The sequence below is a fragment of the Methylobacterium sp. Leaf123 genome (genome assembly GCF_001423405.1).
In the GTDB taxonomy this organism is placed as follows: domain Bacteria; phylum Pseudomonadota; class Alphaproteobacteria; order Rhizobiales; family Beijerinckiaceae; genus Methylobacterium.
Map to the genome: position 1 here is coordinate 1 of NZ_LMNS01000008.1, position 55,549 is coordinate 55,549.

Sequence of the window (55,549 nt, forward strand, 5' to 3'; positions counted from 1 at the left end):
CCCGGAGGCGACCCTCGCCTCGGCCCAGGCCTTCCTCTACGCCGCCGCCGTCATGATCCTCGTCCGAAGGCTCGGGCGAGCATCATGACTTATCGGACGGACTCTGAGCGGATCAATGCCCTAGGATCGCGATCGCTCCGGCCTGCCGCAAGACCAAACTATCGCCCGGCTTCGGCTCGGGGAGCGATGAGCCCGTCATGGCAACAAACCCGAATGGGTGTGAGATTCAATCCTTGCCCAGCATCGTCCGTCCGATCGCGAACACGCGTCCGTCGCCGAGCAAATAGGCCGTGAACCCCTTCGGGAAGAGCGGCTCGAAGGCAGCGTCGCGCACGTTGAGGCCGCCGGTATAGGCGCCGAAGGCCGGCATCACGAGGCGGTGGCCGTCGCCGACGAAGCAGCGGCGACGCACGGAGCGGCCGCGCATGGTGACCTTGCCGCAGGGGTGGAGATGGCCGGCGATCTCGCCCGCCTCGGCCCCCGCCAGCGGCTCGTGACGGAGCGTCAGGCCGCCGAGGGAGACCGTCTCGCAGTAGCGCCCGCCGACGCCCTCGCTCACCGCCGCGTCGTGGTTGCCGGCGATCCAGACCCAGTCGCGGCCCTCTTGCAGCGCGGCGATCATCGCCCGGTCGCCGGGCTCCATCCGCTCGGGGCCGCGGGCATCGTGGAAGGAATCGCCGAGCGCGACCACGCAGGCCGGATCGAGCCGCTGGATCACCTCGTGCAGGCAGGCCAGGGTCTCGCGGGTGTCGTAGGGCGGCAGGAACTGGCCGGAGCGGGCGGCGAACGACGAGCCCTTCTCCAGATGGAGGTCCGACACCACCAGGGTGCGGTGTTCGGGCAGCCACAGGGCGCCGGTGCGGTCGAGGCTCAAGGCCTCGCCGGCGAGCGCAAGGTCGGTGCCCTTCACGGTCTTCTCGAGTCTCTGGCCGAGTGCCAACGTCTTTGTCCCAAGCTTCGCGGAGGAGGCGGCACGCCGCGTCAGCCGAGCGCCTCTTGCAGAAGCTCGGCTTCGGCCTCGGCCAGGATCTCGTCGGCCCCCTCCCCGTAGACCCGCTCGCGCCCGATTTCGAGCATGACGGACACGGAGAGCGGCGAGACCCGGTCGAGCGCCTTGTGGGTGATTCGCCCCCGGATACGCCTCAGCATCATGCCGAGGCGGGTCACGTCGAGGAGTCCGGTTGCCGCATCCTGTCGCGCGGCGCGCAGGAGCAAGTGGTCGGGCTGGTGGCGGCGCAGCACGTCGTAGATCAGATCGGTCGAGATCGTGACCTGCCGGCCGGTCTTCTTCTGGCCGGGAAAGCGCCGCTCGATCAGCCCGGCGATGACCGCGCATTGGCGGAAGGTGCGCTTCATCATCGCCGATTCATCGAGCCACGCTTCGAGATCGTCGCCGAGCATGTCCTCGTCGAACAGGGCCTCCATGAAGCCGGGCGAGAGCGCGGCGCGCTCGCTCAGATCCTTCGTGCACCAGATGGCGATGCCGTAATCGTTGGCGGCAAACCCGAGCGGGCGCAGCCGGGCGCGTTCCAGGCGCCGGGTCAGCAGCATGCCGAGCGTCTGGTGGGCGAGCCGCCCCTCGAACGGGAAGGCGTTGAGGTAGTGGCGCCCGGCCCGCGCAAAGGTCTCGACCAGCAGGTCGCGCTCGCCCGGCAGCACGGAGTGGCGACGCTGCTGCGCGAGGTAATCCGCGAGCTGGCGCGGCAGGCGGTCCCATTCGAACGGGTCGGCGATGATCGCCCGCACACGGGCGGCGAGGAAGGTCGAGAGCGGGAATTTCGAGCCGGCATAGGAGGGGATCGCCGGATCGGTGCCGGGCCCGGCCCGCGTGACGAGGCATTCATCCTCGGCCAGCCCCTCGAAACGCAGCACCTCGCCCGCGAACAGGAAGGTGTCGCCGACGGTGAGCGTCTCCGCGAAATCCTCCTCGATCTCGCCGAGTGTCCGCCCGCCCTTCGGCAGCACGGTGCCGGGCTTGGAGCGCAGGCTGCGCGCCATCCGCACCTTGATATGCGTCGATTCGACGATGGTGCCGATATTCATCCGATATTGCTGCGCCACCCGCGCATCGCGCACCCGCCACTTGCCGTCCGGCCCGCGCAGGATCTTGGCGAAGCGCTCGTAGGCGCGCAGCGCGTAGCCGCCGGTGGCGACGTAATCGACCACCGCCTCGAAATCCTCCCAGCTCAGGGTGGCGTAGGGCGCGGCCGAGACCACCTCGTCGTAGAGTTCGAGCGGATCGAAGGCGTCGGCGCAGGCCATGCCCAGCACGTGCTGGGCGAGCACGTCGGGAGCGCCGAGGCGGGCGTCGGGTGTGTCCTGCGCGGCCTCCTCCACCGCGTCGAGGGCGGCGCGGCATTCCAGCATCTCGAAGCGGTTGCCGGGGACGAGATAGGCCTTCGAGGGTTCGTCCATCCGGTGGTTGGCCCGGCCGATCCGCTGCATGATCCGGCTCGCGCCCTTCGGCGCGCCGAGATTGACCACGAGATCGACGTCGCCCCAATCGATGCCGAGATCGAGCGTCGCGGTGCAGACGATGGCACGCAACTGCCCCGCCGCCATCGCCGCCTCGACCCGGCGGCGCTGCGTGGCGTCGAGCGAGCCGTGATGCAGGGCGATCGGCAGGGTGTCTTCGTTGAGCCGCCACAGCTCCTGGAAGGTGTACTCGGCCTGGAGCCGGGTGTTGACGAAAACGAGCACCATGCGGTGCGCCCGGATCAGGTCGTAGATCGCCGGCATCGAGTGCCAGGCGGTGTGGCCGGCGAGCGGCAGCGTCCGGTTCACCTCCAGCATGTGCAGGTCGGGCTTGGCACCGCCCTTCACCACGACGAGCTCGGCCATCGGTGCGACGGGAATCCCTCTCCCCTCTGCGGGAGAGGGTGCCTGCGGAGCAGGCGGGTAAGGGGCTGGCTCCGCATTGTCCGGAAGCGGCGCTCCCCTCTCCCGACCCTCGCTGAAGCGAGGGCCACCCTCCCCCGCAGAGGGGGGAGGGTTTTGCGACACGAGGTACTTCCGCAGTTCGTCGGGCTCGCGGACCGTGGCCGAGAGGCCGATGGCGCGGGCCTCCGGCGCCAGCCGCCGCACGCGGGCGAGTGCGAGGGAGAGGAGATCGCCGCGCTTCGAGGTGACGAGGGCGTGCAACTCGTCGAGCACGATCGTCTTCAGCCCGGCGAAGAAGGCTTCCGCCTCGCGATGGGCGAGCAGCAGCGAGAGCTGTTCGGGCGTCGTGAGCAGGATGTCGGGCGGGCGCTGGATCTGGCGGGCGCGCTTGTGCGCTGGGGTGTCGCCGGTGCGGGTCTCGACCGTGACCGGCAGCTGCATGCCCTCGATCGGTGCATCGAGGTTGCGGGCGATATCGACCGCGAGCGCCTTGAGTGGCGAGACGTAGAGGGTGTGCAGACCCTTCGCCTTGCCGCCCTTACTGCCGTCCTTGCTGCCTTGCCGCTCGCTCAGCTCGACCAGGCTCGGCAGGAAGCCGGCCAGCGTCTTGCCCGCTCCCGTGGGGGCGACGAGCAGCGCCGAGCGTCCGCCCCGGACGGTGGCGAGCAGTTCGAGCTGATGCGGGCGGGGCGACCAGCCGCGGGTGGCGAACCACGCGGAGAAGCGCGGCGGGAGGTCTGGGGGCGCTGGCACCCGGCTCAGGTAGGACTTGAGTGGCGCAGCGTCACCGCGTCACGCCAGCGCCATCAGGAAGCGGTCGATCAGCTCCAGCGCCCGCTCGGTCAGCGCGCCGGGGTAGCGCACGAAGACGTGGCAACCGCCGGCATAGACCGCGGTGTGGCCGCCATTGTTGGCCGCCGCCCAGCGGGCCGACATGTAGAGCGTGTCGTCGAGCAGCGGATCGGCGGTGCCGACCGTGAACAGGGCCGGCGGCAGGCCCTTCAGGTCGGCGTAGAGCGGCGAGACGTCGGGCCGGCGCCGGTCGATGCCCTCGCGCACGTAGCCGTCGGCGAAGCACTTGAGGTCGGTGGTGTTGATGACGAGGCGTTCCTCGCCCCAGAGCCGTACGCTCGGGGTCAGGCCGAGATCGTAGAAGCCGGCATTGAGGTTGGCGCCGCGGAAGGCGCGGGGCAGGTTGTGCCGGTCGCGCAGGCGCAGCAGCGTCATCACCGCGAGATGCGCGCCGACGGATTCGCCGCCGATGGTCAGCGCATGAATGCCGAGTTCCGCCTTGCCGGGGCCGGCGAGCCAGAGGGCGGCGGCCTCGCAATCCTCGAGGGCGGCGGGATAGGGATGCTCCGGCGCCAGCCGGTACTCGACCGAGAGGCAGACGAAGCTGCAGGTATCGGCGATGCGCTCGAGCCAGGGATCCTGCTCGTCGGCCGCGCCCCAGACCCAGCCGCCGCGGTGGATGTGTAGGTAGGCGCCCCGCGCCTTCCCCTGCGGGCGGATCACCCGCAGCGCCAGCGGGCCGGCGGGCCCCTCGATGGTCAGGGTCTCGGCGCGCGGGCTGCGCGGCATGGCGGGAGAGGCCTGCGTGCCCGCCCGGCGGCGCGCCCGCACCTCCTCGATCGGCAGCGACCAGGGGTCGGCTTGCGCGGCGTGCGCAGCCACGATCTCGGCATTGAGCGCCTTCGTCTCGGCATCAATGGTCGCCGGGTCGAACAGAGCGTGGTCGATCATGGCCTTAATCAAGTCGCGCTGTGTGGGGTCATCGGGAGTCGGCAGGGCCGGATGCAGCCTGCCATCTTGAGCGGAACGTTCGAGGATGCCATCTGGCTGCTACCTCGAATGCGTCGAATGATGCTGCGGCGTCCCGGTTTCGCAGAAGTGTGGCGAAGCAGCAACGCCGTTGCGAGGGTGCCACGGCCCATCAAGGATATCGGCAGAATGACCGGCGATCACGACACGCGGCGCCGCGCCCCGCTCGACTCCGGCGCCTACCCGGCCGATCCGCGCATCGATCCACGCTATGGCGCGCCCCGCCGCCGCTCCGGCCTCGACCGCTTCCTCGGCGGCTCGCCCGCGGCGGTGTTCGTGAAGCTGCTGTTCCTGTCCGTGCTCGTCGGCGCGGTGATGGCGATGTTCGGCCTGACGCCGGGCCTGCTGTTCTGGCAGCTCTACGACTTCACCCGGTCGCTGATCGATCTCGGGCTCGACACGTTCCACGATTTCGGCCGCTGGATCCTCGCGGGCGCGGTGGTGGTGGTGCCGATCTGGTTGATCGCCCGCCTGCTCACCGTCTCGCGGGACCGGTGATGCCAACTCGCAGCGTCGATCCCTCCGAATCGACGCATCGGCCATCATCGTGAGGGCGTGCGACACAGCAACAGCTTAGAACTGTTCCGATTGCCTCGCCCGCGCGAACGGTTCTAAGACTCGCAGGAGAAGTAAGAAACCGCATCGAGGCGTGTCGTGCAGACCAATTTCGCCCCCGAGCAGCTCGCCGACCCCGCCATGGCGGCCTCGGAGAAGATCCTGCGCACCTGTGTGCATTGCGGATTCTGCACCGCGACCTGCCCGACCTATCTCCTGCTCGGTGACGAACTCGATTCACCGCGCGGACGCATCTACCTCATCAAGGACATGCTGGAGGGCGGCAAGCCGGCGAGCCGCGAAGTGGTCAAGCATGTCGACCGCTGCCTCTCCTGCCTGTCCTGCATGACGACCTGCCCGTCGGGGGTGCATTACATGCACCTCGTCGATCACGCCCGCACCCATATCGAGAAGACCTACGCGCGCCCGCTCTCCGACCGGCTCCTGCGCGCGGTGCTGGCCCTGGTCCTGCCCTATCCGAACCGGTTCCGGATGGCGCTGCTCGCGGCCAAGATGGGGGCGCCGTTCCGGCCGCTGGTCGCCCGTTTGCCGCGGGTCGGCAACCGGCTCGCGGCGATGCTCGACCTCGCCCCCGCGCAACTGCCGAACCGCAACCGCACCGACCGCCCCGGCACCTTCCCCGCCGATCCCTCGGCGCAGGAGATCAGCGACCTTTTCCAGACCGGTGAGGACAAGGCGCCGGCCCAGCGCCGCGGCCGGGTCGCGCTGCTGCGCGGCTGCGCCCAGAGCGTGCTGCGGCCGGATTTCAACGAGGCGGCGATCCGTCTGCTCAACCGCCACGGGGTCGAGGTGGTCCTGCCCAAGGGCGAGGGCTGCTGCGGCGCACTGACCCATCACATGGGCAAGGAGGCGAACGCCCACGGCCATGCCAAGCGCACGATCGACGCCTGGATCGCCGAGATGGACGGGCCCGGCCTCGACGCCATCGTCGTCACCGCCTCGGGCTGCGGCACGACGATCAAGGATTACGGTTTCATGTTCCGCGACGACCCGGCCTATGCCGAGAAGGCCGCGCGGGTCTCGGGCATCGCGCGGGACGTGACGGAGTACATGGCCGAGATCGGCCTGCTGCCGCCGGTGGAGGACACCGACCTCGTGGTCGCCTACCACTCCGCCTGCTCGATGCAGCACGGGCAGGCCATTCGCACCGAGCCGAAAAACCTCCTGAAGAAGGCCGGCTTCACGGTGAAGGATGTGCCCGAAGGTCACATCTGCTGCGGCTCGGCCGGCACCTACAACATTCTCCAGCCGGAGATCGCCGCCCGCCTGCGGGATCGCAAGGTCGCCAATATCGAGCGCGTCCGGCCCGACATCATCGCCACCGGCAATATCGGCTGCGCCACCCAGATCGGGAAAGGCACCGATGTTCCGATCCTGCACACGGTCGAGCTGCTCGACTGGGCGACCGGCGGACCGCGGCCGGAGGCGCTGGCGCATCTAACGGTTCGGCCGGCGCCCGTCCCGGCGCATGCCTAAGGCCAAGCTTCACTGACGCGGCCGCTATCGGTCTTCAATATGCGCGGCGGATACGCGCCACTTGAGATCAGAGGGAGACCAGAGCGACCGCTTGAAGCAGTCACTTTGGGTGCAATCGGCGTCGAGTTGGGATCAGCGCGGCTTTGTATATGGCCAAGATTGATCGTCCCGCTCTGCACAATTACGAGTCGTTCCTTCCTTGACCTCGCTGCAGGTGCGAATTAGGCCCGCAACCAGTGTCGGCCCGAGATCGTTTGCAGGCTTATGACAGAGAACCCCACAGAGTCGCCCGTCGTCCTCCTCGTCGAAGATGACGGTCTGCTGCTGATGGAAGCGTCCGATACGCTGGCGGAGGCCGGGTTCGACGTGCTCGAAGCGCACCATGCCGACAAGGCGCTCGACCTGTTGGAAGGCCGGCCCGATGTCGGGATCGTGATGACCGATGTCGACATGCCGATGGGCTCGATGGACGGCTTCGCCCTGGCCCGCCTCGTCGCCCACCGCTGGCCGGAAATCCCGGTGCTGATCGTTTCCGGCATGGGCACGCCCGGCCCCGGCGACATGCCGGACGGTGCCCGCTTCATCCCCAAGCCCTACGCGCCGACCATGCTGGTGCGCACGCTCAAGGCCTGCCTCGGGCGCGCCGCCTGAGCGCCGCCCGCAGACGTTGCGCGCATGGCCGATGCGCGCGGGAGCCAATCGCGGGTTTCGCCGCGCATCGTTTCGCGTCAGAAGGCACATGAGAGTGGCGCGCCGCCCCGCGCGCCGACAGACCGATCAGTTCAGGTCCCCGCCATGACCGCCGAGCCAAAAACCCTCCGCTTCGCCACCCAGGCGGTCCATGCGGGCGCCGCGCCCGATCCCGCCACCGGTGCGCGGGTGCAGCCGATCTATTTCACCAACGGCTTCGTCTTCGACTCTACGGAGCAGGCCGCCGACATCTTCGCGATGCGCAAGACCGGCTTCTCCTACTCGCGCGGCTCGAACCCGACGGTCGCCGCGCTGGAGCGCCGGGTCGCCGCGCTGGAGGGCGCCAAGGCGGCGGTCGCGGTCTCGTCCGGGCAATCGGCGGTGCTGCTGGTGATGATGACGCTGATGCAGACGGGCGATGCCTACGTCGCCTCGCCGCGCCTGTTCGGCGGCTCGCTCGGCCTGATGCGCCGCCTCGAAGGCCGCTACGACCTGACCCCGCACTTCGCCGCGGACCTGACGCCGGAGGCGTTCGAGGCCGCGATCACGCCGCAGACCAAGGCGATCATCTGCGAGTCGATCGTCAACCCTTGCGCCACCGTCATGGACATCGAGGGCATCGCGGCAGTCGCCAAGCGCCACGGCCTGCCGCTCGTCATCGACAACACCCTCGCCTCCCCCGCCCTGATCCGCCCGATCGAGTACGGCGCCGACATCGTCGTCCACTCGACCTCGAAGTTCCTCGGCGGTTCGGGCCAGGTGATCGGCGGCATGATCTGCGACGCCGGCACCTTCGACTGGAAGGCGCAGGGCTCGCGCTACAACCTCATCAACGATCCCTGGCCGGACTATGACGGCCTGATCGTCAGCGATCGCTTCCCCGAGATCAGCTTCGCCGTGGCTTGCCGCCTGTTCGGCCTGCGCGATCTCGGCCCCGGCCTCTCGCCGATGAACGCCTTCCTGACGCTCACCGGCATCGAGACGCTGCCGCTGCGGATGGCGCGCCACTGCTCGAACGCCAAGACGATCGCGGCCTACCTCAAGGACCATCCGGCCGTGGAGTGGGTGAGCTATCCCGCGCTCCCCGGCCAGAAGGGCGAGGCGTTGGCCAACCGCTACGTGTTGCAGGGGCCGGGCTCGATCTTCACCTTCGCCCTGAAGGGCGGCGAGCCGGCGGCCCTGCAGTTCATTGCGAACCTGGAACTGGTCTCGCACCTCGTGAATATCGGCGAGATCAAGTCGCTGGTGATCCACCCGGCCACCACGACCCATCGCCAGCTCCGCCCCGAGGAGCGCGCGGCGGCCTGCGTCGGCCCCGAGACCGTGCGTCTCTCGATCGGCCTGGAGGATCCCGAAGATCTCATCGCCGATATCGAGCAAGCGCTGGCCAAGGTCGGCGCACAGATCGGCTGAGGCCGCGATGGGACGGCGCGGGCGCATCGCTGCGGTGATCGGCGGTCTCGCCGTCCTCGGCTGCGGTGCCGTCCTCCTCGCTGATGTCTCGCAGGTCGGCCGCACCGAGCCCCCGCTGGTGGCCGAGGCCGAGCGCGCCGACCGCGTCCTCGTGGAGAAGGCGGCGCGCCGCCTGACCCTGCTGCGCGAGGGCCGTGTGCTCGCGACCTACCCCATCTCCCTCGGCTTCGCGCCGGAAGGGCACAAGGCCCGCGAAGGCGACGGACGCACGCCTGAGGGCGTCTACGCGATCGCGTTCCGCAACCCGCGCAGCGTCGCCCATCTCTCGCTCAAGGTGTCCTACCCCTCCCCGGCCGACGCGGCGGCGGCGCAGGCCGGTGGCTATTCGCCCGGTGGCGACATCATGATCCACGGACTGATGAACGGCTTCTCCTGGCTCGGCCGCCTGCACCGGCTGAAGGATTGGACCCAGGGCTGCGTCGGCGTCACCAATGCCGAGATGCGCGCGATCTACGCCCGCGTCGATGTGGGCACGCCCATCGAAATCAGGCCCTGAACGTCGTCGCTTACGCGGCCGCCACGACGGATCGACAAAAAGGATGGACACTCGGCTCAGGGGATCGGCTGTTGAGCGAGCCCATTCGGACCGATCTCGGCGCTCGAGAATTCTCGTGTTGAAACTATTCGGCGCGCATATGCTGTCTCGATAAGCATTGTAAGGTCGTTTGAATTCGGAACAACCGCCATGTCCCTTGTTTTCGGGTCAAATGAACAGAGATAATGGGCTGGTCCGACGCGGCGAGAAAATCAACACATCAATCATGTTACTCAGAAGATCACGAGAGGTCGATTTCAAAGCTGGATGATACTGATTGCAACCTCCGGCTGAACAAGTTTTGGCGAGTGGCCGTTCCGATCGGCTGAAAGCAGCTTACGCCAAATCGCGGGGCGAATCTCTTAATCCTCTCGTTAAGACATTTCATTTATCAATTTTTTGTCAGCAGACCTGAGTGATCCGTGCGCGGCGGACACTTCAGCATTTTACGCGCCCTACCCGTCCGATGCGCTTCTCTCTCAAAGCTGCTCTCATCGCCCTGTTCGGTGGGCTCACGCTCATTACGATCGGCCAGGGGCTGGTCTCCCTGATGGAGCTGTCGTCGATCCGCCGAGGTGTCGATGCGGTTGCCACCAACTGGCTTCCGTCCGTCCTCGCAGTCAACGAGATGGGGACGGCTGCAAGCCAGATGCGCCTGCGGCAGTATCGGACCGTCACGACCTCCACCGATCCCGAGACGTTGGCGACGAACCGGAGCAACTACGAGCGGGCGGTGGCCGACATGGCAGCGGCGCGCAAGCGCTACGAGCCCCTGATCTCGTCCCCGGAAGAACGTGCGCTCTACACGCAGTTTTCGGAGCTGTGGTCCCGTTACGATGAGGCGAGCCGCTGTATCATCGCGATGATGGAGCGGGGCGAGCAGCGGGAAGCCATGGCGGAACTGGTCGGGCCCGGCCTACTCTCCTTGTACAGCCAATCGAGCGACCTGATCGCCCGCGCGATCACCCTCAATCGCGACGGCTCCACACGGGACGCGTCGACCGCGGTCGGCAATGTCGAGACCGCATCGATCGTTGCGAGTGTCACGATGGCGGTCGCCGTGCTCGTCGCCCTGTTTGCGATGGCGTTCGGCTTCGTGCGGATCTCTCGGCCGATCACCGGCATCACCGGCATGATGGGCGCGCTCGCCGCCGGCGACGTCGAGACGCCGGTGCCGTACCGTCAGCGCCGGGACGAAATCGGTGCGATGGCTGCCGCCGTCCAGGTGTTCAAGGACAACCTGATCCGCACCCGCGCCCTGGAAGCCGAGACGGCGCTTGCCCGCGCTTCGGCCGAAGAGCAGCGGAAGGCCGCGATGCGGTCGATGGCCGACAGTTTCGAGGCCGCGGTCGGCGGGATCATCGGCAGCGTAACCTCGGCGGCGACCGAGTTGCAGGCGACGGCCCAGACCATGTCGGGAACCGCCGACGAGACGGCCTCGCAATCCGTCACCGTGGCCTCCGCGGCCGAGGAGGCGGCGACCAATGTGGGCACCGTCGCGGCCGCAGCGGAGGAACTCGGCGCCTCCGTCCTCGAGATCGGCCGGCAGGTGGCTAACTCGTCCGATCTCGCCCAGACCGCGGTCGGCGAGGCCGATCAGACCGCCGGGCTGGTCCAGAACCTGTCGAGCGCGGCGGCCAAGATCGGCGACGTGGTGTCGATGATCTCGACGATCGCCGGACAGACCAACCTTCTGGCGCTGAACGCCACCATCGAGGCGGCGCGTGCCGGCGAGGCCGGGCGCGGCTTCGCGGTGGTCGCGGCGGAGGTCAAGGAACTCGCCAACCAGACCGCGCGGGCGACCAGCGAGATCGCTCAGCAGATCGGCACGATCCAGAGCGCGACCGATCAGGCAGTCTCGGCCATCGGCGGCATTTCCGGCCGCATCCGCGAGATCAACAGCGTCGCGGCCGGCATCGCGGCGGCGGTCGAGGAGCAGGGCGCGGCGACGCAGGAGATCGTGCGCAACGTCGCCCAGGCCTCGACCGGGACGGCCGAGGTAACGAGTAACATTGCCGGTGTCGCCCGCGCCTCCGAGGAGACGGGCGCGGCGGCGAGCCAAGTGCTCGGCGCGGCGTCCGACTTGTCGCGCCAGTCCGAGCAGCTCTCGGCGGAGGTGAGCCGGTTCCTCGCAACCGTGCGGGCGGCCTAGAGCCGTAAGCGACCTGATTGCATCAGGCCGGCGTCTCTAAGGTTTCTGATTGATCGCGCATTCTTCCGACGAACCAGCCACCACTTCGTCGGAATGCGCTCGAGCCAGACCTGCGCCATCGGCCGGATTGGCGAATCCTGCGGAAAGAGGTCGCCTTCGGGCGGCCTCTTCCCATATGCGCCTGCCATGAGCGCCTGCGTCGAACCGAGACGCGATGAACCCTACGGGAGACCGCCATGCGCGCCTACGAGATGTCCGCCGCCGCCGGCCTCGACAGTTGGAAGAGCGCCGAGCGCCCGACCCCCGAACCGGGCCGCGGGCAGGTTCTGGTGCGGATGCGCGCCGCCTCCCTCAACTACCGCGACCTCCTGATCTGCGAGGGCCATTACCCGTTCGCGGTCAATCTCAACCGGCTGATCCCCCTCTCGGACGGGGCGGGTGAGATCGTGGCGCTCGGTGAAGGCGTGCGCCGCTTCAGCGGCGGCGAGCGGGTCGCCGGGATCTTCTCGCAGAGCTGGCTCGGCGGGGCTCAGGTGGCCGACATGTGGCAGACCGCGCTCGGCGGCGCCATTGACGGGGTGTTGACCGAGTATCAGGTGTTCGACGAGGACGGGTTGGTCACGCTGCCCGACCATCTCAGCTTCGAGGAAGGGGCGACGTTGCCCTGCGCGGCCGTGACCGCCTGGAACGCGCTCTACGGGCTCAAGCCCCTGCGGGCCGGCGAGACGGTGCTCACGCTCGGCACCGGCGGCGTTTCGATCTTCGCGATCCAGCTCGCCCACGCGGCCGGCGCGCGGGTCATCGCCACCTCATCGAGCGACGCCAAGCTGGAGAAGGCACGCGCGCTCGGCGCGCACGATACGATCAACTACCGCGCCCATCCCGATTGGGAGGGCGAGGTGCGTCGGCTGACCGGCGGAACCGGCGTCGATCACGTCGTCGAGGTCGGCGGCACCGGGACGCTCCCGCGCTCCATCGCTTCGACCCGGCCCGGCGGGCATATCGGCCTGATCGGGCTGCTGGCCCAGGGCGAGGCGATCGACCCGCTGGCGATCCTCGGCGCGAGCTGCATCGTGCGCGGCGTCGCCGTCGGCTCGCGGGAAATGTTCGAGGATATGGACCGCGCGATCGCCCTGCAGGGGATCAAGCCGGTGATCGACCGAGTCTACGGTTTGGACGAGGCGCCCGCCGCCCTCAAAGCCTTGGCCGAGGCCGCGCATGTCGGCAAGATCGTGATCCGGATCGATTGATGCTCGGGCGTCGGGGAAAGAGGCGGGTGATGCGCGCAAGGGTCGGATGGGGTCTTCTCGCGGCGCTCGTCTTGCCGGTGGCGGCGAGCGCGGCAGAGGTCACGACGGTGCGGACCCAATCCTTCCCCCGGCCGCCCTATTCCGGGGCGACCTATTACATCTACGAGCGGGCGGGCCAGACGATCTGCACCAAGCTCTCCGTCTGCAACAAGTTCGAGCAGTGCGAGACGAGCTACGTTCCCGGCGCCTTCCGGGCGGCCGAGGACACCACCGGGGAGCCCTACGGCGTGACGCCCGCGGTGCCGATCGCGCCCGCATCGCTCGCCAAGCATGTCTGCCTGACGCGGTTCGGGTTGGTGCAGCGCTAGGCCCTACGCCTCATCGGTCTTCGGGGCCTTCCGGTTCAGCGCCCGCAGCGCCCCGCGGAAGGTGCGCACATCCTGCTCGGTCATCGCCATGCGGTGGAGCATGTCGCGCATGTTGCGGGCGATGATCTCCTGCTTTTCCGGCGGGTAGAAGCCGGCGCCGGCCAGCGTCTCCTCCAGGCTCGCGAACAGCGACAGCATCGCTTCGCGGGTCGCGGGCGGTGAGAGCATCTCGCCGGAAAAGCGCAGGGTGGCGAGGCCGGCGGCGCGGCGCCACTCGTAGCCCATCAGCAGCACGGCCTGGGCGAGGTTGAGCGAGGGGAACTCGTCCGTCACCGGGAAGGTGACGATGGCGTCGGCCAGCGAGACTTCGTCGTTGCTCAAGCCCACCCGCTCGCGCCCGAACAAGAGCCCGACCCGCTCGCCGCGGCCGATCCGCTCGGCGGTCGCCGTCATGGCGTCCTCGGGCGCGAAGACCCGCTTCATCTGCCCGCGCTCGCGGGCGGTGGTGGCGAGGAGACAATGCAGGTCGGCGATGGCCTCGGCCAGGGTGGCGTAGACCGTTGCCCGATCGAGCACATGCGTCGCGCCTGAGGCCGCCTCCCGCACGCCCTTCTTCGGCCAGCCGTTCTTGGGCGCCACGAGGCGCAACTCGGACAGGCCGAAATTCGCCATGGCGCGGGCGGTCATGCCGATATTCTCGGCAAGTTGCGGCTCGACCAGGATGACGACGGGGGCGCTCATGGCCGCCCTCTCGCATGCTTCGGTCACCGCCTCAATCTGCTGTTCGCGGACGGAGACGGTGCCCGGTTGGTCCTGCTCCGCCGGCAATGCCGACGGCGCAGTCTTCCAAAGGACTCAGATCTTACCGTCGAGGCCCATCTGGTAGTATTTGTGGATAATCTTGTCCTGGTTCTCGAGGAGCCAGTCGATCGAGGGCTCGTTGGTCATGGCCTTGCGGATCGCCTCGGTCATACCCTTGCGCTGGATCTCGAACAGCGCCTTGTGATCGATGTTCTCGTCCTGGATCACACCGGGGCTGAGCCAGACCGAGCAGATGATGCCGAGGTCGTTGGCCTTCTCCTTGGGGATGTAGCCGGCCCGCACCGCATCAAGCACGCCGTTGGCGATGGCGTATTGCACCGTGCCCATCAGGATCGAGGTGTACTTGTTCTCGGTCACGCTCACCTTGGAGACGCACAGCGTCACCGGGCGGACCATGATGTCTGTGTTCAGGAGCGCGAAGACGCGGCTGTGGCCGACGACCTGATCGCCGGTGAGGGTGGCGAGCGCGGTGCCGACCGGCCCGTCGAGTTCGCCGATGATGACCTCGGGCTCGGACGCCGTGTTGGGCGGGCCACCCGCGACGAGGGCCTCGCCGGCACGCAGGATGATGCGGTCGCTCATGGTGTGTCCTTCCTCGTGATCGGCCGGTCTTCAGTGCCTCTCGCAAAACGCCCGCTGCGCCGCCGTACCCGAAGCGGAGAAGAGCGGTGATCTGGCGTTTTGTGAGGCACCTTCCGTGACGCGTGGGGTCGTCGCAGTGCCGGCCGGGTTTGTCCAGGCCGCTTAGCGCGACCGTGACACGCGCTCTTTCCTAGGACCGACATTCGCTTTGGCGGAGAGGCGCCGAGCCGGGTGGCCGCGGCACGCCGCGTCGTTTATGCCCGCCCCCCATGACGGAGACCGGAAACGACCGCGACGGCCTGCGCACCGTTGTGGCGCTGATCGAGATCCAGGGCGGCCTGGTCGGCCTATGGGCCTTCCTGCACGACCTGATGCAGACCGGCGCCGCGGTGCCGCTGACCTTGCTGCCCGGCGTGCTGTTCATCGGGCTGGTGCTGGCCGCGAGCGTCGTTGCGGGCGTGGCGCTCTGGCAGGATCGGCGCCTCGGCTACACCCTCTCCGTTCCGGTGCAGCTCGCCCAGGTGATCTGGTTCGTGAGCGCCGGCCTCACCGTCCGCATCTCCGCGAGCGGCTGGCTGCTGGCCGACGTGTTTCTCCGCGCGCCGGCGGAGGGCGGGCTCGTGCTGGGCTGGCAGTTCGATGCGGCGCGCAAGGGCGGCTACGCCCTTTCCTTCGCTCCGCGGGAGGATTTCACCCTCGCGCTGAACCTGATCGCCCTGGCCATCCTGATCTGGCTCGGATTTCGCCTGCGCGGCCTGCTGCCGTTTCGCCGGGGCGGGTAACAGTTTCGCGCATCCGAAACAGGCTTCCCGAGCCCGACTTTGTGGCCTTGCTGCGCTGCGTTATAGGGGCGGCGACAGGGTTCCGGAGAGACGTGCGATGGGCAGCCGGCCCGCCGAGCGGCACCGGGCAACTGAGGGACCGACATGGCGAAGATCAAGGTGGCCAATCCGGTCGTCGAGCTCGACGGCGACGAGATGACCCGGATCATCTGGGCGGAGATCAAGAACAAGCTCATCCACCCCTACCTCGATCTCGATCTCGACTATTATGATCTCGGCGTCGAGCACCGCGACGCGACGAACGATCAGGTGACGATCGATGCGGCCGAGGCGATCAAGCGCCACGGCGTCGGCGTGAAATGCGCCACGATCACGCCGGACGAGGCTCGCGTCGAGGAGTTCAAGCTCAAGGAGATGTGGCGTTCGCCCAACGGCACGATCCGCAACATCCTCGGCGGCGTCATCTTCCGCGAGCCGATCATCTGCAAGAACGTGCCGCGCCTCGTGCCGGGCTGGACCCAGCCCTTCGTCATCGGCCGCCACGCCTACGGCGACCAGTACCGCGCCACCGACTTCAAGGTGCCGGGCAAGGGCCGCCTGACGATCAAGTTCGAGGGTGACGACGGCACCGTCATCGAAAAGGAAGTGTTCAAGTTCCCCGACGCCGGCGTCGCGATGTCGATGTACAACCTCGACCAGTCGATCATCGACTTCGCTCGTGCGTCGTTCAACTATGGCCTCGCCCGCAAGTACCCGGTCTACCTTTCGACCAAGAACACCATCCTCAAGGTCTATGACGGCCGCTTCAAGGATCTGTTCCAGAAGGTGTTCGACGAGGAGTTCAAGTCGAAGTTCCAGTCGCTCGGCCTAGTCTACGAGCACCGCCTGATCGACGACATGGTGGCCTCGTGCCTCAAGTGGTCGGGCGGTTATGTCTGGGCCTGCAAGAACTACGACGGCGACGTGCAGTCGGACACGGCTGCCCAGGGCTTCGGCTCGCTCGGCCTGATGACCTCGGTGCTGATGACGCCGGACGGCCAGACCGTGGAGGCCGAGGCCGCCCACGGCACCGTGACGCGCCACTACCGCGAGCACCAGAAGGGCAAGGCGACCTCGACCAACTCGATCGCCTCGATCTTCGCCTGGACCCGCGGCCTGTCGCACCGGGCCAAGCTCGACGACAACGGCGATCTCGCGAAGTTCGCCGCGACCCTGGAGAAGGTCTGCGTCGATACGGTCGAGGCCGGTCACATGACGAAGGATCTCGCCCTCCTCGTCGGCCCGGACCAGAAGTGGCTCACCACCGACGGCTTCCTCGACAAGGTCGATGAGAACCTGAAGACGGCGATGAAGGTGTAATTTCTAGCCCATCAACATAATGTCAATTGACGACCCTGATGCGCTACCTAGAGTGGCTCGTCAGGGTTTTCTTTTGGCGCTACTAAGATGTCAAAACCAGTTTTGAGCAATAATGTAAGCGATTTTGCAGACTCTGCAAAAGGGTTGGCAAGAAATCCTCTGGGCATTATCGCTTTATTTTTAGTGCTAGTTTATGGCATGGCTTCGGTCGTAACAATTGGGAGTGGGCTAAGTGCGGACGAGAAGCGTCCTCTAATATATTTCATGGTATTGTTTCCTGTTTTGGTTCTGGCAATTTTTACTTGGCTCGTCATAAATCACAGTGGAAAACTGTTTGCTCCTGGCGATTTCAAGGATGAGACGAATTATGTTAGAATGCAAATGTCCGCGACAGCTTCACTTGTAGCTGCTACCACGAAAAACCCAATTCCTCCATCTCAAGCTGAAATTGCAGATATTGTAACTAGCGTTGAATTTTCTACTAAACACACATCCGCTAAAATATCTTCTCGAAAGCGCATCCTATGGGTGGACGATAACCCACAAAACAATATCTACGAGAAACAGGCCTTCGAGACAGTGGGTTTGGAGGTGGTTATCGCAAGAAGTACGGATGAGGGTTTGGCGTATGTCAAGCACCAGCTCTTCGACGTCATAATATCTGATATGGGACGTAAAGAGGGCCCGCGGGAAGGGTATGTTTTTCTCGATAAGCTAAGGGGATTTGGCAATAAAACCCCTCTATTTTTTTATGCATCGTCGAGTCTTCCGGCGCATAAAGCGGAAACCGCTGAGCATGGTGGTCAGGGGTGTACCAACAATCCGCAAGAGTTGTTTGAGCTAGTTATGAAGGCCGTCATCGAAGCTTAATTATCTTTCTTGGCTGCATTCCGCTTGCGCGTCTCGGCTGCCTTCTTGGCCGAGGCGGAGCGTTGCTCCTTCGTGCGGGAAGCCGAGGCCGTGTCGCCGGTGCGGCCGCCTTTATGCGCGGCGGGATGGTCCGTTGCCTTGCCGCGGCCCGAGCCGCCCGGCTTCTTGCCGCCGCCATCGTCCTTGTTGACGGTCGCCCAGGCGCGGGATTCCGCTTCCTTCTCCGGCACGCCGCGGGACTCGTAGGATTCGGCGATGTGCTCCGCCTTGCGGACCTGCTTGTCGGTGTATTTCGACTTGTCACCCTGAGCCATGGTGCTCTCCCGATCTGCCTGCGCCGGTCAGCTCCGGCTCGGCGCGTCGATGGCCGCCCGCACCCGCCGGATCAGCTCGGCGCGGCGGTACGGCTTGTTCAGGATATCGAACTCCGGACGTTCGATTCCGGTTCGCTCCAGGCTGGCCTCGGCATAGCCGGTGGTGAGCAGGATCTTCAGGCCGGGATGGCGGCGGCGCGCCTCGCGGGCCAGCGTCAGGCCGTCCATGCCGCCGGGCATGATCAGGTCGGAGAAGAGCAGGTCGATTTCCGGATGGTCGCTTAAGATCTCCAGGGCCTCGCGGCCGTGGCGGGCCATCAGGGTGCCGTAGCCGTAATCGCGCAGGATCGCCCGGGCGAGTTCGCCGACATCGGCGCGGTCGTCCACGATCAGGATCGTTTCCGTGCCCGGTCGCTCCTCGACGACGGCCGCCGGGGCCGCGCGCTCCGGCGCACCGGCCTCGTCGCTTGCGGGGAAGGAAAGGCGCACGGTCGTCCCCTCCCCCATCACCGACTCGATCTGCGCGAAGCCGCCGGATTGCTTGGCGAAGCCATAGACCATCGACAGGCCGAGCCCCGTGCCCTTCCCCTCCTCCTTGGTGGTGAAGAACGGGTCCATCACCCGTGCCAGCATGTCCGAGGGGATGCCGGCGCCGGTATCGGTCACCGCGACGCTCACGAGCCGGCCCGAACCGTCCGGCCGGCCGGATTCGGCGTTGCGGGTCGTGATCGTGACGCGCCCGCCCTCCGGCATCGCGTCGCGGGCGTTGATGAGTACGTTGAGCAGGGCGACCTCGGCCTGCGTCCGGTCGATCCGGCAGGGCCAGAGGTCGGGGGCGAGATCGGTCTCGATCGTCACCGCGTCGCCGAGCGTGCGCCCGGCCAGTTCCTTCATCTCGGCGACGAGGTCGTTGAGGTTGAGGGTGCGGCCGTCGAGGCGCTGCTTGCGGGCAAACGCGAGCAGCTGCTGCGTCAGCGTCGAGGCCCGCTCCGCCGCGTCGCGAATGTTGCCGACGGCGCGGCCCATGCGGCCCCGGTCGGCGTCCGGCCGATCCAGGTTGGTCGCCAGCGAGTCGGCATAGCCCAGGATCACCTGGAGCAGGTTGTTGAAGTCGTGAGCGATGCCGCCGGTGAGCTGGCCGATCGCCTCCATCTTCTGGGCCTGATGCAGCGATTCTTCCGCCAGCCGGCGGCGGGTGATGTCGAGCTGCGAGCCGAAGAAGTACAGGAGATCCCCGGCGGCGTTGTAGACCGGGCTCACGAATAGGGCGTTCCAGAACGAGGTGCCGTCCTTGCGGTAGTTGAGGATCTCCGTGGCGAAGTCGCGCCGCGCCGCGACGGCCTCGCGCACCTGCGCCCGCGTCGCCGGATCGGTCTCGGGGCCCTGAAGGAAGCGGCAGTTGTGGCCGATCACCTCGTCCCGCGCGTAGCCGGTCATTTCCAGGAAGGCTTGGTTCACGAAGACGATCGGGTGGTCTTCGCGGTTCGGATCGACCACCACCATGGGCATGCGCGTCATCGCGACGGCGGCAAAGAAGATGCCGCTGCCGGAATCGAATTCGTGGCCCGCTGCACCCACCTCGACGCTGGGATGGGCGCCGTGGGGTCGTTTCTCGGGGATGTCGTCGATCATGCGAACCCGCGGCGTGACAAGGTGAGAGCCGTATCCGACCGGATTGCACCAGGCCGGCGTCTCTCAGTCTTCGTTTCAACGCGCATTCTGATCGACGAACCGGTCACCCCTTCGTCGGAATGCGCTCTCGTGAGGCTGCCGGCCGTGCCGGCGCGTCCCCAAGGCAATGCGTCGGATACGGTTGCGGGACGAGAATGGGTTCCGGACCCCTCAGGCTCCGGAACCCGTCGAACTTGGCCGGGGCCGCTTGTCGCGCGGCCCCTCGCCCGCCGCGTCAGGCCTCCTCGTCGATGCCGAAGCTCACGCTCTCGACATTCGCCCGCTCGAAGGCCTGCATCACGTACTGGTAGGAGCGCTCCATATCACTGTGCTCCTCGTCCTCGTTCTCGACGGGCTTGAGGACGAACATCAGCATCGAGCGCCCCGTGACCGAGTAGCTCTCGCCGACGGCGAAGCTCTCCACCTCCTGGCTGTCGGGCAGGTTGGTATCGAGCAGCCGCGTCCAGGAGGTGCCGCCCGGCGCCTCGGGGAAGGTGAAGTCCACCACATCGTGATAGGCGTTGTAGAACAGCAGCAGGGTGGCATCGCCGCCGCGCCTGTGGATGCCGCTCGCCTGGGCCCGTCCGTCGAGCAGCACGGCAAGGGTCCGCGCATTGCCGTCGTTCCAGTTCTCCGGGCTCATCTCGGTGCCGGTCGGCATGAGCCAGGTCACGTCCTTGACGCCGAACTCCTCGTCGTAGGCGCCCGTAACGAAGCGTCCGCGCGAGAGCATCGGCAGGGCGTTGCGCAGCAGGATCAGGCGCTGCGTGAACTCGGCCAGATCCCGCTCCTCTTCGCCGATGGCGCCCCAATCGACCCAGCTCACCTCGTTGTCCTGGCAATAGGCGTTGTTGTTGCCCTTCTGCGTGCGGGCGAACTCGTCGCCGGCGAGCAGCATCGGCGTGCCCTTCGACAGGAACAAGGTGGCCAGCATGTTGCGCATCTGGCGCAAACGGACCGAGCGGATCTCGGGATCGTCGGTCGGACCCTCGACGCCGTAATTGTAGGAGAGGTTGTGGCCGTGCCCGTCGCGGTTGCCCTCCTCGTTCGCCTCGTTGTGCTTCTCGTTGTACGAAACCGTATCGTTCAGCGTGAAGCCGTCATGCGCGGTGATGAAGTTCACCGAGGCCCAGGGCCGGCGCCCGCGCTTGTTGAACTTGTCGGCCGAGGCGGTGATGCGCGACGCAAGCCCCGGCAGCAGCCCGGCATCGCCCTTCCAGTAGCCGCGCACGTCGTCACGGAACCGGTCGTTCCACTCGGCCCAGCCCGGCGGGAAGCCGCCGACCTGATAGCCACCGGGGCCGCAATCCCACGGCTCGGCGATGAGCTTCACGTCGTTGAGCACCGGGTCCTGGCGGCAGGTATCGAGGAAGCCGCCGCCCTCGTCGAAGCCGTAGGGCTCGCGGCCGAGGATGGTGGCCAGATCGAAGCGGAAGCCGTCGACCCGCATCTCGGTCGCCCAGTAACGGAGCGAGTCCGTGACGAGCTGCAGCACGCGGGGATGCGAGAGGTTGAAGGTGTTCCCCGTGCCGGTGTCGTTGATGTAGTAGCGCGGCTGGTTCGGCAGCAGCCGGTAGTAGGACGCGTTGTCGACGCCCTTGAACGACAGGGTCGGGCCCTTCTCGTTGCCCTCGGCCGTGTGGTTGTAGACCACGTCGAGGATCACCTCGAGGCCGGCGCCGTGCATGCGCGCGACCATCTCCTTGAACTCGGAGAAGGCGAAATCCGGCACCGCCGCGTAGCGCCGGGCGGGGGTGAAGAACGAGATCGTGTTGTAGCCCCAGTAATTGATGAGGTCCTTCTGCTGCAGGTAGTCGTCCTGCACGAAGGAATGTACCGGCAGCAGCTCCACCGAGGTGACGCCCAGGCTCTTGATGTAGTCGAGCACCGCCGGGTTGCCGAGGCCGGCATAGGTGCCGCGCAGCTTCTCCGGCACGGCCGGGTGCAGCTTGGTGAAGCCCTTGACGTGGGTTTCGTAGATGATCGTGCGCTCCCACGGCACGCGGGGCTTCACGTCCCGGCCCCAGGTGAAGGCCGGATCGATCACGCGCGAGCGGCGGGTATAGGGAGCGGAGTCGCGATCATCGAAGGTGAGGTCGTCGCCCGTCTCCATCTTGTAGCCGAACAGGGCCGGGTTCCATTGGATCGTGCCGACCAGACCCTTGGCGTAGGGGTCGATGAGGAGCTTGTTCGGGTTGAAGCGGTGGCCGGCCTCGGGCTCGTAGGGGCCGTGGACGCGGTAGCCGTAGATCGTGCCGGGGCGCGCATCCGGCAGATAGCCGTGCCAGACCTCGTCGGTGTACTCGGGCAGCTCGATGCGCTCGATCTCGTTCTCGCCGGCATCGTCGAACAGGCACAGCTCGACCTTCGTGGCGTGGGCCGAGAACAGCGCGAAGTTCACGCCGCGGCCATCCCAGGTCGCACCGCGGGGATGCGGCGAGCCTTCGCGGATACGCGTGCGCGATGTGCGCGGCCTCGGCGTCGCAGTCCTGTCGGTATCGGCCATCGATCGTCCCATTCTCACTTATGGCGGTCCCCACGGGTCCAGCCGGACTCTGAACGTGCACGGAACGGCGAAGCTCCGTGTCGTCTGACGCAACGCAGCAAATTTTTCCTGGTCCGCTGCGCGCCGCCGCGGATGTGGTAGGCCTTGGACGAAACTCACGGTGGGGGTTCGCGTTGCAAGCCCCCTCATCGATCGACACGGACAGGTTCGAGGGGGACCATCACCCATGATCGAAGACCCCGAGCATCGGCCCGCCGGGCTTCAGGCCCTGGCCGAGCGGCACGGCGTGAGCCTGGAGGCGGTGCGGCATCTGCTGCGCGCGCTCCAGGCGGGCCAGGGCAACATGGCCCAGTTCGACCACCCCGATCTCGGCGGTTTCGGGCAATGGTCGCGCGGCGGCATGGTGATGGTCGGGCGCATGAACGACCATGCCCTGAAGGCGCAGGTCGATGCCCTGTGCACCGAACTCTCCGCGGCCCTGCCGCTCGCCGGCTTCCGCGAGGAAGCCGCCTCGGGCAATTGGTGGCCGGACGAGCTGGGGCTGCCGTCGAGCGCGGGCGCGCAGAACGCGACGCGCTACGCCTTCTTCCCCGAGCGCCGACGCCTCGCCATCGAGACCGACGGGCGGCTCACCCTCTACGATACCGGGGACCGCATCGTCACCGGCGCGAGCCAGCAGCAGGGCGGCACCACCTCGCTGCGCTTCAGCGGACCGCAGGGGAGCTTCTCGCTGGAGGATCTGACGCCGGTCGAGCGGGATGCGGCGGTGGCTGCGGCGCCGCCGCCTAAACCGACCGAGAACACGAGTGTCGCGGCCTTCGCGTCGTCATCCGTCGCCCCCGCGCCCAGCCCGGTCTTCTCGGAGCCCGCTGCCAGCCGGCCGAGCGCGGCACCCGCCGGTGCACCCTCGGGTGCGGCACCCTCCGGACCACCTTCGGGTGCAGGCCCCACCGACATCCTCTCGATCCTCGAACGGCTGGCCGACCTGCACAAGAAAGGCGTGCTGACCGAGGGGGAGTTCTCGGCCAAGAAGGCGGAGCTGCTGGCGCGGCTCTGATCTCCTCGCCTTCAGGGCGAGGCGAAGCCAAGTAGGGCTCAAACCGATCCGGCGGGCGCGCTGCCGGATCGAGAGAAGCAGCCCTCAGCCCCTGATATGATGGCCTGTCGCCGCAGGCCCCACCGGAAGGCCGTGGTCGCCCTAGATCCAGGCCATGGCCCCGCGCGACCTCATCGACATCGACCGCATCTTCCACGAACCGGCGGTCGCCGATTATCCGCGCGGGCGCGAGATCCTGGCCCGCTACCCGAACGCCGAGCGGATCGAGGTCCCGTCGCACTGGAACATCCCGGAGCTGCACGGCAATGCCGGCTCAGTCGAGGATTGGGTGCGGATCAAGCGATCGACCCTGGTGCTCGGCGTGAAGAAGGGGCTGGCGATGCGGCCCAACGGCCGTTCCGCCCACTTCATCGCGCCCTCGACCTCGAATGGCTGCGCGATGGCCTGCGCCTATTGCTACGTGCCGCGCCGCAAGGGGTTTTCCAATCCGATCTCGCTGTTCGTGAATGTCGATGCGGTCTGCGCGGCGATCACGCGGCATGCGGCCAAGCAGGGCCCGCTGCCGGAGCCCGACCAGATCGACCCGGCGGCTTGGGTCTACGATCTCGGCGAGAACGGCGACCTCTCGGTCGATGCGATGATCTGCGACAATGTCCGCGATCTCGTCACGCAGTTCCGCGACATTCCCAACGCCAAGGGCTCGTTCGCGACGAAGGCCGTGAACCGCGATCTCCTCGCCTACGATCCGCAAGGCCGCACCCGTATCCGCTTCTCGCTGATGCCGGCGCGGATCGCGCGGGTCGTCGATGTGCGCACCACGCCGATCCCCGAGCGGATCGCCGCGATCGACGACTTCCTGCGGGCCGGCTACGAGGTCCACGTCAATTTCTCGCCCGTCATCCTCTACGAGGGCTGGGAGGCGGATTGGGCGGCCCTGTTCGACGAGATCGACGGGACGATCTCGGACGCGGCCAAGGGCCAGCTTGCCTGCGAGATCATCATGCTGACCCACAATGCCGGGCTGCACGCGGTCAATCTCGGCTGGCACCCCAAGGCCGAGGATCTGCTCTGGCGGCCGGACATCCAGGAGACCAAGCGCTCGGAGGGCGGCGGCGAAAACCTGCGCTACCGCACCGGCTGGAAAGGGAAATGGCTCGCCCGGTTCAAGGCGCTGCTCGCCGAGCGGATGCCCTATTGCCGGGTGCGCTACGCGTTCTGAAGGAAGGAAACGAATGCCGGACCACGAGAGCTATCTGCGCGAGGCGACCGAACTCGCGCTCGCCAACGTCGCCGAGGGCGGCCGCCCCTACGGCGCGGTGATCGTGCGGGAGGGCGAGGTCGTGGCACGCGCGGCCAACCGCATCCACTCCACCAACGATCCGACCGCTCATGCCGAGATGGTGGCTCTGCGGGAGGCGAGCCAGCGGCTCGGCCGGCCCAAGCTCGACGATTGCACCGTCTACGCCAGCGGACGGCCCTGCCCGATGTGCCACGCGGCGATGCGGCTGGCCGGGGTCAAGCAGGGCTACTTCGCCTTCACCGCCGAGGAGGCGGAGGCCGAGGGCATGCTCAGTGCCGGGATCTATGCCGAATTGTGCCGGCCGCTCGAAGAGCAACCGATGCAGGTGCGCCACCACCCGCTTGCCGACCAGCCGAGCCCCTACCGCGCCTGGGCGGAGCGGAAGGGCCGCTGAACGCCGGGTTCGGTCGCCTCACGAAACGCCCGCTACTCCCGTTGGGGCGGGCGTTTCGTGAGAGACGCTCAATGCGTCCAGGGCGCCGTGCGGTTGAACTTGAAATTGTCGGAGTAGGACAGGCCCTTGCGCGCGATCGGCGGCGGCGTCTCCTCGACGCGGTAGGCGATGCCCGAAGCCTTGGCGTAGGCCACCGCTTCGTCCGAGGTGTCGAATTCGAGCCGCACTTGCTGCAGCATGTCGGAGGAGCCGGTCCAGCCCATCAACGGGTCGGTCTCGCGCGGCTCGGTCTGGTCGAACTCCAGCACCCATTGCTTGGTGCGGGCGAGCCCGGACTGCGTGGGATCCTTGGCGGGACGGTAGATGCGGGCGCTCGGCATCGGACGGCTGACGTCTCCGGGGAAGGTATGGTCGGGGCGATAGGATTCGAACCTACGACCCTCTGCTCCCAAAGCAGATGCGCTACCAGACTGCGCTACACCCCGACGCTGTGAGGGAGATACCCCCTCGGCCCTCGGCCGGCAAGGCGCTGCTCGTCATACGAGAATGTCGAGGACGCGTTTCTCGGTCTCGATGGAGGATTTCAGCACCGCGGTGTTGATCGAAACACCGAACGAGGCCGAGGCCAGCTCCGTGACGGCCGTGACCGGCTCGCCGGCGGATTGCGGTGAGGCGACGCGCGAGGCCGCCCCGTCGAAGCGCTGCATCGCCGCGCTCAGGCCCGCCGAACTCGTGGAGACTGCCGAGACCATGAACCGCCCTCTCTGCGTGCCGGCAGCTCAACACGGAAAGGTAAAGGACGTCCTCAGCGGATGGGCGCAAGGCGATGCATCGGCCGCGGCTTGATCGGATCGCCCGACATTCCCACCTCGCCGCAGGCCGGAGGCATCGCCCCCGTGGGCGCACAGACAAGGCGTAGCGATGATCGACCTGCATTACTGGCCGACCCCGAACGGTCACAAGGTGACGATGTTTCTGGAGGAGGTTGGCCTTCCCTACACGATCCACCCGGTGGATATCGGCAAGGGCGCGCAGTTCGAGCCGGCCTTCCTGAAGATCGCCCCGAACAACCGGATGCCGGCCATCGTCGATCACGCGCCGGCCGATGGCGGCGCGCCGGTCTCGCTGTTCGAATCCGGCGCGATCCTGCTCTACCTCGCGGAGAAGACCGGGCGCTTCCTGCCCGCCGATCTGCGCGGCCGGGCCGAAACCCTGCAATGGCTGTTCTGGCAGATGGGCGGCCTCGGGCCGATGCTCGGCCAGAACCACCATTTCTCGCAATATGCGCCGGAGAAGATCCCCTACGCCATCGATCGCTACGTCAAGGAGACCAACCGGCTCTACGGCGTGCTCGACCGGCGGCTCGCCGACCGCCCCTTCGTCGCGGGCGCCGACTACACCATCGCCGACATGGCTTGCTATCCCTGGATCGTGCCGTGGGAGAAGCAGGGCCAGCGCCTCGACGACCACCCCAACCTGAAGCGCTGGTTCGAGGCGATCGCCGAACGCCCGGCCACCCGGGCCGCCTATGCGCGGGCGGTGGAAGCCAACCCGAATTACGGCCAGCCGATGAGCGAGGATGCCAAGCGGGTGATGTTCGGCCAGACCGCGACGAACACCAAGCGCTGAGGCTTACCGACCGCTGCGCCGGGCGGCCACCGTGGCGAGCCCGGCAAAATCCTTGTCGCCGTCGCCATGGGCGATGGCGTCGAGGAGGTTGTCGCGCAGCACGCTGGCAAACGGCATCGGCACGTTGACCGCCTCGCTGGCGGCCAGGGCGAGGTGGACATCCTTGAGGCCGAGCCGCATGGTGAAGCCCGGCGGCTCGTAGCGCCCTTCCATGATCATCGCGCCGTAATTCTTGTAGACCGGCGAGGCGAACAGGGTGCTGGTGAGCATCTCCAGCACGTCGGCCCCGGCGATGCCGTGTCCCTCGGCGAAGGCGGCCGCCTCGCCCATCGCCTCGATGGCCGAGACCAGCATGAAGTTGCCCGCGAGCTTGACGGCGTTGGCCTTCTCCGGCTCCGCGCCGAAGCGCCACGTCTTGCTGCCCATGGCGTCGAACAACGGCTGCACCCGCGCGATCGCCGCGTCGTCACCGGCGGCGATGATGTTCAACGCCCCCTTTTCCGCGGCGTCCGGCCGGCCGAAGACCGGGGCGGAGACGTAAGCCACGCCCGCGCGTCCGTGGACCGCCGCCAGTTCCTTGGCGAGCGCCACCGAGATCGTGGACATCCCGACATGGACGCCGGGGCGCTGCCCGGAATCCAGCAGCCCACCCTCGACGGTGACGGCGCGCAGGGCTGCGTCGTCGGCGAGCATGGTGATCGCGGCGTCGCCCGCGAAGGCCTCCGCGGCGCTTCCCACGGGCTCGGCGCCCGCGACCGCCCGTGCCGCTTCCGGCGACCGGTTCCACACCCGCACCCGGTGGCCCGCCGCAACGAGCCGCGCCGCCATGACCCGGCCCATGCGGCCGAGCCCGATGAAACCGACATCCATGTTCGAAACTCCGGATTTGCTGTCTCGCCCCCGTCCGGGGAAACGCCCCGGCGATGCGTCGAACGCGACGGGCGATCAGTGCGTGTTGAGGAATTCCAGCGTCAGCGTGTTGAACATCTCGGTCGCCTCCATGTGGACGAGGTGGCCGACATTGTTGATGACCTCGGCCTTTCCGTTCGGCATCCGGCCGGCGAGCGCGCGGGCATGGCTCGTGTTGTCGCCCATGCCGGAGCGCATCTCCGTCGGCGCGAAGCCCTTGCCGGGGGCGTTGTGGTCGTTGGCGCCCATGATGAAGAGCGTCGGCGCCTTCACGAGCGGGATTTCGTGGACGATCGGCTGGCCCCAGATCATCTGGTAGGAGTTCACGAACGACTTGAGCCAGCGCGGATACTCGCCCGAGCCTTTCACCCGCTCGCGGATCGACACGAACGGCTCGATGGCCGCGGCGGGGATCGACAGCGCGTAGCTCGTCATCAACTGCTTGCGGTACGTCTCCGCCGTCAGGTCCGCCTCGCGGGCGATCAGGGTCTCGTCGGAGACCGGCGGGACGGTGAAGCGGTAATCCTCCAGCCCGATCGGCGCTTCGAGCACGAGGCTGTTGACCCGCTGCGGATAGTTGCGGGCCATCCGCACCGCGAGCATGCCGCCCATGGAATGCGCCACCACGTCGAACCGCTGAATCTTCAGGCTGTCGGCAAGCGCCAGGGTGTCGGCAGCCATCCGGTCGAAGGTGAAGGAGCCGATCGGTTTCGACGACTTGCCGAAGCCGAGCTGATCGGGGACCACGACGCGGTAGCCGGCATTCGACAGGGTCCGGATCACCGGCTCCCAGTAGCTCGATGGGAAGTTGCGCCCGTGCAGCAGCAGCACCGTGCGTCCGTTGGCGTTGTCGGCGGCCGGCACATCCATGTAGGCGAGACGCTGCGCCTCGCCGTCGCGGCTCAGCGGCAGGAAGCGCACCGGATACGGATAGGCGAAGCCTTCGAGGCCGATGCCGAGCGGCGACGATTCCTCGGCATGGGCGGCGGGCGCCAGCACCGGCGCGAGCGCGAGACAAAGCGCAAGGCAGGGCGCGAGGCAAGGCGCCAGGATTAGGTGGGCACGCATGGACACTTCGTCTCCGGCTCGAGCATCGTCCCGAAAGGTGGTGGCCGGCTTTCGAAAACAGACGATGCAGATTCAAAACGCGCGCGCCTCATCCCCGGCGCGGCTTCCAGGGGTGATACGCGAACGGCGCGGGCTCTGCCCCGGCGACACGCCGACAATGCGCGGCGCAGCCTCCGATGAGAGACAGATAGGGCGGATCGCTCGCCTGCAAGCACCGGATGATCGACGGTGACGGCGCAGAAAGCGACAGAGAAGGCCGGAGACAGGAGCGGCGACGGGCTGCCGATGCGGGAGCGGCTCCTGGCGCTCTGCGCCATGGCGCTCGCCATCTCCATGGCGGTGCTCGACGGGGCGATCGTCAACGTCGCCCTGCCGGTGATCGCCCGCGACCTCGACGTGCCGGCCTCCGAGGCGATCTTCGTCGTCAGCGCCTACCAGATCGCGGTCACCGCCGCCCTGCTGCCCCTCGCGACGCTCGGCGAAATTTGGGGCTACCGCCGGGTCTATCTCGGCGGTCTTGCCGTCTTCACCCTTGCCTCGCTGGCCTGCGCGGTCTCGCCGAACCTTGCGAGCCTCACCGCCGCGCGGGTCGCCCAGGGGCTGGGTGCCGCCGGGATCATGAGCGTCAACATCGCCCTGGTGCGTTTCATCTATCCGAGCCGACTGATCGGGCGCGGCGTCAGCAACGTCGCGCTCATCGTGGCGGTGGCGTCGGCCGCCGGTCCGACGGTCGCCGCCGCGATCCTCTCGGTCGCAACCTGGCCCTGGCTGTTCCTCGTCAACCTGCCGGTCGGGCTCGTAGCGCTGGCGGTCGGCGCGCGGACCCTGCCGCGCACGCCCCGCTCCGCCCGGCGCTTCGACCTGCGCAGCGCAAGTCTCAACGCTCTGACCGTCGGCCTGCTGATCGTCGGCCTCGATGCCCTGGCCGATCCGGAGACCCGCGGGCTCGCCGTGGCCGCGATCGCCGCCTCGGTCGTGGTCGGCACCGTGTTCGTGCGCAGCCAGATCCGGCTCACAGCGCCGCTGCTCCCGCTCGACCTCCTGCGGATCCCGGCCTTCGCCCTGTCGATGGTGGCCTCGATCTGCTCCTTCGCGGCGCAGATGATCGCCTACGTCGCCCTGCCCTTCTACTTTCACGACGCGCTCGGTTTCTCGGAGACCCGAACCGGCTTCCTGATGACGCCGTGGCCGCTCTCCATCGCGGCGATGTCGCCCTTTGCCGGCCGGCTCGCCGACCGTTTCCCGCCGGGCCTGCTCGGCAGCCTCGGTCTCGTCCTGCTCGCCCTCGGCATGGCGGCGCTGGCCCTCCTGCCGGAGGCGCCCACCACCTTCGACATCGTCTGGCGACTGACGCTGTCGGGGATCGGGTTCGGGTTGTTCCAGTCACCCAACAACAAGGTCATCATCACCAGCGCGCCGCGGGAGCGCAGCGGCGGCGCCAGCGGGATGCAGGCGAGCGCCCGGCTCGTCGGCCAGTCCCTCGGCGCGGCGTTGGTCGCCGTGCTGTTCGGCCTCGTCCCCGGTGGCCCGGCGGGCGCCTTCGCGGTCACCCTGTGGTGCGCCGTCGCCCTGGCGCTGGCGGGCGCCCTGGCGAGCGGCCTGCGCCGGACGGGGCCCTGACCGCGCATCGGCGCTCAGCACCAAGCTCCGGCTCGCGCGTTATCGCTGGGACCAGGACGGTCGCGGCCAGCGGAGGCGGAGGATGGACATCGACCTGAAGGGGCGCAGCGCCCTCGTCACCGGCTCCACCGGCGGGATCGGCTACGCGGTGGCCCGCGAACTCGCCCGGCTCGGCGCCTACGTCGCCGTCAACGGTCGCACCGGTGAACGGGTGGAGGCGGCCATCGCGCGCCTGCGCGGCGAGGTGCCGGGGGCCGAGTTCATCGCCGGCATCGGTGATGTCGGCACCGAGGAGGGCGCGGGCGAACTCCTCGCCGCCCTGCCGCGGGTCGATATCCTGATCAACAATGCCGGCATCTTCGAGCCGAAGCCGTTCTTCGAGATCGCCGATGCCGAGTGGCGTCGCTTCTTCGAGGTGAACGTGATGAGCGGCATCCGCCTCGCGCGGGCCTACGGGCCCGGCATGGTCGAGCGCGGCTGGGGGCGGATCGTCTTCATCGCCAGCGAGTCTGGCGTCAACATCCCGCCCGAGATGGTCCATTACGGCATGACGAAGACGGCGCAGCTCGCGGTCTCCCGCGGCCTCGCCGAGACGGTGGGCGGCAGCGGCGTCACCGTCAACAGCGTGCTCCCCGGCCCGACCATGACCGAAGGTGTCGCCGATTTTCTCGAATCGATGGGCGGGGGCGAAGGCGATCTGGAGGCCAAGGGCCGCGCCTTCATCGCGGAGAACCGCCCGACCTCACTCCTGAAGCGCCTCGCGCAGCCGGAGGAGGTGGCGAACATGGTCGCCTATCTCTGCACGCCCGCCGCGAGCGCCACCACGGGGGCGGCCCTGCGGGTCGATGGCGGCGTGCTGCGCGGCATCACCTGAGGTTCACCGCTCCCGAGCCCACCGGATGTACGGGCCGGCCTGACCGGCGCCGTACTCCGAGGGACGGCCCGCGAACGGTTCCTTCAAATCAGGACTTCAGATGCGCGGCGAGGTGCTTGTTCATCTCGAACATCGAGCACTTGTCCTTGCCGAAGATCTTCTTGAGCTTGTCGTCGGCGAGAATCTCGCGCTTGTTCTCCGGGTTCTGGAGATTGTGCTTCTTGATGTGCTCCCACACCTTGCTGACGACTTCGCCGCGCGGCAGGGGATTGTCGCCGACGATGGCGGCGAGTTCGGGAGACGGCTTCAGGGGCTGCTGAAGCGCGTTGGGCTTGGTGCCGGAGGCGGCCTTCGTGGCGGTCTCCTTCTTCGGGGCACTCTTGGGCGCAGCCGCCTTCTTCTCCGTCGTCTTGGTAGCCATGGGTTCCCTCCGTCCTGCGGACCGGCGATTCGTGACACGAGGCCGAGCGGCATCGGGGCACTGAGGAGCAACAACTAAGCGGTGCCGCGCCCGTTCCAAGTGGAGAACAGCGACGCCGCCCTGTCCATCCACAGATCTGCGGACCTTTCCGCAGCCCAATCCACTGCCAGAGGGATTTTTTCGCGCCGACCGGGCCGGGCTCCGGCGATCCCGCCACTCGTCCCCGGCCCTAGCGGGAACCGTGCTGGCCGCCTCGCATTCCATCCCAACACCCGGATCACGGGCCTGTCGGAGGCCTGTCAGAAATATACTGGAGACGTGAATGCCGACGGATCTGCCCGAAGAGCGGGCCCTTCGAAAGCCGGGAACGCTGGAACTGGACCCGACATCCGGCGAGGGGGTCGCGACCGACGAGACCCCCCGGCTGATCGCCTCGGACAAGGTCGAGGGCACCCCGGTGTATGACAGCACCGGGCGCCACCTCGGCAGCGTTCACAATTTCATGGTCGACAAGGTGTCGGGGCAGGTCGCCTACGCCGTGCTGTCCTTCGGCGGCTTTCTCGGCTTTGGCGAGAACCACCATCCCCTGCCGTGGAACGCGCTGACCTACTCGGTCGAACTCGGCGGATACGTGATCGATATCGACCCCGCCGATCTCGAAGGCGCGCCGACCCAGGGGCCGGGCGAGAACCCGTTCGACGATCCGGGTTTCGGCGGACGCCTTAACGATCACTGGGGCGGCCGCAAGGCGCCGACCGCCTGAAGCGGCGGCGCTGCTGCGTTGGAATGCGCGTCAAAACGGCGATCGAGGAGCGCCAGCCTGAGGCCATCAGGTCGGAAACGCCCCCAGAAGCGGCTTAGAACTTGCCGCCGAGGCCGACATTGCCGCCCGCCCCCATCTGGGGGGTGAGGCCGCCGGAGCTGGACCGCGACGTCGTCTCGCCGTCGATCTCTTCGCGGCGGATGCGGCGCGGGCCATCATCGGCGGTGCGGCTTTCGCCGCGGATGTTCTTCGGCAGCTCCAGGGCGCGGGTCGGCGCGGCGGCGAGCGGGCGGCCGTCATCGTCGGTCTGGGCGCTGCGCAGGGGGCGGCCGGGCAGCGTGCCGCGGGCGGAGGGCGGCGGGCCGAGATCGGTTTCCGGCATCACGCCACCGCCGCCGCCGAGCGCCTGGCAGCCGCCAAGGCTCGCCGCAAGAAGCGCCGCGGCGCAGAGTCTCGACGGATCGAACATGCAGTCTTGTCCTCGTACCGACCGTTCCCGGCCACGGCTCGGCCGAGGGGACGGCCAAGGGTCGGGAACGTTAAGATTTCCTGCATCCGTCTAAGGCAGGGTTTGGGCGAAAACCAGACGGCCGTCGCCCGTGTCCACCCGGTTGCGGTGGGACCTTCGGAGCGGCCGGGGCGGCGTTTTTGCCCCATCCACAACTTCGCCGTGGTTGCCGGGCATGGACGATGCGTCCGCCCGCCCCATGACATCCGGGGAGCGCCGGCTCGCAGGGGCCAGCACGCGGATCTGTTTCGACTGTCGAGAGGGTGTAGAGGTGCTCAGACTGATCCGGCCGATCGTGACACCGGCGATCGCCCTCCTTGCCACGGCGGCCATGGCCGCGGACGGCTCCTCGGGCGACGCCGCGCCTCCCGCCGTGACCGCTCCGCCTCCGGCCGCAGCGACCGCACCGGCGCCGGCTGCGCCTGCGAATGGCTCCGTGACGCCATCCCAGGGGGGCGGCACCCCGGCCGTTGTGCTCGACACCCAGGATTATGAGAGCCTGCTCGGCAAGAGTGTGCGCGCCATGAACGGCGACGATCTCGGCCGGATCATCGACGTCATCATCGACCGCGACGGACGTCCCCGTGCCGCGATCATCGATTTCGGCGGCTTTCTCGGCGTCGGCTCCCGCAAGATCGCAGTGGATTGGCGCGTCCTGAAGTTCACCACCGAGGGCAAGGTCGGGCGCCTCACGCTCCAGCTCAACCGCAATCAGGTTCGCGTCTCGCCCGAATACAAATCCGGCGACCCGATCGTCGTGCTCGGGGCCGCCAGCCCGGGCGCCCCGAATAGCGGTGCCGCTGCCCCGCCGGAAGGTGACGCCTCAGTTGCGGCCGAGAAGCCTGCCGCCCCGTCCGACAAGGCCCCGGATCGGCCACCGGAGAAGACGCCGGACAAATGACGGCAAGCCCGGTGACGGAACGGCGCGCCTATCCAGCGCGCGAGCGCGACATTCATCGCAGCGACCTGCGCGAGCGCGGCGGCTCCCGTCCGGTCCGGCGCGCGGGCCGTCCGAGCACGCCGGGTCCCGCCGATCCGTCGCGCCGGGCGACCTACGGCCTCGACGCGTTCACCTTCTTCATCGCCAACCTGCAGACCGGGTTCGGGCCCTTCCTTGCCGTCTACTTCACCCAGCAGAAGTGGACGCAGTCGGATATCGGCCTCGCGCTCACTGTGGGCAGCCTCGTCAGCCTGCTCGGGCAGATGCCGGGCGGCGCCTTCGTCGATGCCTCTCGCTCGAAGCGCTTCGCCGCCGGCTTCTCGGCGTTCTGGGTCGGCGCGAGCGCGGTGATGCTGGCCGCGCTCCCCACCTATCTCGTCGTCATGCTCGCCATGGCGATCCACTCGGCGGCGAGCTGCGTTCTGACGCCGGCCATCGCCGCGATCTCCATCGGCCTCGTCGGCCATGCCCAGGCCGGCGAGCGGCTGGGGCGCAATGCGAGCTTCTCGGCGGTCGGCAACGCGCTCGGCGCCGCCGGCATGGGCGCGATCGGCTATTATCTCTCGAACAACGCGGTGTTCTATCTCGCGGGCGTGCTGGTGATCCCCGCCCTAGTGTCCCTCTCGTTCATTCCGTCGGGGCGCAGTGTGGACGCCGGCAGGCCCCGGCCCGCCGCCCAGGAACCGGAACCGCAACCGCGGGAGGCCGGCGGCATCTCGGCGCTCCTGAAGAACCGGGCGCTCCTTTGCTTTGCCGCCTGCATGGTGCTGTTCTTCCTGGCCAACGCCGCGATGCTGCCGCTGGTCGGCAGCGTCATGACCCTGCGCGCCAGCGAGACCGCCACGGCGCTGGTGGCGGCCTGCATCATGGTCCCGCAGGCGGTCCTGGCGCTCACCGCCCCTTTCGTCGGCCGCCTCGCGCAAAGCTGGGGACGCAAGCCGCTTCTCTTGATCGGCTTTGCGGCCCTACCCGTCCGCGGCCTGTTCTTCGCCTTCGTCAGCGATCCCTACTGGATGGTGGCGATCCAGGTCTTCGACGGCATCTCGGCCTCCGTCCTCGGCGTCATGGTCCCGCTGATCGTCTCCGACGTCACGCGGGGCACCGGGCGCTTCAACACCGCGCTCGGAGCGGTCGGGACCGGGATGGGCATCGGCGCCGCCCTCTCTACGGCGCTCGCCGGCTTAATGGCCGATGAGCTCGGCAGCCAGACCGCGTTCCTCGGGCTCGCCATCGTCGGCGCCGCCGGACTCGTCCTCGTCCTCCTGATCATGCCGGAGACGCGGCGCAGGAACGGGGACGAGGCACACGACCCGTCTTGACCTGCGCCGGCCGACGGGGTTGGAATCGTTTTTGCGCCGCACATCCGCTCGAGCGCGGTTCATCTTCGCCGAGCTACCCGGCGGAAAGCCGCGCGCGCTTGAAACATAAGGCGACGCTTCGCGTTGCGGTTAACGGGTGCCCTGTGCGCCCTCCAGCCACAATCGGCGCCCAGCGGGTCTGATCGAATCGGGACTGACGATCGCGATGGAAGATCTCTGCCAATACGCCAACAGACCGGGGGCCTTCGTCGGGCGCTATCTCAGGCGCCGGATCGTCCCGCATCTCGTGATTCTCTTCTCCGTGCTCGGTGCGGTGTCCTTCTCGGTCTCGACCGATTACGCGCTGAAGGGCGTGGTCGATGCCCTCGGCAAGGGGCCGAGCACGGGACAGGTCTGGACCGCTCTGGCGGTGCTGATCGGCTTCATCGCCGCCGACAACCTGCTCTGGCGCGTCGCGGCGCTAGTCGGGGCCTTCACCTTCGTCGGCGTGACCGGCGACATCCGCCGGGACCTCTTCCGACACATGACGGGCCACGCCCCGTCCTTCTTCGCGGACCGCCAACCCGGTACGTTGGCCTCGCGCATCACCGCGACGTCGAACGCGATCTTCACCGTCGAGAACATGTTCACGTTCAACGTGATGCCGCCCTGCGTCGCGGCCGTGCTCTCGATCATCTATATCGGCACCGTGAACCTCACGATGGCGCTCGTGCTCGCCGGCATCTTCGCCGCGGTCGTGCTGCTGATGTTCAAGATGGCGTCGGCCGGCAAGCCGCTGCACCACGACTTCGCCGCCAAGGCCGCGAGCGTCGATGGCGAGATGGTCGATCTCGTCGGCAACATGCCGCTGGTGCGTGCCTTCTCGGCGTTCAACCGCGAATTCGTGCGCTTCGACGGCACGATCGGCTCCGAGATGCGGGCGCGCCGCTCCTCGCTCCTCTACCTCGAGAAGCTGCGCATCACCCACGCCATCCTCACGGTGATCTCGATCCTCGGCCTGCTCTACTGGTCGATCAAGATGTGGGAGGCCGGTCAGGCCACCACCGGTCAGGTCGTCCTCGTCTGCACGCTCGGCATCCGCATCCTGGCCGCCACCCGCGACCTCGCCGTCGCCCTGGTGGACGCGACCCAGCACACCGCCCGCCTTTCGGAGGCGCTGCACACGCTGCTCCAGCCGCATGAGCTGGTCGATCATCCGGAGGCCGAGAAGCTCATCGGCCAGACCGGCGCCGAAATGCATTTCGACCACGTCGCTTTCAGCTATCCCGATGGCCGCACCGTCTTCTCCGATTTCGACCTGCTGATTCCGGCCGGTCAGACGGTGGGGCTGGTCGGCAAGTCGGGCGGCGGCAAGTCGACCCTGTTCTCGCTGATCCAGCGCTTCTACGAGGTGCAGGGCGGGCGCATCCTCATCAACGGACAGGACATCAACCGCGTCACGCAGGACAGCTTGCGCGAGGCGATCACGGTGGTGCCCCAGGACGTGTCGATGTTCCACCGCTCCCTGCGTGAGAACATCCGCTACGGCCGGCCCGATGCGACCGACGAGGAGGTCTGGAAGGCAGCCGAAGCCGCTCACTGCACCGACTTCATCCAGTCCCTGCCCGAAGGCTTCGACACCATCGTCGGCGACCGCGGCGTGAAGCTCTCCGGCGGTCAGCGCCAGCGCATCGCCATCGCCCGCGCCATCCTGAAGGACTCGCCGATCCTTTTGCTCGACGAGGCGACGTCGGCGCTGGACGCCGAGTCCGAGGAGGCGATCCGCGCCGCGCTGGCCAACCTGATGAAGGGCCGCACGGTGATCGCCATCGCGCACCGTCTCTCGACCCTGAAGGACTTCGACCGGATCGTCGTGCTGGAGGGCGGGCGCATCGTTCAGGACGGCTCGCCGGAGAAGCTGACCCATCTCGACGGCTTCTACCGCGAGCTGATGAAGAAGGAATCGATGTCGATGTCGCTCGCCGCGGCCTGACATTCGGACGGCTGCATCGCTGCCCATCGGCCGGGAGGGGTGCAAAAACCGGCCGGTGGATCGACATTGCTGTCATGAGGCCGGGCGGATCCCTCACCGCCCGGCCTTTTTTTTAATGCCGATCGAAGCCGGAGCGCGCCGTGGCCGAGCAGCAATTCGCCAGCGACAATTATGCCGGGATCTGCCCGGAAGCCCTCGCCGCGATGCAGGCAGCCAATGCTGGCCACGCCCCCGCCTATGGCGCCGATTCCTGGACGCAGGCCGCAGCCGACGGCTTCCGGCGGCTGTTCGAGACCGAGTGCGAGGTCTTCTTCGTCTTCAACGGCACCGCGGCCAACTCGCTGGCGCTGGCCTCGCTCTGCCAGTCCTATCACAGCGTGATCTGCGCCGACTCGGCGCATATCGAGACCGACGAATGCGGTGCGCCGGAATTCTTCTCCAACGGCTCGAAGCTGCTCACCGCTGCGACCGAGGACGGGAAGCTGACGCCCGAGATCGTGCGGACGATCTCGGCCAAGCGCACGGACATCCATTTCCCGAAGCCTCGGGCGGTGACGCTGACCCAATCGACCGAGACGGGGCGGGTCTACAGCCTCGACGAGATCGCGGCGATCTCCGCCGTCTGCCGCGCATCGGGCCTGCGCCTGCACATGGACGGCGCGCGCTTTGCCAATGCCTGCGCCTCGCTCGACGCGTCCCCAGCCGAGCTGACCTGGAAGGCCGGCGTCGACGTGCTGTGCTTCGGCGGCACCAAGAACGGAATGGCGGTGGGCGAGGCCGTGATCTTCTTCGACCGGCAACTCGCGGAGGATTTCGACTATCGCTGCAAGCAGGCGGGCCAGCTCGCCTCGAAGATGCGCTACCTCTCGGCGCCCTGGGTCGGCATGCTGGAGAGCGGGGCGTGGCTCGACAATGCCCGCCACGCCAACGACTGCGCCCAACGGCTGGTGCGGGGGATCGCCGATGTGCCGGGCATCTCGCTCGCGGCACCGGTCGAGGCCAACGGCGTGTTCCTGAACCTGCCCGTGCCGGTGCAAGAGGCTTTGCGCGCCCGCGGCTGGCAGTTCTACGGCTTCATCGGCGGGGCGTCCCGCTTCATGTTCGCCTGGGATTCAGAGCCGGCGCGGGTCGATGCCCTGGCGCAGGACATCCGTCTCTGCGCCCTGCCCGCGGCGGCGTGATGATCCGGGATTCAGAGCACTATTGTTGGACGTGATAGAGCGCCGTCCCGAAGGTGATTGCCGGCTCTCTGATAAAGATGATGCAAAACAAACGGGTAAGGCGTCGCTGTGGATCAGGTATCCAGGGTGATACTCTTGCAGGGATGCGGCGCGACCGCTGCCGTGAACCGCAGTTGGCCCCGTTGCGGGCGCTCAGCCGGTTCCCCCGGATCGGGTAAGTGCCGCCTCGCTCGACGGTCGCCCGGAGGCAGGGACACGGCACCTGCCCCAGTCAGGCGGAGTATCTGATGATGTGGAGACTGCGCTTGACCGCCGCGTAGGTTGCTCAAGTCGACCTTGGCCGTGTGATTTTCGAGCAGCTCTTCGACAGGTTGGATGGAGACAGGGCGGAATCACAGCAGGATCCCGAAAGGACAGGTCATGGCCGTCGCAAATGCCGCGCAGCTAGATGGAATCACGTTCCTTACCGGTGTGAATGAAAATGGCGAGATCGTCCCTGATACATATTACACTTATAATTCACTAATCGGCGGGAATAGGGTGTTCCTGAACAAGTGGTACAATGACCAAGATGGTAATCCGCTTGCGCCCACAAGTGTCGCAGGAACTCCTGGTGGTACTGTTATCTATTCTTTTAGTGCCGATCTTGGTCCTCGATCGCGATTAGCATATGCAAATAGCCTAAAACTCTGGTCCGACATCGCTGACATAGAATTCAGAGAGATTTCTGATACGACGCGGTCGAATATTCAATTTTTGACAGAAGAAGTGACGGAAGGTTATACGTTTATCCCAAATAATGGAATTAGGATTGCGGGGACCGGGCAGACGGATATCCCGTCTCAGACCTCTCCAAACGCTCTCGGCGGCCAAGCGCAAATTGCACTCAGGGGGTCGGATGATTCCTTTAGCAGCCTGGACCCGATCTATGCTGGCACATTCTCGAATGTAACGCACGAACAAGGGCACATTCTCGGCCTTGGTCATTCCGGTGCATACAACGGGGCCGACAGCCCGAAGGAATCGCAGAGGAGTCCGTACGATACGCATTTGTATTCGATCATGTCTTACTTCAGTGCTGACGACCCGACGACCAAGTATTATGATCAGTCGCCGAATCCTGGTACGGTATATGGAAAAGAACCGCAGACGCCAATGGTGCTCGACATCAAGGCGATGCAGAGACTTTATGGTGTCTCAAAGAGTAGTACCTTTGCGGGTGGTCAGACTTACGGATTCAATGCCAATATCGTTGGGGCGAGTGGAAGCTTCTATGATTTTGCGGTCAATCAAGACCCTATTGTTACCATTTACAACAATGGTGTAAAAAATACTATTGATTTGTCGGGATATTCGACCAACTCCACTGTCGATCTTAGGCCTGGGACATTCACGAGCGCGAGTGCGAATGGTCTGCTTCGAAACAACATCGCGATTGCCTTGGACACGCGCATCGACAACGCAGTGGGTGGGGCCGGTGATGACACGTTCCGTACCAATGGCAACGGGAACACGATCGATGGTGGTGACGGCAACGACATCGTCATTATCAGTGGGGACCAGACGAATTACGCGATCAATCTCAAAGAGGGTGGTAACATCGAGGTCGTGAACCTTCGCGACGGCGTCACCGACCGGCTCACCAGCATTGAATCGATCCAGTTCGAGGCCCCCGTCTGCTTCACCACCGGCACTCTGATACGGACGATGCACGGTGATGTTCCCATCGAGGAGCTGGCACTGCACGATCGGGTTGTCACGGCCTCTGGTGGGTTGCGGCCAATCGTCTGGATCGGTCAGCGGGAGGTGAAGTGTACCCCCCATACCGCTCCGGTTCGCGTGCTTGCCGGCGCTTTCGGTCCTGACGTGCCTATGCGCGACCTCTATCTTTCGCCTGGTCATCCCGTTCTCATCGGCGCCGACGACGACAACGAGGGGGGTGTGCTCGTGCCGGTCATGTGTCTCATCAACGGCACCTCGATCGTTCGTACGCTCCGGAGCAAGGTCACCTACTGGCACATCGAACTCGATACGCACGACATACTGCTTGCAGAAGGCCTATTGGCCGAGAGCTACATTGATGGGGGCGACCGTGCGTTCTTCGTGGAAGCGTCGGATCATGCCCTACAGAATCCCGACTTCGTACCTCCGGGCTGGCACAACCGGTGTCGCCCTATCATGACCGAGGGGTCGATTGTGGAGGTGGAGCGCGCGCGCATCGGCCAGATGTTCACGAGCTTGCTCGATCGGCATTCGTGCTGGTCCGAAATGCTGCCGGAACTCTATGCGGAACCGTATCAGATGAGATAAGAAATTGTCGCTGCCATAGCACTTGCGCCGAGTGCGATCACGATCGAGCTGACAAGTGCCGAGCTTGTCAGCTTTGGCTCACGCGTAGGTGCCTCAGTATAACCGAAGGCCTGGCCTGCGGCCTGTTCCAGGCGCATGAGGGAGAGGTGACGCGCTTGGGCGGCGGTGGGGGTCATCGGCGTGGCTCCCTTAAGGTCAAGCTGACCGTGGTGAGGTAACGTCCGGAAACCGTCTTCTGTTCCCAACGCCATCCTGGGCTGCGCCCCCTTAACGTTTCGCTGCCTTGTTTCAGCCGCAGGATTGCCGCCCCCCACAGGCTTCGTGAGGCTGTCTTAACCATCCGCCCGCATCACTGTGATGACAACGCGCCGGGCTCGGCAGGACCGTCGGACTTCGAACGCGGCCGGCCGTCGTGGTACTGCGACCGGCAGAAGCAGACAGAAGGCTTTTTGTTTCCTGTTTGTTCCACTACATTGAGGGTATGAAGAGCCATGCAGCCCGTCTCCGACCCGATTCGAGGAGCCGTCGCGTGAGCGATCCGGCACGCGACCTGTTCGGGCCCGGTGCCAAGCCTCCCGCCGCGGAGGCCGAGCGCCGCCGCCGTCTCACTCCCGTGGCCCCGTCGCCGGCGCCCGCGCCGGAAACGGCGGAGGCGGGTTACGACGCCTCAACGATCGAGGTGTTGGAGGGGCTGGAGCCGGTACGGCGCCGGCCGGGCATGTATATCGGCGGCACCGACGAGCGGGCGCTGCACCACCTCTTCGCCGAGGTGATCGACAACTCCATGGACGAAGCGGTCGCGGGCCATGCGAGCTTCATCGAGGTGGAGCTGGAGGAATCGGGCTCGCTCGTCGTCACCGATAACGGCCGCGGCATCCCGGTCGATCCGCACCCGAAATTCCCGGGCAAGTCCGCGCTCGAGGTCATCATGACCACGCTGCACGCGGGTGGGAAGTTCGACTCGAAGGTCTACGAGACTTCCGGCGGCCTGCACGGCGTCGGCATCTCCGTCGTCAACGCGCTCTCGGACGTGCTCGAGGTCGAGGTCGCCCGCAACCAGACCCTCTACCGGCAGTGCTTTTCCCGCGGCCATGCGCAGGGAAGCCTGAAAACGATCGGGCGGGTGCAGAACCGGCGCGGCACGCGGGTGCGCTTCCACCCCGACGCGCAGATCTTCGGCTCGCTGCGGTTCGACCCGCGCCGCCTGTTCAAGATGGCCCGTTCCAAGGCCTACCTGTTCGGCGGCGTCGAGATCCGCTGGCGCTGCGCCCCGGCCCTGCTCGAAGGGCTGGAGGATGTGCCGGCGGAGGCCGTGCACCGCTTCCCCGGCGGGCTCTCGGACTATCTCACCCGCGACATCGAGGGGAAGGAGCTCGTCCTCGACTCGATCTTCTCGGGCAAGATCACCAAGCCCGGCTCGCACGGTTCGCTCGAATGGGCGGTCGCCTGGACGGTGGCCGATGACGGCGTCTCGCATTCCTACTGCAACACGATCCCGACGCCGGAGGGGGGCACCCACGAGGCGGGCCTGCGCGTCGCGTTGCTGCGGGCGCTACGCGAGCATGCCGAGCGCGTGAACCAAGCCAAGCGCATGACGGCGGTGACCACCGACGACGTGATGGCGACCTGCGCCTCGATGCTCTCGGTCTTCATCCGCGAGCCGGAATTCCAGGGTCAGACCAAGGACAAGCTCGCGACGGTGGAGGCCTCCCGCATCGTCGAGACGGCGGTGCGCGATGCCTTCGACCACTGGCTCGCCGCCTCGCCCGCCCAGGCCAACAAGCTGCTCGACTGGGTGATCGACCGGGCGGAGGAGCGCCTGCGCCGCCGCCAGGAGAAGGAGGTCGCTCGCAAGAGCGCCACCCGCAAGCTGCGCCTGCCCGGCAAGCTCGCCGATTGCTCGGCCGCCGGCACGGTGGGCTCGGAGATCTTCATCGTCGAGGGCGACTCGGCCGGCGGTTCCGCCAAGCAGGCCCGCGACCGCGCCACGCAGGCCGTGCTGCCGCTGCGGGGCAAGATCCTGAACGTGGCCTCGGCCAGCCGCGACAAGCTCGGCGCCAACCAGCTCATCTCGGACCTGACGCTGGCCCTCGGCTGCGGCACCGGCGCGAACTTCCGCGAGGCGGACCTTCGCTACGACCGGGTCATCATCATGACCGACGCGGATGTGGACGGCGCCCACATCGCTTCGCTCCTCATCACCTTCTTCTACCGGCAGATGCCCAAGCTCATCGACAAGGGGCATCTCTACCTCGCGATCCCGCCGCTCTACCGGATCAGCCAGGGCGCGAAATCGGCCTATGCCCGCGACGACGCGGACAAGGAGCGGATCATCAAGACCGTGTTCAAGAACGGCAAGGTCGAGATCGGCCGCTTCAAGGGCCTCGGCGAGATGATGCCAGCGCAGTTGAAGGAAACGACGATGGACCCGAAGAAGCGCACATTGCTGCGCGTCGCGATCCTCGACGAGGCGCGGGAATCGACCGGCGACACGGTGGAGCGCCTGATGGGCAACAAGCCCGAGGCGCGCTTCGCCTTCATCACCGAGCGGGCGTCGTTCGCGGACGGGACGGAGTTGGACATCTGATCCGCTCCGGCCTCGCGACGGGCGGAACGGCCTGTCGCGATCGATGCGCGCGAAAGTACCCTCCCCGTCAGCCCGCCCCGTCCGAGCAGGTCAGGAGGGTGAGCGGATAGCGCCGCATGTTACGATCCTCCGACAGGAGCGTCGCGCCTTCCGCCATCGCTTGCGCGATGAGCAGGTGATCGAACGGATCGCGGTGGTCCGACAGGCGCGGCAGGCCAGCCAGCGTCGTGAGATGGGCCGGGTCGATCGGCAGGATCGTGAAACCCTGCTGCCCCATCGCCGTCACGATCGCATCGATCTCGGCGACGAGCTTCCCGATCCGAACCTTGACGACGATCTCCCAGAGCGAGACGGCGCTGACCAGGACGCTGATATGCGGATCAGCGATCAACGCCCGCGCCTGCCGTTCCAGCCGCGGGTCGTCGCTCAATCACCAGAGCAGAGCGTGCGTATCGAGGAGGAGCCTCACTCCGCCTCGCCCTCCATCGCCGCGAGGAGATCGGGCGGGAGAGCGTCGAAGTCGGGTGCCATGCGGATCTTGCCCCGCAGAGCGCCCGGTTGGCGTGCGAGGCGGGGTGGGACTGCGGGCGGCCGCAACTCGGCGAGAACTTCGTCGCGGGACATGATGAGGAACGAGCGTCCCTCCCGGACCTGACGCAGAAAACCGGCCATATTGCCCCGGAACTCGCGCACGCCGACCCGATGCGGTTCCGGTGTGTCGCCCGGCTTCGGTTCGCTCATCGCGGCACCTCAGGATCGTCAGTGTACGCAATCTGTGTACGCAATCTGTGTACGCTGACGATGTGCCGTCATGCCAGATCCCGCTTCGCCGAACTCCGGCATGACGGATGCGGCCGAATCAGGCCGGCTCGGCCATCGCCCGCTCCGTGATCTCCACGATCCGCCCGTCCGCCAAGTGCAGCACCCGGTCGGCGGCGCCGAAGTAGCGGTCGTCGTGGCTGATGACGATGAGGGTTCGTCCGGCGCGGCGCAGGTCCGGCAGAAGCTCCTCGTAGAAGCGGCGGCGGAAGGTCGGATCCTGCTCCGCCGCCCACTCGTCCAGCACGAGGACCGGGCGTCCTTCGAGAGCCGCCTGGACCAGGGCGAGGCGCTTGCGCTGGCCGGTCGAGAGGTCGGTGGTGGAGAAGCGCCCCTCGCTGACATCGACCTTCTCGGCGAGAGCGAGCCGTTCCAGCAGGGGCCGGGCGGCTTCCGGGCCGGTGCCTTCGGCGGGGATCAGTTCGTCGAACAGGTGGTAGTCGAAGAAGATTGCCGAGAAGTGCTGGCGGTAGGCGTCGCGCGTCTGCGCCGTCACCGGCACGCCGTCGAGCAGGATCTCCCCGGCTTGCGGCGGGTAGAGGCCGAGCAGCAGCTTGATCAGCGTCGTCTTGCCCGAGCCGTTCTCGCCGACGATGAACAGGATCTCGCCGGCCCGGATCGTCAGGTCGAGCGGGCCGAGGGCGAAGGGGGCCTTGTCGCCGGCCGCCGGGAAGCCGTGGCTGACGCCGCGCAGGGTGATCGCGCGGATACGGCGGGCCGGCTCCGACGGCATGGCGGTGAGAAGCCCGGCTTCCGCCTCCGCTCCCTCCTCCGCGAACTCGGCGATGCGCCGATAGGCCACGCGGGCCTCCCCGATCACCGGCACGAAGTGGATCAACTGCCCGATCGGCGCCTGGATATAGAGCAGCACGAGCACGAAGCCGGAGAGTTCGGCGCCGCTGATGCCGGCCAGAACCTTGTAAGCGATGAGACCGGCGAACAGCAGGAAGTTGGTCGATTGGCTCAGCATCGACAGCGACTGCTGGATGACGGCGATCCGCGTCATCAGCTGGCGCGACCGCTCGATACAGGCCTTGAGCGCAACGTCGCGGAGATGAAGCCGGCGTCCGCGGCTGATGCGCAGCTCTTTCGCCGCCTCGGTCAGGGTGAGGTAATGCTTCTGGGTCGCCTCGCGGTTTTTGCGGGACTCCTCGAAGTACCGGAGCATGTTCCGGCGCAGGGCGTTCGCGCCGAGGCCCTCGAGGATCAGGACCGTCGCCGTCACCGCCGAGAGGGCGGGTGACAGAAAGATCATGTAGGCGCCGCAGCCGATCAACGTCCCGCCCGCGACCACGATCGGCGAGAGAAACGCGATGGCCGTGAAGATGGTGCTGACGTCGCCCTGGAGCGAGGCGAGCAGCTTGTGCTTGCCGAGGCGCTCGATCCGTTCGATCGGCGCGGTCAGGATCTTGTCGGTGAGGTCGCGGCTGAGCGCCGCCTGGATGCGTCCGCCCGCATAGGCATTGCCGAGGCTGGCTGCGAAGGTGCCGATGACGCTCAAGGCCGCGAACCCGGCAAAGGCCAGCAACACGCCGTCGGCGAGCCCACCCTCGCCGTAGAAGGCCTCGTTGATCTTGGCGAGCGCCGCGGCGGTGGCGAGCCCGCCGACGGAACCAAGGGCCGTCGCGACGGCGACCAGCGGCCAGACCGACCGCAGCAGCCGGATCGCGTCATGCCTGAAATGACGAAGGATTGCGCCGTCCTGCCCCATGCTTGCCGATTCCTCTAAGCAAGGTCAGCGCCTGATGCGATGACCGGGGTATTGGCAATAAGGACAGGTTTGGTGGCGGTGAAATGCCGATCCGGCACAGGTCACCCATCATCAGAATGGGTTTTACAAATTCTCGCTTCGACGATATTTGGATGACAGACGTGATTCGCCGACACGACCGACTTCGGGTGTCGCGCTGAAGGCCAGCGATCTACGCCTTCGCCCCCACGCTCACCACCGGCGTCGCCTCGCGGTCTCCCACGATCATGATGAGCATGTTCTGCGCCATGCTCGCGCGGCCCTGATCGTCGAAGACGATGCCGGCATGGCCGTCCTCCGGCTGTTCCAGCCGCGCGATGGTGTCGCGCACGATGGCGACCGCGCCCTCCACGATCTGGCGGCGGGCCGCGATGATGGCCCCGGCCTGCTGGCGCTTGAGCATCGCCCCCGCGATTTCCGGTGCATAGGCGAGATGGGTGATCCGCACATCCTCCACGACCACGCCCGCCACCGCGACGCGCTGGCCGAGTTCGGTGATCAGGTCGGCATGGATGGCGTCGCGGTCGGCCCGGAGCGAGGCGACGCGGGTGGCCTTCTCCGCAAGCCGGCGCTTGGCGTCACCCGCTTCGTCGCCGACATTCTCCGCCTCCTCGTGATCGTAGGGCCGGGTCGAGGCGATGTTGCGCAGGGCCGCCTCCGCTTGGAGCGAGACGAAGTCGTGGTAGCTGCCGACGTCGAAGGTGGCGCGCGCGGCATCCTGCACCCGCCAGATCGCGGCCGCGGCGATGGTGATCGGGTTGCCCATCAGGTCGTTGACGGTGATGATCTTGGTCTCCTGCGCCTCGGTCGCGAGCGAGACCCTAGCCACCGCCGTCAGCGGGTTGCGCCACCAGAAACCGTCGCGGGCGATGGTGCCGTGATAGCGCCCGAACAGGGTCAGCACCGCGGCCTGCCGCGGCTTGAGGGTAATGAGCCCGGCCAGCAGCACGAGCCCGGCGACCAGCGCCACCACCGAGACCAGCAAGAATGCGGGGCCGACGCTGCCGCGGCCGAGCACCAGCACGCCGCCGCCGAGGAAGGTCAGGGCCGCCAGCACGAGGCAGGGGATGGCGATGAAGAGCGCCACCCAGCCGTTGAGGGCGCGGTAGGGCACATCCTGCGTGACGCTCGCTCCGACCATGCTCGCTTGTCCCTTTCGCTTCCGTCGCTCTGAAGCTTAAGGACGCGGCGCGTGCAATCCCAGAGCGCCTTTCGACGAAGTGGTGGCCGGTTCGTCGGAAGAATGCGCGATAAAGCAGAAACCTAGAGACGCCGGCCTGATGCAATCAGGTCGGATACGGCACTCGCGCGATGCCGGCATCGTCACGGCGAGCGCTCACGATCATGATGCCGGGCCGGTGCGGCGCACCATATCGGCGGCACCGAAGGGTTGATGCGGACGGAGGACCCCGTTGAGCGAACCTCGAAAACAACTCCATCTCGGCGCCTTCATGCGCCCGATCGGCATCCACACCGCTTGGTGGCGCTATCCCGGCGGCTTTCCCGACGCGAACTTCAACCTCGACCACCTCGTGCGCTTCGCCCGCACCCTGGAGGCCGCCAAGTTCGACGCCTTCTTCATGGCCGACCATCTGGCGGTGATGAACATGCCGATGGAGGCGCTGAAGCGCTCGGCCACCGTCACCTCGTTCGACCCGCTGACGCTGCTGCCGGCGCTGGCCATGGTGACGGAGCGGATCGGGCTGATCGCCACCGCCTCCACCACCTACAACGAGCCCTACCATGTGGCCCGCAAGTTCGCCTCGCTCGATCACATCTCGAAGGGCCGCGCCGGCTGGAACCTCGTCACCTCCGGCAACCCGGACGAGGCGCTGAATTTCGGCCGCGACGCGCATCTCGACCACGCCACCCGCTACGCCCGCGCCCGCGAGTTTTTCGAGGTCGTCACCGGGCTCTGGGATTCCTGGGCCGACGACGCCTTCCTCCGCGATGTCGAGCAGGGGCTGTTCTTCGACCCCGAAAAACTCCGCACCCTGAACCACCACGGCGAATTTCTGAAGGTGAAGGGGCCGCTCAACGTCGCGCGGCCGGTTCAGGGCTGGCCGGTGATCGTGCAGGCCGGCGCCTCCGAGGCCGGGCGCCAGATCGCGGCGGAGACCGCCGAGATGGTGTTCGGCTCATCCTCGTCGCTGGAAGCCGGGCAAACATTCTACGCCGACGTGAAGGGGCGGATGGCGGCGGCCGGCCGGTCCCGCGACGCTTTGAAAATCCTGCCGGGCGCCTTCGTCGTGGTCGGCGGCACGGTAGAGGAGGCGAAGGAGAAGAAGGCGCGGCTCGATGCGCTGGTGCCGGTCGAGAGCGGGCTTGCCAACCTCTCGGTCCGTCTCGGCACGGATGCCACCGGCTTCGACCTCGACGCGCCGCTCCCCGAGATTCCGGAATCGAATGCCAGCAAGAGCGGCCAGGCGCAGATCGTGGACTATGCCCGCCGCACGGGGGCGACGGTGCGCGAACTCGCCCGCCGCGTCGGCGGCTATGGCGGGCTCACCTTCGTCGGCACGCCGGAGCAGATCGCCGACCGGATGGGGGAATGGCTGGAGGGGGACGCCTGCGACGGCTTCAACGTTATGTTCCCCTTCCTGCCGGAGGGGCTCGACGATTTCTGCGCGGGCGTGGTGCCCGAACTCCAGCGGCGTGGCCTATTCCGGACGGAATACGAGGGCACGACCCTGCGCGACCATCTCGGCCTGAAGCGGCCGGGCAACCGCTTTTTCGAGACGTGAAAGCCTCCCCGCCGAACCCGTGAGGGTCCCGCGGGGAGGCTTTCGGCGCGGCTCAGCGCCGGTTCGTCATCCCGTAGATCGCGAAGCCCACGAGCGCCGCGAGGCCGAGAGTGAGCAGGCGGTTGCTGCCGAGTGTGTCGGCGGCGGCCCAGCCGGTGCTCTTGGCACTCTCGATCACGGCGCGGCCCCGCAGGATGCGCGCGGCCCGCTGCCGGTTGGCTTCCCGCGTCGGCAGATGGACGATGTAGGTGTCGCCCTCGCGGTCGATATCGATGCTGTTGCGGGCGAACCCCGCCCGCACGAGGCGGTCCTTGGCGGCGTGGGCCGCTTCACGGCTCGTGAAGTCGGCTTCGACGCTGACGGTCTCCTGGGACATGTCTCCTCCTCGATTGGCGTGGGGATGTGCCGCTCGCGATCCGTTCGCCGCGAACCGTCGCAGGACGGTCGAGGGCGCGCGGTTTGTGAGGCACTCCAAGCGGGAGGAGCAATCCGGGCCTGCCCTTCACGGTTCCGAGAGAAGGATCACGCCGCCTCGGCTTCGCAGGCATCGATCCGCACGGCGCCGTCGGCCGTCAGCGAACAGATCACCGCCGTTCCGTCGTCGAGCGCGAAAGCATGGAACAGGCGGCGCTCGAGTTCTTCGAGCCCCTCGCCGGGTAGTTCTGCGATTTCGCCCCGCGCCCGTTCTTCGAGAGCGGGAAGAACACCACTTCTCTCGGCGATTTCCTGCGCGGATTGCGTCAGAACGATATCGAAAGACATGGCCGTCTCCCTGTTACGACGCCGGTCAAGACTTGTCCGATCCCCGCGAAGACAGGACTCTCTTGCGACTTTTTTGGGGCAGCCGTTTTAGGTTGGGGAAAACGTTCGACAGGTCAACGACTTGGCGTGGGACTACAACCGGGCGGCCGATCGTGGCGGGCGGGCCGGAACGGTTGAGGACGGGCAGATGGCGGGATCGGAGCGCAGACCTCCCGCCCGGCTGAACGTGGCCGGAGCGTCGATCCGAGCGGGCTGCTGTGACGCATCGGCTCAAGGCAGCCTTTCGGGGTGTTCTCCGGTTTCGACCCTTGGGCAGCGCATTCCACGCTGACCCGCCGGCCGCAAAGGTCCGCCGGAGCGTCGCGCGTTCCGATCACGCCAAGAATATCGCACGCCAAGAATATCGCACGCGAAGAACATCTCCGGCAGGGAGGCCGGCCCCATGAATTCCATCCTCGTCGTCGCCTTGATCTGCGCGTCCAGCGTTCAGATGCCCGATTGCTCGCGGGAGACCGCGCTGGACGTGATCATCGGTCCGGCCCACACCCTTCAGGAATGCCTCATCCAGGGCCCGGTCCTGGCCGCGAGCGCGGGCCACGGTTCGGGCGCCGACACCTACGTGAAGACGCGTTGCGAACCGCGGAAGGCGCGATAGATCCTTGTCGTCGCACCCGCTTCTTCCGAAGGACGGCAACCATCCTGCGGGGCCATGCTGTGAGAGGCACCGATGACAGAGGATGACACGGTCGATCCGGCGCGCGCCGTCGCGGTGGGCCTGCGGGCCCGCCTGGCGGTGGTCGAGCGCACGGCATGGTTCGGGTTCATGCACGCGATGCGCGAGCGCCCCGAGGAAACCCAGGCCTTCATCGAGGCCGAGCGCGCGCGATGCCGCGAGGGTTTCGGCAGCGGCGCCTGGGCCAAGGATCTGACGGCGGCCGAGCGGGCGCTCCTCGGCGAAGAGGTCGATGCCGGCCTCGCCCAGCTCGTGGAGGATGCCCGCGCCGAGCTCGGCGACGGCACCTGAACGGCCCCCTCCCCCGCGCCATCCTTTCGCCTTGCGGACATGGCGGGAAGAGTACAGTGTCCCCCGCCAAACCGGGACCGGCCGGAGGAAGCTCCGTCCGTCGGGCCCGCGAAGGAGCCGTGACTGGTGCCCATGTTCGGATACGCCGCCCGCCGGAGCGCCACCGCGCTCACCCTGCTGCTTGCTTCGACCGGTCTCGGCTCCCTGCCGGCCGCGGCCATGCAGCCGCGGGAATCCTCACCGCTCTCCGAATACGAGCCGGCGGAATCGCTCGAGGGCAACTTCCTCTCCGCCTATATCGCCGGCGCCTCGAAGGACACGGCCGCCGCCGCGAGCTACTACCGCGAGGCGGTGAAGGGCGATCCGCGCAACGCCGAGCTTCTGGAGCGCGCCTTCGTGTCGCTCCTCGCCGACGGCGCCATGACCGACGCCTTCCGCGCCGCCGAGCGGCTCGCCACCCGTGAAAGCTCGAACGGTCTCGCCCAGCTCGCCCTCGGCGTGCGCCAGCTCAAGGCCGGCCAGTACGGCCCGGCCCGCCAGAGCTTCGGCCGCAGCGGCCGGGGTGCCGCCGCCGATCTCACCGGCACGCTGCTCACCGCCTGGGCCTATGCCGGCGCCGGCGACGGCAAGCGCGCCTACGAGACGCTGAACCGCCTGCGCGGCGAGCGCTACTTCAACGTGTTCCGCGACTACCATGCCGGGCTGATCGCCTCGGTCATCGGTGACCGGGCGGAGGCCGAGCGCAAGCTGAAGGCGGCCTACGACGCCGACCACAACACCCTGCGCATCGTCGACGGCTATGCCCGCTTCGAGGCCGGCATCGGCCGCACCGATCTCGCCATCGACGCCTATAGCGAGTTCGAGAAGGTGATGCCGCGCCATCCCCTCGTGGTGGACGCCCTCGACAAGCTCAAGGCCGGCAAGCCCCTTAGCCCCCTGATCGCCTCCGCCCAGGAAGGCGCGGCGGAGGTGCTGTACGGGCTCGGCTCGGCCGGCTCGACCCAGGGCGACGAGCTTCCCGCGGTGGTCTACCTGCGGCTCGCGCTCTACCTCGCCCCCGACCACGCCGTCGGTCGGCTGACGCTCGCCGACGCCCTCGACCGCATGAAGCAGGTCGAGCGCTCGAACGAGGCCTACGCGCAGATCCCCGCCGCCTCACCGCTCAAGCTCAACGCCGACATCCAGATCGGCCTCAACCTCGAGCAACTGGGCCGGGGCGACGAGGCGCTCCAGCACCTCGACACCGTGCTCAAGGCGCATCCCGACAACGTCGATGTCATCTCGGCGCTGGGCAATGTGCAGCGCGCCCGGAAAAAGTTCAGCGAGGCGACCGAGACCTATACCCGCGCGATCAACCTGATCGAGCCCGGCCGCGAGGCCAACAATTGGACGCTGTTCTACTTCCGCGGCACCGCCTACGAGCGGGCCGGCGAGTGGCAGAAGGCCGAGGCCGACCTCAAGAAGGCGCTCAGCCTCGTTCCGCCGACCCAGCCGAACGCCAAGGCGCAGGTTCTCAACTACCTCGCCTATTCCTGGGTCGATCGGAACATGAACATCGACGACAGCTTCACCATGCTGAAGCAGGCCGTTGATCTCTCCCCCCGCGACGGCATGATCATCGACAGCCTCGGCTGGGCCTATTTCCGCCTCGGTCGCTGGGACGATGCGGTGCGCGAGCTGGAGAAGGCGGTCGAGCTGAAGCCGGGCGACCCGACCATCAACGACCACCTCGGCGACGCCTATTGGCGCACCGGCCGGCGGCTCGAGGGCAAGTTCCAGTGGCAGCACGCCAAGGATCTGAACCCCGAGCCCGACGAGCTGGCCAAGATCAACGCGAAGCTCAAGGACGGCTTGCCCGAGCCGGACAAGCCGACCGCCACCGCCGAGAACCCGCCCGCGCAGGACCCGGCGCAGACGGTGCCCGCTCCCGTGGCGGCGCCGCACAACGCGGAGAACCCGGAATTGCCGAAGGGCGCCCCCGCCCCGAGCGAGCCGCCGGGCGCCGCGGACAAGAAGCCGGGCAAGTAGAGCACCGGCAGCGAAGCGGCCCGGCATGGGGACAATCCCACCGGCCGCTTCGTCCTAGGGTGGCTGTGACAGCGGAGTTTGACGGATCCTCCGGTTCCCGCGATGTCGGGACGATCCCTCAAAGTCTCCACTTTGCGGCGGCACCTCGGGCTAAGGTCGCGGGCTTCGATTGGCCTTCGAACGGACCGGCCGTCGTCTTGCTCGTTCTCGGCCGTCCGCCTAAGGCAGGGCGCATCCCCTGCCCCTCCGGCCGAGAGCCTTCGTGTCCCTGCTCACCACCCGCGCTCCGGCCAAGATCAACCTGACTCTGCACGTGCTCGGCCGCCGGCCGGGGGACGGCTACCATGCGCTCGAAAGCCTCGTGGCCTTCGCCGAGGTGGCCGACACGCTGGAATTGGTGCCGGGCCCCGATCTCTCGCTGGACATCTCCGGCCCCACCGCCGGGCCGGCGGGACCGCTCGACGACAACCTCGTCCTGCGCGCCGCCCGCCACCTCGCTGCGGGCGTGGACGGCCTGAGGCTCGGCGCGTTCCGCCTGCACAAGCAATTGCCCGTCGCGGCCGGGATCGGCGGCGGATCGTCGGACGCGGCCGCCGCCCTGCGGTTGCTCGCGGAATCGAACGGGCTTTCCCTCGACCACCCGGCGGTGATCACCGCGGCGCGGGCCACCGGCGCCGACGTGCCGGTCTGCCTCGATCCGCGGGCGCGGATGATGCGCGGCGCGGGCGAGGAGATCGGGCCGGTGCTCGGCCTCGCATCCCTGCCGGCGGTGCTGGTCAATCCCGGCGTGCCGGTCGCGACCGCGCCGGTCTTCAAGGCGCTCGGCCTCGCGGTCGGTCAGCGGCTCGACGGCGCCGAGCATCCGGTCGTTGGGGCTGATCTCGATGCCGATGCCGTGCTCGACGCCATCGCGCCGGCCCGCAACGATCTCGAGGCGCCGGCTCTCACCGTCGCCCCGGTGATCGGCGAGGCGCTGGCGCGGCTGCGGGCTCAGGCCGGGTGTCGGCTCGCGCGGATGTCGGGCTCCGGCGCCACCGTGTTCGCGATTTTCTCGGACGATGGCGCGGCGCAGATGGCGGCCGCAGCGATCCGCGCCACGCAGCCGGGCTGGTGGGTCGAGCCGACGCGCCTCACCTGATGCGGTAGCGCGGCGGGCGCTTCAGTGCGCCCGGGCGATGCAGAAATCGACCACCTGCAACAGGGCGGCCTTCATTGGCCCCTGCGGGAATGGCTCCAGAGCCGCGCGGGCCTGATCGCCGTAATGGCGCGCGCGTGCGATCGTGTCGTCCAGGGCGCGATGGCGGCTCAGGATCGCGAGCGCCTGCTGGAGATCGCCCTCCGCCAGATCCTCCCGTTCGAGGGTGCGACGCCAGAAGGCACGCTCCTCGTCCGAGCCGCGGCGCAGCGCCAGCACGATCGGCAGGGTGATCTTGCCCTCGCGGAAATCGTCGCCGACATTCTTGCCGAGTGCCGCGCTGGTGCCGCCGTAATCGAGCACGTCGTCGATGAGCTGGAAGGCGATGCCGAGATTCATGCCGTAGGCGCGGCAGGCCGCCTGCTCCGATTCCGGCCGACCGGCCAGGACCGGACCGACCTCGCAGGCCGCCGCGAACAGCTCCGCGGTCTTGCCGCGGATCACGGCGAGATACTCGTCCTCGCTGGTCTCGATGTTCTTGGCGGCGGTGAGCTGCATCACCTCGCCCTCGGCGATCACGGTGGCCGCTGCGGACAGGATGTCGAGGGCGCGCAGGCTTCCGACCTCGACCATCATGCGGAAGGCTTGGCCCAGCAGGAAGTCGCCGACGAGCACGCTCGCCTCGTTGCCCCACTTGATACGGGCGGCGACACGGCCGCGGCGCATGTCGCTCTCGTCCACCACGTCGTCGTGGAGGAGGGTCGCGGTGTGCATGAACTCGACCGCGGCGGCGAGCTTCACCGCGCCGTCGCCGCTGCTGTAATCGCAGAGATCGGCACAGGCGAGGGTCAGGATCGGGCGCAAGCGCTTGCCGCCCGACGCGATGAGGTGGTTGGCGACCTCGGGGATCATCGCCACGTCGGAGCCGGTGCGCGACAGGATGGTCGCATTCACCCGCTCCATCCCGGCGGCGACGAGGCTCACGAGATCGGTGAGGCTGGCCTCCGGATCGGAGCGGCCTTCATCGAGGGTAACGACGACGCCCAAAGCGCGATGCCTCCGGAAAAAACGCTCGACCGGCACCCTGCCGGAACCCCTGCCCCGCGGCTGCCCCTGTCGCACGGGGCCGGCGGCAGGGCAACACGCGGTCGTGCCGCACGGCTGCGCAAGTTCGTGGACAATGTTACGAGCCGGGATGCCGTGCGCCCGGCCACCGGGTGCGGCCGAAGGGTGATGATGCCGTGAAGGAACTGATCCGCAGCAACGACATCGTCCTGATTGGCTTCGCGCGCTCGCTCCTCGAAGAGGCGGGCGTGCCGCTCTTCGTCGCCGACGAGCATATGAGCGCGCTGGAAGGATCGATCGGCATGTTCGGCCGACGCCTGCTGGTGCCCGACGACCATGCGCCGCAGGCCCGCCGTATCCTGACCGATGCCGGCCTCTCCGCCGAACTACGCGACGAGCCCTGAGTGAGCGCTGAGCCGGATGCCTTCCTCGGCGGTCGCCTGAGGCTGCGTCAGCCGCCCCGCGGCGCCCACCGCGCCGGCACCGATGCGGTGCTGCTTGCCCGCCTTCTGGCTCCCGCGCCGGGCTCCACGCTCTACGATCTCGGCGCGGCGACGGGCGCGGTCGGGCTCGCTGTGGCGCGGCTCTCCGAGGCGGGCCGCGTGGTGCTGGTCGAGCGTGACCCCGATCTCGTCGCCCTCGCCCGCGAGAATGCCTCGGCGAACGGGCTCGACGCCCGTGTCGCGGTGATCGAGGCAGATATCCTGGCGCCGGGGGTGCAGCGCCGGGCGGCGGGCCTGGAGCCGGATAGCGCCGACATCGTGCTGACCAACCCACCCTTCTTCGAGGAGGGCGCGCACCGCCCCTCCCCCGTCCCGCAAAAAGCCTCGGCCCATACCTTCGCGGCCGGCGGGCTCGATCCGTGGCTGAGAACCTGCGCCGACCTGCTGCGCCCCGGCGGACGGCTCGGCTTGATCCACCGGGCCGATGCCCTCCCCGCCTGCCTCGATGCCCTGCGCGGGCGTTTCGGCGATTGCGCCGTCCGCCCCGTTCACGGGCGGGCCGATCGGCCGGCGATCCGCGTCTTGATCGCGGCGGTGAGGGGCAGCCGCGCGCCGTTTCGCCTGCTGCCGCCCCTGGTGCTTCAGGACGAGGCCGGGCGCTTCACCCCGGAAGCCGAGGCGCTGCATCGGGGTGATTCCTGGCCGACGCCGTGACGCCAAGTCCGGGTCGAAACGGGTGCCGTCCGCCGCAATGGATCGGCCGGCGGCCTCCTGCTAACGGAGAACGAACGGGCCTCCTG

At 67.5% G+C, this 55,549-nt stretch carries 52 protein-coding genes, 1 tRNA gene and 2 pseudogenes; 32 read left to right on the forward strand and 23 right to left on the reverse strand.

Annotated features, from left to right (window positions below; all coding sequences use genetic code 11):
- Nucleotides 1–88 (forward strand): annotated as a pseudogene (locus tag ASF53_RS25605) (IS5/IS1182 family transposase); the annotation flags it as partial.
- Nucleotides 89–226: 138 nt separating this feature from the next.
- On the opposite strand, the gene pdeM reads toward ASF53_RS25605, so the two are convergent.
- From pdeM to ASF53_RS07805, 3 genes are read right to left on the reverse strand one after another with little or no spacing between them, the layout of a single operon-like run.
- Nucleotides 227–940: a ligase-associated DNA damage response endonuclease PdeM gene (gene pdeM / locus ASF53_RS07795; protein WP_056196557.1), complete on the reverse strand. Its 714-nt coding sequence runs from the start codon at nt 938–940 to the stop codon at nt 227–229.
- A 41-nt stretch (nt 941–981) separates the two neighbouring features.
- A complete protein-coding gene (locus tag ASF53_RS07800; RefSeq protein WP_056196560.1) occupies nt 982–3,633 on the reverse strand; it encodes a ligase-associated DNA damage response DEXH box helicase in 2,652 nt (883 codons plus the stop codon).
- A 39-nt stretch (nt 3,634–3,672) separates the two neighbouring features.
- On the reverse strand, nt 3,673–4,623 hold the full coding sequence (locus ASF53_RS07805; RefSeq protein WP_056196563.1) for an alpha/beta hydrolase: 951 nt from the start codon (nt 4,621–4,623) through the stop codon (nt 3,673–3,675).
- A 207-nt stretch (nt 4,624–4,830) separates the two neighbouring features.
- Between ASF53_RS07805 and ASF53_RS07810 the strand changes: the two genes are divergently transcribed.
- The 8 genes from ASF53_RS07810 to ASF53_RS07845 all read left to right on the forward strand — a co-directional run bounded on the left by ASF53_RS07810 (nt 4,831) and on the right by ASF53_RS07845 (nt 13,221).
- Nucleotides 4,831–5,199 carry a DUF6460 domain-containing protein gene (locus tag ASF53_RS07810; protein ID WP_056196567.1) on the forward strand — a complete coding sequence of 123 codons (369 nt, stop codon included), beginning with the start codon at nt 4,831–4,833 and terminating at the stop codon, nt 5,197–5,199.
- A 156-nt stretch (nt 5,200–5,355) separates the two neighbouring features.
- On the forward strand, nt 5,356–6,753 hold the full coding sequence (locus tag ASF53_RS07815; protein ID WP_056196570.1) for a heterodisulfide reductase-related iron-sulfur binding cluster: 1,398 nt from the start codon (nt 5,356–5,358) through the stop codon (nt 6,751–6,753).
- Nucleotides 6,754–7,017: 264 nt separating this feature from the next.
- A complete protein-coding gene (locus tag ASF53_RS07820; protein WP_056196573.1) occupies nt 7,018–7,404 on the forward strand; it encodes a response regulator in 387 nt (128 codons plus the stop codon).
- Between the two features lie 144 nt (nt 7,405–7,548).
- Nucleotides 7,549–8,856: an O-acetylhomoserine aminocarboxypropyltransferase/cysteine synthase family protein gene (locus tag ASF53_RS07825; RefSeq protein WP_056196576.1), complete on the forward strand. Its 1,308-nt coding sequence runs from the start codon at nt 7,549–7,551 to the stop codon at nt 8,854–8,856.
- A gap of 7 nt (nt 8,857–8,863) precedes the next feature.
- Complete coding sequence (locus ASF53_RS07830; protein WP_056196579.1) at nt 8,864–9,412, forward strand: L,D-transpeptidase family protein; 549 nt, start codon at nt 8,864–8,866, stop codon at nt 9,410–9,412.
- 505 nt (nt 9,413–9,917) lie between these two features.
- Nucleotides 9,918–11,603 (forward strand): methyl-accepting chemotaxis protein, encoded by a 1,686-nt coding sequence (locus ASF53_RS07835; RefSeq protein ID WP_056196582.1) that lies wholly within the window; start codon nt 9,918–9,920, stop codon nt 11,601–11,603.
- 236 nt (nt 11,604–11,839) lie between these two features.
- The gene (locus ASF53_RS07840) at nt 11,840–12,853 is read left to right on the forward strand and encodes a zinc-dependent alcohol dehydrogenase family protein (protein WP_056196585.1); all 1,014 of its coding nucleotides are present in this window, start codon (nt 11,840–11,842) and stop codon (nt 12,851–12,853) included.
- A gap of 29 nt (nt 12,854–12,882) precedes the next feature.
- Nucleotides 12,883–13,221, forward strand: coding sequence for a hypothetical protein (locus ASF53_RS07845; protein WP_056196590.1), 339 nt, complete (start codon nt 12,883–12,885; stop codon nt 13,219–13,221).
- Nucleotides 13,222–13,224: 3 nt separating this feature from the next.
- Here ASF53_RS07845 and ASF53_RS07850 read toward each other — a convergent pair whose 3' ends face one another.
- Together ASF53_RS07850 and ASF53_RS07855 are read right to left on the reverse strand one after the other, a co-directional pair.
- Nucleotides 13,225–13,962: an RNA methyltransferase gene (locus ASF53_RS07850; protein WP_056196790.1), complete on the reverse strand. Its 738-nt coding sequence runs from the start codon at nt 13,960–13,962 to the stop codon at nt 13,225–13,227.
- Nucleotides 13,963–14,076: 114 nt separating this feature from the next.
- Nucleotides 14,077–14,625, reverse strand: a complete 549-nt coding sequence (locus ASF53_RS07855; protein ID WP_056196595.1) for a formaldehyde-activating enzyme — start codon at nt 14,623–14,625, stop codon at nt 14,077–14,079.
- A 269-nt stretch (nt 14,626–14,894) separates the two neighbouring features.
- Here ASF53_RS07855 and ASF53_RS07860 point away from each other — a divergent pair, with 269 nt between their 5' ends.
- The 3 genes from ASF53_RS07860 (at nt 14,895) to ASF53_RS24805 (ending at nt 17,636) form a co-directional block, all read left to right on the forward strand.
- Nucleotides 14,895–15,407, forward strand: coding sequence for a hypothetical protein (locus ASF53_RS07860; protein WP_056196598.1), 513 nt, complete (start codon nt 14,895–14,897; stop codon nt 15,405–15,407).
- 144 nt (nt 15,408–15,551) lie between these two features.
- Entirely contained in the window at nt 15,552–16,766 is a 1,215-nt protein-coding gene (locus ASF53_RS07865; protein WP_056196601.1) for an NADP-dependent isocitrate dehydrogenase, read from the forward strand.
- Between the two features lie 87 nt (nt 16,767–16,853).
- Nucleotides 16,854–17,636 (forward strand): response regulator, encoded by a 783-nt coding sequence (locus tag ASF53_RS24805; protein ID WP_082482575.1) that lies wholly within the window; start codon nt 16,854–16,856, stop codon nt 17,634–17,636.
- Here ASF53_RS24805 and ASF53_RS07870 read toward each other — a convergent pair.
- The 3 genes from ASF53_RS07870 to glgX form a co-directional block, all read right to left on the reverse strand.
- Nucleotides 17,633–17,950 (reverse strand): hypothetical protein, encoded by a 318-nt coding sequence (locus ASF53_RS07870; RefSeq protein WP_056196602.1) that lies wholly within the window; start codon nt 17,948–17,950, stop codon nt 17,633–17,635. The two genes, ASF53_RS24805 and ASF53_RS07870, sit on opposite strands and share 4 nt — an antisense overlap.
- Nucleotides 17,951–17,977: 27 nt before the next feature.
- Complete coding sequence (locus tag ASF53_RS07875; protein ID WP_082482583.1) at nt 17,978–19,579, reverse strand: hybrid sensor histidine kinase/response regulator; 1,602 nt, start codon at nt 19,577–19,579, stop codon at nt 17,978–17,980.
- A gap of 277 nt (nt 19,580–19,856) precedes the next feature.
- Nucleotides 19,857–22,127: a glycogen debranching protein GlgX gene (gene glgX, locus ASF53_RS07880; protein WP_056196609.1), complete on the reverse strand. Its 2,271-nt coding sequence runs from the start codon at nt 22,125–22,127 to the stop codon at nt 19,857–19,859.
- 226 nt (nt 22,128–22,353) lie between these two features.
- On the opposite strand from glgX, the gene ASF53_RS07885 reads away from it, so the two are divergent.
- From ASF53_RS07885 to ASF53_RS07895, 3 genes are all read left to right on the forward strand, one after another.
- Nucleotides 22,354–23,184, forward strand: a complete 831-nt coding sequence (locus tag ASF53_RS07885) for an SHOCT domain-containing protein (RefSeq protein WP_056196613.1) — start codon at nt 22,354–22,356, stop codon at nt 23,182–23,184.
- Between the two features lie 154 nt (nt 23,185–23,338).
- The gene (locus tag ASF53_RS07890) at nt 23,339–24,403 is read left to right on the forward strand and encodes a spore photoproduct lyase family protein (protein WP_056196617.1); all 1,065 of its coding nucleotides are present in this window, start codon (nt 23,339–23,341) and stop codon (nt 24,401–24,403) included.
- A gap of 13 nt (nt 24,404–24,416) precedes the next feature.
- A complete protein-coding gene (locus ASF53_RS07895; protein ID WP_056196621.1) occupies nt 24,417–24,878 on the forward strand; it encodes a nucleoside deaminase in 462 nt (153 codons plus the stop codon).
- A 68-nt stretch (nt 24,879–24,946) separates the two neighbouring features.
- Here ASF53_RS07895 and ASF53_RS07900 read toward each other — a convergent pair whose 3' ends face one another.
- The 3 genes from ASF53_RS07900 to ASF53_RS07910 form a co-directional block, all read right to left on the reverse strand.
- Nucleotides 24,947–25,258, reverse strand: a complete 312-nt coding sequence (locus tag ASF53_RS07900; RefSeq protein ID WP_003597950.1) for an ETC complex I subunit — start codon at nt 25,256–25,258, stop codon at nt 24,947–24,949.
- 28 nt (nt 25,259–25,286) lie between these two features.
- Nucleotides 25,287–25,363 (reverse strand) — tRNA-Pro (locus ASF53_RS07905).
- Nucleotides 25,364–25,414: 51 nt separating this feature from the next.
- Nucleotides 25,415–25,630: a hypothetical protein gene (locus ASF53_RS07910; protein ID WP_056196625.1), complete on the reverse strand. Its 216-nt coding sequence runs from the start codon at nt 25,628–25,630 to the stop codon at nt 25,415–25,417.
- 169 nt (nt 25,631–25,799) lie between these two features.
- On the opposite strand from ASF53_RS07910, the gene ASF53_RS07915 reads away from it, so the two are divergent.
- Nucleotides 25,800–26,507, forward strand: coding sequence for a glutathione S-transferase C-terminal domain-containing protein (locus ASF53_RS07915; RefSeq protein ID WP_056196630.1), 708 nt, complete (start codon nt 25,800–25,802; stop codon nt 26,505–26,507).
- Nucleotides 26,508–26,510: 3 nt separating this feature from the next.
- Here ASF53_RS07915 and ASF53_RS07920 read toward each other — a convergent pair.
- Nucleotides 26,511–27,392 (reverse strand): annotated as a pseudogene (locus ASF53_RS07920) (NAD(P)-dependent oxidoreductase); the annotation flags it as partial.
- Nucleotides 27,393–27,452: 60 nt separating this feature from the next.
- Nucleotides 27,453–28,484 (reverse strand): alpha/beta hydrolase, encoded by a 1,032-nt coding sequence (locus tag ASF53_RS07925; protein WP_056196637.1) that lies wholly within the window; start codon nt 28,482–28,484, stop codon nt 27,453–27,455.
- 285 nt (nt 28,485–28,769) lie between these two features.
- On the opposite strand from ASF53_RS07925, the gene ASF53_RS07930 reads away from it, so the two are divergent.
- Together ASF53_RS07930 and ASF53_RS07935 are read left to right on the forward strand one after the other, a co-directional pair.
- Nucleotides 28,770–30,104 carry an MFS transporter gene (locus tag ASF53_RS07930; RefSeq protein ID WP_056196640.1) on the forward strand — a complete coding sequence of 445 codons (1,335 nt, stop codon included), beginning with the start codon at nt 28,770–28,772 and terminating at the stop codon, nt 30,102–30,104.
- An 82-nt stretch (nt 30,105–30,186) separates the two neighbouring features.
- Nucleotides 30,187–30,978: an SDR family NAD(P)-dependent oxidoreductase gene (locus ASF53_RS07935; protein ID WP_056196643.1), complete on the forward strand. Its 792-nt coding sequence runs from the start codon at nt 30,187–30,189 to the stop codon at nt 30,976–30,978.
- 88 nt (nt 30,979–31,066) lie between these two features.
- Here ASF53_RS07935 and ASF53_RS07940 read toward each other — a convergent pair whose 3' ends face one another.
- Nucleotides 31,067–31,399, reverse strand: coding sequence for an SWIB/MDM2 domain-containing protein (locus ASF53_RS07940; RefSeq protein WP_003597961.1), 333 nt, complete (start codon nt 31,397–31,399; stop codon nt 31,067–31,069).
- 322 nt (nt 31,400–31,721) lie between these two features.
- Here ASF53_RS07940 and ASF53_RS07945 point away from each other — a divergent pair, with 322 nt between their 5' ends.
- The gene (locus tag ASF53_RS07945; RefSeq protein ID WP_056196645.1) at nt 31,722–32,162 is read left to right on the forward strand and encodes a PRC-barrel domain-containing protein; all 441 of its coding nucleotides are present in this window, start codon (nt 31,722–31,724) and stop codon (nt 32,160–32,162) included.
- A gap of 94 nt (nt 32,163–32,256) precedes the next feature.
- Here the strand turns inward: ASF53_RS07945 and ASF53_RS07950 are convergent, their stop codons facing one another.
- Nucleotides 32,257–32,631 (reverse strand): hypothetical protein, encoded by a 375-nt coding sequence (locus ASF53_RS07950; protein WP_056196648.1) that lies wholly within the window; start codon nt 32,629–32,631, stop codon nt 32,257–32,259.
- A gap of 310 nt (nt 32,632–32,941) precedes the next feature.
- Between ASF53_RS07950 and ASF53_RS07955 the strand changes: the two genes are divergently transcribed.
- The 5 genes from ASF53_RS07955 to ASF53_RS24810 all read left to right on the forward strand — a co-directional run bounded on the left by ASF53_RS07955 (nt 32,942) and on the right by ASF53_RS24810 (nt 40,392).
- Nucleotides 32,942–33,571, forward strand: coding sequence for a PRC-barrel domain-containing protein (locus ASF53_RS07955; protein ID WP_056196652.1), 630 nt, complete (start codon nt 32,942–32,944; stop codon nt 33,569–33,571).
- Complete coding sequence (locus tag ASF53_RS07960; RefSeq protein WP_056196655.1) at nt 33,568–34,929, forward strand: MFS transporter; 1,362 nt, start codon at nt 33,568–33,570, stop codon at nt 34,927–34,929. The genes ASF53_RS07955 and ASF53_RS07960 overlap by 4 nt, the downstream gene beginning before the upstream one ends.
- 205 nt (nt 34,930–35,134) lie before the next feature.
- A complete protein-coding gene (locus tag ASF53_RS07965) occupies nt 35,135–36,901 on the forward strand; it encodes an ABC transporter ATP-binding protein (RefSeq protein ID WP_056196659.1) in 1,767 nt (588 codons plus the stop codon).
- 140 nt (nt 36,902–37,041) lie between these two features.
- Nucleotides 37,042–38,082, forward strand: a complete 1,041-nt coding sequence (locus ASF53_RS07970) for a threonine aldolase family protein (RefSeq protein ID WP_056196662.1) — start codon at nt 37,042–37,044, stop codon at nt 38,080–38,082.
- Between the two features lie 420 nt (nt 38,083–38,502).
- Nucleotides 38,503–40,392: a Hint domain-containing protein gene (locus tag ASF53_RS24810; protein ID WP_082482577.1), complete on the forward strand. Its 1,890-nt coding sequence runs from the start codon at nt 38,503–38,505 to the stop codon at nt 40,390–40,392.
- Here the strand turns inward: ASF53_RS24810 and ASF53_RS24815 are convergent.
- The gene (locus ASF53_RS24815) at nt 40,380–40,568 is read right to left on the reverse strand and encodes a hypothetical protein (protein ID WP_082482579.1); all 189 of its coding nucleotides are present in this window, start codon (nt 40,566–40,568) and stop codon (nt 40,380–40,382) included. The two genes, ASF53_RS24810 and ASF53_RS24815, sit on opposite strands and share 13 nt — an antisense overlap.
- A gap of 353 nt (nt 40,569–40,921) precedes the next feature.
- Between ASF53_RS24815 and parE the strand changes: the two genes are divergently transcribed.
- Nucleotides 40,922–42,979, forward strand: a complete 2,058-nt coding sequence (parE, locus tag ASF53_RS07980) for a DNA topoisomerase IV subunit B (RefSeq protein WP_056196664.1) — start codon at nt 40,922–40,924, stop codon at nt 42,977–42,979.
- 67 nt (nt 42,980–43,046) lie between these two features.
- Here parE and ASF53_RS07985 read toward each other — a convergent pair whose 3' ends face one another.
- The 4 genes from ASF53_RS07985 to ASF53_RS08000 all read right to left on the reverse strand — a co-directional run bounded on the left by ASF53_RS07985 (nt 43,047) and on the right by ASF53_RS08000 (nt 46,689).
- Nucleotides 43,047–43,409, reverse strand: a complete 363-nt coding sequence (locus ASF53_RS07985) for a type II toxin-antitoxin system VapC family toxin (RefSeq protein WP_056196667.1) — start codon at nt 43,407–43,409, stop codon at nt 43,047–43,049.
- 35 nt (nt 43,410–43,444) lie between these two features.
- The gene (locus ASF53_RS07990; protein WP_056196669.1) at nt 43,445–43,720 is read right to left on the reverse strand and encodes a hypothetical protein; all 276 of its coding nucleotides are present in this window, start codon (nt 43,718–43,720) and stop codon (nt 43,445–43,447) included.
- 118 nt (nt 43,721–43,838) lie between these two features.
- The gene (locus ASF53_RS07995) at nt 43,839–45,509 is read right to left on the reverse strand and encodes a cyclic peptide export ABC transporter (RefSeq protein ID WP_056196673.1); all 1,671 of its coding nucleotides are present in this window, start codon (nt 45,507–45,509) and stop codon (nt 43,839–43,841) included.
- A gap of 211 nt (nt 45,510–45,720) precedes the next feature.
- A complete protein-coding gene (locus ASF53_RS08000) occupies nt 45,721–46,689 on the reverse strand; it encodes an SPFH domain-containing protein (protein ID WP_056196676.1) in 969 nt (322 codons plus the stop codon).
- A 271-nt stretch (nt 46,690–46,960) separates the two neighbouring features.
- On the opposite strand from ASF53_RS08000, the gene ASF53_RS08005 reads away from it, so the two are divergent.
- A complete protein-coding gene (locus ASF53_RS08005) occupies nt 46,961–48,292 on the forward strand; it encodes an LLM class flavin-dependent oxidoreductase (protein WP_056196679.1) in 1,332 nt (443 codons plus the stop codon).
- A 52-nt stretch (nt 48,293–48,344) separates the two neighbouring features.
- Here ASF53_RS08005 and ASF53_RS08010 read toward each other — a convergent pair whose 3' ends face one another.
- Both ASF53_RS08010 and ASF53_RS08015 read right to left on the reverse strand, forming a co-directional pair.
- The gene (locus ASF53_RS08010; RefSeq protein WP_003597981.1) at nt 48,345–48,668 is read right to left on the reverse strand and encodes a hypothetical protein; all 324 of its coding nucleotides are present in this window, start codon (nt 48,666–48,668) and stop codon (nt 48,345–48,347) included.
- Nucleotides 48,669–48,814: 146 nt separating this feature from the next.
- Nucleotides 48,815–49,054, reverse strand: coding sequence for a hypothetical protein (locus ASF53_RS08015; protein ID WP_056196682.1), 240 nt, complete (start codon nt 49,052–49,054; stop codon nt 48,815–48,817).
- A 442-nt stretch (nt 49,055–49,496) separates the two neighbouring features.
- Here ASF53_RS08015 and ASF53_RS08020 point away from each other — a divergent pair, with 442 nt between their 5' ends.
- The 4 genes from ASF53_RS08020 (at nt 49,497) to ASF53_RS08035 (ending at nt 53,244) form a co-directional block, all read left to right on the forward strand.
- A complete protein-coding gene (locus tag ASF53_RS08020; protein ID WP_056196686.1) occupies nt 49,497–49,709 on the forward strand; it encodes a hypothetical protein in 213 nt (70 codons plus the stop codon).
- A 72-nt stretch (nt 49,710–49,781) separates the two neighbouring features.
- Nucleotides 49,782–50,078 (forward strand): hypothetical protein, encoded by a 297-nt coding sequence (locus ASF53_RS08025; protein WP_056196688.1) that lies wholly within the window; start codon nt 49,782–49,784, stop codon nt 50,076–50,078.
- A 132-nt stretch (nt 50,079–50,210) separates the two neighbouring features.
- Nucleotides 50,211–52,106 (forward strand): tetratricopeptide repeat protein, encoded by a 1,896-nt coding sequence (locus tag ASF53_RS08030; protein ID WP_056196691.1) that lies wholly within the window; start codon nt 50,211–50,213, stop codon nt 52,104–52,106.
- A 262-nt stretch (nt 52,107–52,368) separates the two neighbouring features.
- Nucleotides 52,369–53,244, forward strand: a complete 876-nt coding sequence (locus ASF53_RS08035; RefSeq protein ID WP_056196693.1) for a 4-(cytidine 5'-diphospho)-2-C-methyl-D-erythritol kinase — start codon at nt 52,369–52,371, stop codon at nt 53,242–53,244.
- Nucleotides 53,245–53,265: 21 nt separating this feature from the next.
- Here ASF53_RS08035 and ASF53_RS08040 read toward each other — a convergent pair whose 3' ends face one another.
- Nucleotides 53,266–54,288 (reverse strand): polyprenyl synthetase family protein, encoded by a 1,023-nt coding sequence (locus ASF53_RS08040; protein ID WP_056196697.1) that lies wholly within the window; start codon nt 54,286–54,288, stop codon nt 53,266–53,268.
- A 194-nt stretch (nt 54,289–54,482) separates the two neighbouring features.
- Here ASF53_RS08040 and ASF53_RS08045 point away from each other — a divergent pair, with 194 nt between their 5' ends.
- Together ASF53_RS08045 and ASF53_RS08050 are read left to right on the forward strand one after the other, a co-directional pair.
- Entirely contained in the window at nt 54,483–54,710 is a 228-nt protein-coding gene (locus tag ASF53_RS08045; RefSeq protein ID WP_056196796.1) for a putative signal transducing protein, read from the forward strand.
- Nucleotides 54,711–55,463: a tRNA1(Val) (adenine(37)-N6)-methyltransferase gene (locus ASF53_RS08050; protein WP_056196700.1), complete on the forward strand. Its 753-nt coding sequence runs from the start codon at nt 54,711–54,713 to the stop codon at nt 55,461–55,463.
- Nucleotides 55,464–55,549: the final 86 nt, after the last annotated feature.

Excerpts from the sequence above, each read along its gene's own strand:
- ASF53_RS08015 (WP_056196682.1), bottom strand. The coding sequence starts at position 49,054 with ATGTCTTTCGATATCGTTCTGACGCAATCCGCGCAGGAAATCGCCGAG.
- ASF53_RS07915 (WP_056196630.1), top strand. The coding sequence starts at position 25,800 with ATGATCGACCTGCATTACTGGCCGACCCCGAACGGTCACAAGGTGACG.
- ASF53_RS07840 (WP_056196585.1), top strand. The coding sequence starts at position 11,840 with ATGCGCGCCTACGAGATGTCCGCCGCCGCCGGCCTCGACAGTTGGAAG.
- ASF53_RS07910 (WP_056196625.1), bottom strand. The coding sequence starts at position 25,630 with ATGGTCTCGGCAGTCTCCACGAGTTCGGCGGGCCTGAGCGCGGCGATG.
- ASF53_RS24815 (WP_082482579.1), bottom strand. The coding sequence starts at position 40,568 with ATGACCCCCACCGCCGCCCAAGCGCGTCACCTCTCCCTCATGCGCCTG.
- glgX (WP_056196609.1), bottom strand. The coding sequence starts at position 22,127 with ATGGCCGATACCGACAGGACTGCGACGCCGAGGCCGCGCACATCGCGC.
- ASF53_RS24805 (WP_082482575.1), top strand. The coding sequence starts at position 16,854 with ATGTCAAAACCAGTTTTGAGCAATAATGTAAGCGATTTTGCAGACTCT.
- ASF53_RS08025 (WP_056196688.1), top strand. The coding sequence starts at position 49,782 with ATGACAGAGGATGACACGGTCGATCCGGCGCGCGCCGTCGCGGTGGGC.
- ASF53_RS07865 (WP_056196601.1), top strand. The coding sequence starts at position 15,552 with ATGGCGAAGATCAAGGTGGCCAATCCGGTCGTCGAGCTCGACGGCGAC.
- ASF53_RS08030 (WP_056196691.1), top strand. The coding sequence starts at position 50,211 with ATGTTCGGATACGCCGCCCGCCGGAGCGCCACCGCGCTCACCCTGCTG.
- ASF53_RS07935 (WP_056196643.1), top strand. The coding sequence starts at position 30,187 with ATGGACATCGACCTGAAGGGGCGCAGCGCCCTCGTCACCGGCTCCACC.
- ASF53_RS07925 (WP_056196637.1), bottom strand. The coding sequence starts at position 28,484 with ATGCGTGCCCACCTAATCCTGGCGCCTTGCCTCGCGCCCTGCCTTGCG.
- ASF53_RS07965 (WP_056196659.1), top strand. The coding sequence starts at position 35,135 with ATGGAAGATCTCTGCCAATACGCCAACAGACCGGGGGCCTTCGTCGGG.
- ASF53_RS08020 (WP_056196686.1), top strand. The coding sequence starts at position 49,497 with ATGAATTCCATCCTCGTCGTCGCCTTGATCTGCGCGTCCAGCGTTCAG.
- ASF53_RS07855 (WP_056196595.1), bottom strand. The coding sequence starts at position 14,625 with ATGAGCGACCGCATCATCCTGCGTGCCGGCGAGGCCCTCGTCGCGGGT.
- ASF53_RS07825 (WP_056196576.1), top strand. The coding sequence starts at position 7,549 with ATGACCGCCGAGCCAAAAACCCTCCGCTTCGCCACCCAGGCGGTCCAT.
- ASF53_RS07995 (WP_056196673.1), bottom strand. The coding sequence starts at position 45,509 with ATGGGGCAGGACGGCGCAATCCTTCGTCATTTCAGGCATGACGCGATC.
- ASF53_RS07960 (WP_056196655.1), top strand. The coding sequence starts at position 33,568 with ATGACGGCAAGCCCGGTGACGGAACGGCGCGCCTATCCAGCGCGCGAG.
- ASF53_RS07810 (WP_056196567.1), top strand. The coding sequence starts at position 4,831 with ATGACCGGCGATCACGACACGCGGCGCCGCGCCCCGCTCGACTCCGGC.
- ASF53_RS07850 (WP_056196790.1), bottom strand. The coding sequence starts at position 13,962 with ATGAGCGCCCCCGTCGTCATCCTGGTCGAGCCGCAACTTGCCGAGAAT.
- ASF53_RS08000 (WP_056196676.1), bottom strand. The coding sequence starts at position 46,689 with ATGGTCGGAGCGAGCGTCACGCAGGATGTGCCCTACCGCGCCCTCAAC.
- ASF53_RS07830 (WP_056196579.1), top strand. The coding sequence starts at position 8,864 with ATGGGACGGCGCGGGCGCATCGCTGCGGTGATCGGCGGTCTCGCCGTC.
- ASF53_RS07940 (WP_003597961.1), bottom strand. The coding sequence starts at position 31,399 with ATGGCTACCAAGACGACGGAGAAGAAGGCGGCTGCGCCCAAGAGTGCC.
- ASF53_RS07885 (WP_056196613.1), top strand. The coding sequence starts at position 22,354 with ATGATCGAAGACCCCGAGCATCGGCCCGCCGGGCTTCAGGCCCTGGCC.
- ASF53_RS07990 (WP_056196669.1), bottom strand. The coding sequence starts at position 43,720 with ATGAGCGAACCGAAGCCGGGCGACACACCGGAACCGCATCGGGTCGGC.
- ASF53_RS08010 (WP_003597981.1), bottom strand. The coding sequence starts at position 48,668 with ATGTCCCAGGAGACCGTCAGCGTCGAAGCCGACTTCACGAGCCGTGAA.
- ASF53_RS24810 (WP_082482577.1), top strand. The coding sequence starts at position 38,503 with ATGGCCGTCGCAAATGCCGCGCAGCTAGATGGAATCACGTTCCTTACC.
- ASF53_RS07945 (WP_056196645.1), top strand. The coding sequence starts at position 31,722 with ATGCCGACGGATCTGCCCGAAGAGCGGGCCCTTCGAAAGCCGGGAACG.
- ASF53_RS07890 (WP_056196617.1), top strand. The coding sequence starts at position 23,339 with ATGGCCCCGCGCGACCTCATCGACATCGACCGCATCTTCCACGAACCG.
- ASF53_RS07820 (WP_056196573.1), top strand. The coding sequence starts at position 7,018 with ATGACAGAGAACCCCACAGAGTCGCCCGTCGTCCTCCTCGTCGAAGAT.
- ASF53_RS07870 (WP_056196602.1), bottom strand. The coding sequence starts at position 17,950 with ATGGCTCAGGGTGACAAGTCGAAATACACCGACAAGCAGGTCCGCAAG.
- ASF53_RS07860 (WP_056196598.1), top strand. The coding sequence starts at position 14,895 with ATGACGGAGACCGGAAACGACCGCGACGGCCTGCGCACCGTTGTGGCG.
- ASF53_RS07835 (WP_056196582.1), top strand. The coding sequence starts at position 9,918 with ATGCGCTTCTCTCTCAAAGCTGCTCTCATCGCCCTGTTCGGTGGGCTC.
- ASF53_RS07845 (WP_056196590.1), top strand. The coding sequence starts at position 12,883 with ATGCGCGCAAGGGTCGGATGGGGTCTTCTCGCGGCGCTCGTCTTGCCG.
- ASF53_RS07895 (WP_056196621.1), top strand. The coding sequence starts at position 24,417 with ATGCCGGACCACGAGAGCTATCTGCGCGAGGCGACCGAACTCGCGCTC.
- ASF53_RS07950 (WP_056196648.1), bottom strand. The coding sequence starts at position 32,631 with ATGTTCGATCCGTCGAGACTCTGCGCCGCGGCGCTTCTTGCGGCGAGC.
- ASF53_RS07930 (WP_056196640.1), top strand. The coding sequence starts at position 28,770 with ATGCGGGAGCGGCTCCTGGCGCTCTGCGCCATGGCGCTCGCCATCTCC.
- ASF53_RS07900 (WP_003597950.1), bottom strand. The coding sequence starts at position 25,258 with ATGCCGAGCGCCCGCATCTACCGTCCCGCCAAGGATCCCACGCAGTCC.
- ASF53_RS07805 (WP_056196563.1), bottom strand. The coding sequence starts at position 4,623 with ATGATCGACCACGCTCTGTTCGACCCGGCGACCATTGATGCCGAGACG.